The 57,671-nt window shown below is 53.0% G+C and carries 52 protein-coding genes (2 of these 52 running past the window's edge); 30 read left to right on the forward strand and 22 right to left on the reverse strand.

Annotated elements, in window-relative coordinates:
- On the forward strand, window positions 1-1,284 hold the 3' portion of the coding sequence (locus ACJJI3_RS14440; protein WP_444940101.1) for an OapA family protein. Its footprint begins 96 nt before the window's first position; the window shows 1,284 of its 1,380 coding nt (coding positions 97-1,380); the start codon falls outside the window, past its left edge; the stop codon is at window positions 1,282-1,284.
- Window positions 1,285-1,299: 15 nt separating this feature from the next.
- The gene (locus tag ACJJI3_RS14445) at window positions 1,300-2,409 is read left to right on the forward strand and encodes an anhydro-N-acetylmuramic acid kinase (RefSeq protein WP_444892707.1); all 1,110 of its coding nucleotides are present in this window, start codon (window positions 1,300-1,302) and stop codon (window positions 2,407-2,409) included.
- Window positions 2,410-2,432: 23 nt separating this feature from the next.
- On the opposite strand, the gene erpA is transcribed toward ACJJI3_RS14445, so the two are convergent.
- From erpA to argC, 4 genes are all read right to left on the reverse strand, one after another.
- A complete protein-coding gene (gene erpA / locus ACJJI3_RS14450) occupies window positions 2,433-2,786 on the reverse strand; it encodes an iron-sulfur cluster insertion protein ErpA (RefSeq protein ID WP_108731633.1) in 354 nt (117 codons plus the stop codon).
- A 162-nt stretch (window positions 2,787-2,948) separates the two neighbouring features.
- Entirely contained in the window at window positions 2,949-3,392 is a 444-nt protein-coding gene (locus ACJJI3_RS14455; RefSeq protein ID WP_282934417.1) for a bactofilin family protein, read from the reverse strand.
- 33 nt (window positions 3,393-3,425) lie between these two features.
- Window positions 3,426-4,169: a DUF6776 family protein gene (locus ACJJI3_RS14460; RefSeq protein ID WP_413664271.1), complete on the reverse strand. Its 744-nt coding sequence runs from the start codon at window positions 4,167-4,169 to the stop codon at window positions 3,426-3,428.
- Between the two features lie 53 nt (window positions 4,170-4,222).
- Complete coding sequence (gene argC / locus ACJJI3_RS14465) at window positions 4,223-5,269, reverse strand: N-acetyl-gamma-glutamyl-phosphate reductase (RefSeq protein ID WP_444942560.1); 1,047 nt, start codon at window positions 5,267-5,269, stop codon at window positions 4,223-4,225.
- 95 nt (window positions 5,270-5,364) lie between these two features.
- Here argC and ACJJI3_RS14470 point away from each other — a divergent pair, with 95 nt between their 5' ends.
- From ACJJI3_RS14470 to hemB, 7 genes are all read left to right on the forward strand, one after another.
- On the forward strand, window positions 5,365-7,191 hold the full coding sequence (locus tag ACJJI3_RS14470) for a chloride channel protein (protein WP_444912059.1): 1,827 nt from the start codon (window positions 5,365-5,367) through the stop codon (window positions 7,189-7,191).
- A gap of 33 nt (window positions 7,192-7,224) precedes the next feature.
- A complete protein-coding gene (hemJ, locus tag ACJJI3_RS14475; RefSeq protein WP_282934420.1) occupies window positions 7,225-7,647 on the forward strand; it encodes a protoporphyrinogen oxidase HemJ in 423 nt (140 codons plus the stop codon).
- An 82-nt stretch (window positions 7,648-7,729) separates the two neighbouring features.
- A complete protein-coding gene (gene thiD / locus ACJJI3_RS14480) occupies window positions 7,730-8,515 on the forward strand; it encodes a bifunctional hydroxymethylpyrimidine kinase/phosphomethylpyrimidine kinase (RefSeq protein ID WP_413664269.1) in 786 nt (261 codons plus the stop codon).
- Between the two features lie 179 nt (window positions 8,516-8,694).
- On the forward strand, window positions 8,695-9,978 hold the full coding sequence (gene hemL, locus ACJJI3_RS14485) for a glutamate-1-semialdehyde 2,1-aminomutase (RefSeq protein WP_282934422.1): 1,284 nt from the start codon (window positions 8,695-8,697) through the stop codon (window positions 9,976-9,978).
- Window positions 9,979-10,138: 160 nt separating this feature from the next.
- Window positions 10,139-11,311, forward strand: a complete 1,173-nt coding sequence (locus ACJJI3_RS14490) for a benzoate/H(+) symporter BenE family transporter (RefSeq protein WP_444940102.1) — start codon at window positions 10,139-10,141, stop codon at window positions 11,309-11,311.
- Between the two features lie 9 nt (window positions 11,312-11,320).
- On the forward strand, window positions 11,321-11,947 hold the full coding sequence (locus ACJJI3_RS14495) for a GntR family transcriptional regulator (RefSeq protein WP_444940103.1): 627 nt from the start codon (window positions 11,321-11,323) through the stop codon (window positions 11,945-11,947).
- Between the two features lie 112 nt (window positions 11,948-12,059).
- Window positions 12,060-13,070, forward strand: coding sequence for a porphobilinogen synthase (hemB, locus tag ACJJI3_RS14500; protein WP_444940104.1), 1,011 nt, complete (start codon window positions 12,060-12,062; stop codon window positions 13,068-13,070).
- A gap of 42 nt (window positions 13,071-13,112) precedes the next feature.
- Here the strand turns inward: hemB and mrcB are convergent, their stop codons facing one another.
- The gene (mrcB, locus tag ACJJI3_RS14505) at window positions 13,113-15,695 is read right to left on the reverse strand and encodes a penicillin-binding protein 1B (protein WP_444912056.1); all 2,583 of its coding nucleotides are present in this window, start codon (window positions 15,693-15,695) and stop codon (window positions 13,113-13,115) included.
- A gap of 385 nt (window positions 15,696-16,080) precedes the next feature.
- Here mrcB and ACJJI3_RS14510 point away from each other — a divergent pair, with 385 nt between their 5' ends.
- Window positions 16,081-17,079 carry an adenosine kinase gene (locus ACJJI3_RS14510; RefSeq protein ID WP_444940105.1) on the forward strand — a complete coding sequence of 333 codons (999 nt, stop codon included), beginning with the start codon at window positions 16,081-16,083 and terminating at the stop codon, window positions 17,077-17,079.
- A gap of 51 nt (window positions 17,080-17,130) precedes the next feature.
- Here ACJJI3_RS14510 and ACJJI3_RS14515 read toward each other — a convergent pair whose 3' ends face one another.
- The 4 genes from ACJJI3_RS14515 to ACJJI3_RS14530 form a co-directional block, all read right to left on the reverse strand.
- Window positions 17,131-18,924 (reverse strand): putative bifunctional diguanylate cyclase/phosphodiesterase, encoded by a 1,794-nt coding sequence (locus ACJJI3_RS14515; protein WP_444940106.1) that lies wholly within the window; start codon window positions 18,922-18,924, stop codon window positions 17,131-17,133.
- A gap of 179 nt (window positions 18,925-19,103) precedes the next feature.
- The gene (locus ACJJI3_RS14520; protein ID WP_444892700.1) at window positions 19,104-19,673 is read right to left on the reverse strand and encodes a YajG family lipoprotein; all 570 of its coding nucleotides are present in this window, start codon (window positions 19,671-19,673) and stop codon (window positions 19,104-19,106) included.
- A gap of 35 nt (window positions 19,674-19,708) precedes the next feature.
- The gene (locus ACJJI3_RS14525) at window positions 19,709-20,170 is read right to left on the reverse strand and encodes a copper chaperone PCu(A)C (RefSeq protein ID WP_413664261.1); all 462 of its coding nucleotides are present in this window, start codon (window positions 20,168-20,170) and stop codon (window positions 19,709-19,711) included.
- Window positions 20,167-20,895 carry an N-acetylglucosaminyltransferase gene (locus ACJJI3_RS14530; RefSeq protein WP_444940107.1) on the reverse strand — a complete coding sequence of 243 codons (729 nt, stop codon included), beginning with the start codon at window positions 20,893-20,895 and terminating at the stop codon, window positions 20,167-20,169. The genes ACJJI3_RS14525 and ACJJI3_RS14530 overlap by 4 nt, the downstream gene beginning before the upstream one ends.
- A gap of 120 nt (window positions 20,896-21,015) precedes the next feature.
- On the opposite strand from ACJJI3_RS14530, the gene ACJJI3_RS14535 reads away from it, so the two are divergent.
- From ACJJI3_RS14535 to accC, 4 genes are all read left to right on the forward strand, one after another.
- Window positions 21,016-22,818, forward strand: coding sequence for a protein-disulfide reductase DsbD family protein (locus ACJJI3_RS14535; protein WP_444940108.1), 1,803 nt, complete (start codon window positions 21,016-21,018; stop codon window positions 22,816-22,818).
- A gap of 259 nt (window positions 22,819-23,077) precedes the next feature.
- The gene (aroQ, locus tag ACJJI3_RS14540; protein WP_282934435.1) at window positions 23,078-23,533 is read left to right on the forward strand and encodes a type II 3-dehydroquinate dehydratase; all 456 of its coding nucleotides are present in this window, start codon (window positions 23,078-23,080) and stop codon (window positions 23,531-23,533) included.
- A gap of 22 nt (window positions 23,534-23,555) precedes the next feature.
- Window positions 23,556-24,023 (forward strand): acetyl-CoA carboxylase biotin carboxyl carrier protein, encoded by a 468-nt coding sequence (gene accB, locus ACJJI3_RS14545; protein WP_282934436.1) that lies wholly within the window; start codon window positions 23,556-23,558, stop codon window positions 24,021-24,023.
- 15 nt (window positions 24,024-24,038) lie between these two features.
- Complete coding sequence (gene accC / locus ACJJI3_RS14550) at window positions 24,039-25,379, forward strand: acetyl-CoA carboxylase biotin carboxylase subunit (protein WP_413664257.1); 1,341 nt, start codon at window positions 24,039-24,041, stop codon at window positions 25,377-25,379.
- On the opposite strand, the gene ACJJI3_RS14555 is transcribed toward accC, so the two are convergent.
- Window positions 25,368-25,505, reverse strand: a complete 138-nt coding sequence (locus ACJJI3_RS14555; RefSeq protein WP_444934793.1) for a hypothetical protein — start codon at window positions 25,503-25,505, stop codon at window positions 25,368-25,370. The two genes, accC and ACJJI3_RS14555, sit on opposite strands and share 12 nt — an antisense overlap.
- Window positions 25,506-25,529: 24 nt before the next feature.
- Here ACJJI3_RS14555 and prmA point away from each other — a divergent pair, with 24 nt between their 5' ends.
- The 7 genes from prmA (at window position 25,530) to coq7 (ending at window position 33,137) form a co-directional block, all read left to right on the forward strand.
- Window positions 25,530-26,411 (forward strand): 50S ribosomal protein L11 methyltransferase, encoded by an 882-nt coding sequence (gene prmA / locus ACJJI3_RS14560; RefSeq protein ID WP_444940109.1) that lies wholly within the window; start codon window positions 25,530-25,532, stop codon window positions 26,409-26,411.
- Window positions 26,412-26,486: 75 nt separating this feature from the next.
- Window positions 26,487-27,722: a DUF3426 domain-containing protein gene (locus tag ACJJI3_RS14565; protein ID WP_444940110.1), complete on the forward strand. Its 1,236-nt coding sequence runs from the start codon at window positions 26,487-26,489 to the stop codon at window positions 27,720-27,722.
- Between the two features lie 205 nt (window positions 27,723-27,927).
- Window positions 27,928-28,920, forward strand: coding sequence for a tRNA dihydrouridine synthase DusB (dusB, locus tag ACJJI3_RS14570; protein WP_444892695.1), 993 nt, complete (start codon window positions 27,928-27,930; stop codon window positions 28,918-28,920).
- On the forward strand, window positions 28,917-29,225 hold the full coding sequence (gene fis, locus ACJJI3_RS14575; protein ID WP_020411495.1) for a DNA-binding transcriptional regulator Fis: 309 nt from the start codon (window positions 28,917-28,919) through the stop codon (window positions 29,223-29,225). Before dusB ends, fis begins: the two co-directional genes overlap by 4 nt.
- 143 nt (window positions 29,226-29,368) lie before the next feature.
- Entirely contained in the window at window positions 29,369-30,940 is a 1,572-nt protein-coding gene (purH, locus tag ACJJI3_RS14580; protein ID WP_444940111.1) for a bifunctional phosphoribosylaminoimidazolecarboxamide formyltransferase/IMP cyclohydrolase, read from the forward strand.
- Between the two features lie 191 nt (window positions 30,941-31,131).
- Window positions 31,132-32,436 (forward strand): phosphoribosylamine--glycine ligase, encoded by a 1,305-nt coding sequence (gene purD / locus ACJJI3_RS14585; protein WP_444940112.1) that lies wholly within the window; start codon window positions 31,132-31,134, stop codon window positions 32,434-32,436.
- Between the two features lie 56 nt (window positions 32,437-32,492).
- Window positions 32,493-33,137: a 2-polyprenyl-3-methyl-6-methoxy-1,4-benzoquinone monooxygenase gene (coq7, locus tag ACJJI3_RS14590; RefSeq protein ID WP_108731610.1), complete on the forward strand. Its 645-nt coding sequence runs from the start codon at window positions 32,493-32,495 to the stop codon at window positions 33,135-33,137.
- Window positions 33,138-33,221: 84 nt separating this feature from the next.
- Here the strand turns inward: coq7 and ACJJI3_RS14595 are convergent, their stop codons facing one another.
- Window positions 33,222-33,629 (reverse strand): OsmC family protein, encoded by a 408-nt coding sequence (locus ACJJI3_RS14595; RefSeq protein ID WP_282934442.1) that lies wholly within the window; start codon window positions 33,627-33,629, stop codon window positions 33,222-33,224.
- Between the two features lie 301 nt (window positions 33,630-33,930).
- On the opposite strand from ACJJI3_RS14595, the gene crp reads away from it, so the two are divergent.
- Window positions 33,931-34,581 (forward strand): cAMP-activated global transcriptional regulator CRP, encoded by a 651-nt coding sequence (gene crp, locus ACJJI3_RS14600; RefSeq protein WP_051089460.1) that lies wholly within the window; start codon window positions 33,931-33,933, stop codon window positions 34,579-34,581.
- Window positions 34,582-34,659: 78 nt separating this feature from the next.
- Here crp and trpC read toward each other — a convergent pair whose 3' ends face one another.
- The 8 genes from trpC to ACJJI3_RS14640 all read right to left on the reverse strand — a co-directional run bounded on the left by trpC (window position 34,660) and on the right by ACJJI3_RS14640 (window position 42,243).
- On the reverse strand, window positions 34,660-35,457 hold the full coding sequence (gene trpC, locus ACJJI3_RS14605; RefSeq protein WP_444916172.1) for an indole-3-glycerol phosphate synthase TrpC: 798 nt from the start codon (window positions 35,455-35,457) through the stop codon (window positions 34,660-34,662).
- Window positions 35,451-36,500: an anthranilate phosphoribosyltransferase gene (gene trpD, locus ACJJI3_RS14610; RefSeq protein WP_444940113.1), complete on the reverse strand. Its 1,050-nt coding sequence runs from the start codon at window positions 36,498-36,500 to the stop codon at window positions 35,451-35,453. The genes trpC and trpD overlap by 7 nt, the downstream gene beginning before the upstream one ends.
- 73 nt (window positions 36,501-36,573) lie before the next feature.
- A complete protein-coding gene (locus tag ACJJI3_RS14615; protein ID WP_444912048.1) occupies window positions 36,574-37,152 on the reverse strand; it encodes an anthranilate synthase component II in 579 nt (192 codons plus the stop codon).
- Window positions 37,149-38,012, reverse strand: a complete 864-nt coding sequence (locus ACJJI3_RS14620; protein ID WP_444895314.1) for an ion transporter — start codon at window positions 38,010-38,012, stop codon at window positions 37,149-37,151. Before ACJJI3_RS14620 ends, ACJJI3_RS14615 begins: the two co-directional genes overlap by 4 nt.
- Complete coding sequence (gene trpE / locus ACJJI3_RS14625; RefSeq protein WP_444940114.1) at window positions 37,999-39,510, reverse strand: anthranilate synthase component I; 1,512 nt, start codon at window positions 39,508-39,510, stop codon at window positions 37,999-38,001. The genes ACJJI3_RS14620 and trpE overlap by 14 nt, the downstream gene beginning before the upstream one ends.
- A gap of 231 nt (window positions 39,511-39,741) precedes the next feature.
- Window positions 39,742-40,404, reverse strand: coding sequence for a ribulose-phosphate 3-epimerase (gene rpe / locus ACJJI3_RS14630; protein WP_444892691.1), 663 nt, complete (start codon window positions 40,402-40,404; stop codon window positions 39,742-39,744).
- 19 nt (window positions 40,405-40,423) lie between these two features.
- Window positions 40,424-41,131 (reverse strand): nucleotidyltransferase family protein, encoded by a 708-nt coding sequence (locus ACJJI3_RS14635; RefSeq protein ID WP_444895316.1) that lies wholly within the window; start codon window positions 41,129-41,131, stop codon window positions 40,424-40,426.
- A gap of 38 nt (window positions 41,132-41,169) precedes the next feature.
- Window positions 41,170-42,243 (reverse strand): aminoglycoside phosphotransferase family protein, encoded by a 1,074-nt coding sequence (locus ACJJI3_RS14640; RefSeq protein ID WP_444940115.1) that lies wholly within the window; start codon window positions 42,241-42,243, stop codon window positions 41,170-41,172.
- Window positions 42,244-42,539: 296 nt separating this feature from the next.
- Here ACJJI3_RS14640 and ACJJI3_RS14645 point away from each other — a divergent pair, with 296 nt between their 5' ends.
- The 5 genes from ACJJI3_RS14645 (at window position 42,540) to ACJJI3_RS14665 (ending at window position 49,328) form a co-directional block, all read left to right on the forward strand.
- Entirely contained in the window at window positions 42,540-45,149 is a 2,610-nt protein-coding gene (locus ACJJI3_RS14645) for an LPS-assembly protein LptD (RefSeq protein ID WP_444940116.1), read from the forward strand.
- Window positions 45,149-46,489, forward strand: a complete 1,341-nt coding sequence (locus tag ACJJI3_RS14650; RefSeq protein ID WP_444942561.1) for a peptidylprolyl isomerase — start codon at window positions 45,149-45,151, stop codon at window positions 46,487-46,489. Before ACJJI3_RS14645 ends, ACJJI3_RS14650 begins: the two co-directional genes overlap by 1 nt.
- A gap of 76 nt (window positions 46,490-46,565) precedes the next feature.
- Complete coding sequence (gene pdxA, locus ACJJI3_RS14655) at window positions 46,566-47,549, forward strand: 4-hydroxythreonine-4-phosphate dehydrogenase PdxA (protein ID WP_444940117.1); 984 nt, start codon at window positions 46,566-46,568, stop codon at window positions 47,547-47,549.
- Between the two features lie 138 nt (window positions 47,550-47,687).
- Window positions 47,688-48,488: a 16S rRNA (adenine(1518)-N(6)/adenine(1519)-N(6))-dimethyltransferase RsmA gene (gene rsmA / locus ACJJI3_RS14660; RefSeq protein WP_444940118.1), complete on the forward strand. Its 801-nt coding sequence runs from the start codon at window positions 47,688-47,690 to the stop codon at window positions 48,486-48,488.
- A 27-nt stretch (window positions 48,489-48,515) separates the two neighbouring features.
- Entirely contained in the window at window positions 48,516-49,328 is an 813-nt protein-coding gene (locus ACJJI3_RS14665) for a symmetrical bis(5'-nucleosyl)-tetraphosphatase (RefSeq protein ID WP_444940119.1), read from the forward strand.
- Between the two features lie 114 nt (window positions 49,329-49,442).
- Here ACJJI3_RS14665 and ACJJI3_RS14670 read toward each other — a convergent pair whose 3' ends face one another.
- Window positions 49,443-50,768, reverse strand: a complete 1,326-nt coding sequence (locus ACJJI3_RS14670; RefSeq protein ID WP_444940120.1) for a M1 aminopeptidase family protein — start codon at window positions 50,766-50,768, stop codon at window positions 49,443-49,445.
- 350 nt (window positions 50,769-51,118) lie between these two features.
- The gene (galE, locus tag ACJJI3_RS14675; protein ID WP_444940121.1) at window positions 51,119-52,147 is read right to left on the reverse strand and encodes a UDP-glucose 4-epimerase GalE; all 1,029 of its coding nucleotides are present in this window, start codon (window positions 52,145-52,147) and stop codon (window positions 51,119-51,121) included.
- A gap of 339 nt (window positions 52,148-52,486) precedes the next feature.
- On the opposite strand from galE, the gene ACJJI3_RS14680 reads away from it, so the two are divergent.
- From ACJJI3_RS14680 to ACJJI3_RS14690, 3 genes are all read left to right on the forward strand, one after another.
- The gene (locus tag ACJJI3_RS14680) at window positions 52,487-54,409 is read left to right on the forward strand and encodes a PrkA family serine protein kinase (RefSeq protein ID WP_413664238.1); all 1,923 of its coding nucleotides are present in this window, start codon (window positions 52,487-52,489) and stop codon (window positions 54,407-54,409) included.
- Between the two features lie 238 nt (window positions 54,410-54,647).
- Window positions 54,648-55,925 carry a YeaH/YhbH family protein gene (locus tag ACJJI3_RS14685; protein WP_413664237.1) on the forward strand — a complete coding sequence of 426 codons (1,278 nt, stop codon included), beginning with the start codon at window positions 54,648-54,650 and terminating at the stop codon, window positions 55,923-55,925.
- Window positions 55,925-57,514 carry a SpoVR family protein gene (locus ACJJI3_RS14690; protein WP_444940122.1) on the forward strand — a complete coding sequence of 530 codons (1,590 nt, stop codon included), beginning with the start codon at window positions 55,925-55,927 and terminating at the stop codon, window positions 57,512-57,514. Before ACJJI3_RS14685 ends, ACJJI3_RS14690 begins: the two co-directional genes overlap by 1 nt.
- A gap of 76 nt (window positions 57,515-57,590) precedes the next feature.
- Here ACJJI3_RS14690 and ACJJI3_RS14695 read toward each other — a convergent pair whose 3' ends face one another.
- On the reverse strand, window positions 57,591-57,671 hold the 3' portion of the coding sequence (locus ACJJI3_RS14695) for a helix-turn-helix domain-containing protein (RefSeq protein ID WP_444940123.1). The gene runs 492 nt beyond the window's last position; 81 of the gene's 573 nt are visible here — the last part of the coding sequence; the start codon falls outside the window, past its right edge; the stop codon is at window positions 57,591-57,593.

Raw genomic sequence — 57,671 nt, forward strand, 5'->3', positions numbered from 1 at the left:
TTTGTCCTTATGCTGGCCGTTCTGATTCCTTCACCGGAGATTTCCTCTAAGCGCACATCCCTACCCGTCAAACTTTCAGAGGTCCCAAGCGGCGACAGCACTGAAGCCAAACCTGCACTCACTTATACGCCGGCGGAGACCCCACTGCTTAACGTCAGTGTTGAGGCGGTCAAGTCGTTAAGCCTTGAAGTACGTAACGGGGATACTCTGTCAGACCTATTTCAACGTGCAAAGATCAGCGCCAAAGAGATGTACCAGCTTCTGGGTAGCGGCAAAGAGGCAAAACAGCTAGCACGTCTAACTCCGGGTGAAGAGCTGACCTTTCAAACAAATAATGATGGCCAGCTGCAGTCCCTGAAATTGCAGCGGGACCGACTCAATCAAATTGAGTTTACCCGCACAAATGCAGATAAGTTTGAACACGCACTGATAACTCGTGAGCCCGACAGCCACCCGGCTTACCGACAGGCCCAGATCGATAGTTCCCTATTCCTGGCCGGCAGCGATGCTGGGCTGAGTGACAGCCTGATAATGGAGATGGCGGATGTGTTCAGCTCCGATATCGACTTTGCCCTAGATATTCGCAAGGGCGACAACTTTAGTGTGATGTTCGAAGAGTTGTTCCTGGATGGGGAGAAAATTGGCAACGGTCCTATCCTGGCGGTCAGTTTTACCAACCAAGGAAGAACTTTTAGCGCTGTACGCTATGTGGATAACAGTGGTGATGCCAATTACTACACGCCTGAAGGCAAAAGTATGCGCAAGGCATTTATCCGCACACCGCTGGACATAGTCCGCATCAGCTCTCACTTCAACCCGAGCCGCCTGCACCCAGTATTCAAGTCACGCCGACCTCATAATGGCACCGACTATGCCGCTCCAAGAGGCACCCCCGTTTACTCTACTGGCGATGGTCGGGTTATCGCGTCCGGCTATAGCAAACCCAACGGCAACTACGTATTTATCCAGCACGGCGAACGGTATGTAACCCGCTATCTCCACCTGACCAAGCGCAAAGTCAAAAAGGGCCAGCGCGTTAAGCAGCGCCAGGTTATTGGCACTGTAGGGTCTACCGGTTATGCCACCGGCCCGCACTTGCACTACGAATTCCTGGTGGATGGCAGACATCGTAACCCCGCCACCATTGTGCGCAAATTGCCCAAGGCAAAGTCGGTACCGACTTCTGAGATGATCCGTTTTAAAAACCAGACCCAGCCACTTCTGGCGAAACTAGAAAACTTCCAGGGGCCGGCTCTGGCTCAACTGGATGAAGAAAGCCCCTAACAAGCGCCAACGAATATGCCCGATCTGTTTATCGGCCTGATGTCCGGCACCAGCGTTGACTCCATTGACGCGGTGCTGGTCGATTTTGGCGATGAAGAAAAAATAAACACCCGTATCCTGGCTGCGCTAGCCCACCCGATTCACAGCGGCCTGCGCGAGGCTATCCTCAGCCTCTGTGCCCCCGGCCCTTCAGAGTTGGATCGCGCCGGACAGTTAGACCGGCAACTGGGACAGGTTTTTGCCGAGGCCACCAATACCCTGCTAGCCCGAGCCGGTGTTGAGGGTCAGTCTGTTACCGCCATTGGCAGTCACGGCCAAACCGTACGCCACCGCCCCCCAGGCACAGTGACTTCTCCCTTTACTTTGCAACTCGGTGACCCCAACACCATCTCAGCACTGACGGGCATCTGCACCGTTGCGGATTTCCGTCGCCGGGATATCGCTCTTGGTGGTCAAGGAGCGCCTTTAATGCCGGCGTTTCACCAGGCCGCCTTCAAAACTGATGGAAGCCGTGCTGTGGTCAATATCGGGGGGATGGCCAATATCACTGAGCTGACGGCAGATGGCCAGGTTTACGGCTATGACACAGGTCCAGGTAATGCATTGCTCGACTACTGGGTGAACCTACACAAAAACCAGCCCTACGATAGAAATGGAGACTGGGCCGCGAGCGGTCGCGCCAATGCTGAACTTCTCAACCGCCTGCTTTCAGATCCCTATTTCTCCGCCGAACCACCCAAGAGCACTGGCCGTGAAACTTTTAACCCCAGCTGGCTCGAACAGGCCTGCGCCGGTTTGGAAGTGGCGCCAGTAGATGTGCAGGCGACCCTGTCTGAAGTGACCGCAGCCAGTATCGCCGATGCCGTGCATAATTTTGCCGAAGGCGGCGAGCTGCTCACTTGCGGGGGCGGGGCAAAAAATAAGGACTTGGTTACGCGATTACAGCGCCGCTTGCCCACCTGGTCTATTACTGACACGGGCAGTTACGGTATTGACGCAGACTGGCTTGAAGCCGTTGGATTTGCTTGGTTGGCCCGCCAGACATTGAGAGGGCTGCCCGGTAATTGCCCGGGAGTGACTGGCGCACAGAAAGAGGCGGTGCTAGGGGCTATTTACCCGCCCTGATCAATAGGGCGGGTTAGGATTTCTCAAATAGAGAAAGAGGAGCCGCAGCCACAGGTAGCGGACGCATTGGGATTTTGTACTACGAAGCGCGACCCCGAAAGGCCTTCTTCGTAATCAACATTGGCGCCAACCAGGTAGGGGTAGCTCATCGCATCCACCAAGACCTGAATGCCATCCTTTTCTATGATGGCATCATCTTCGGCAACCAATTCATCAAAGGTAAAACCGTATTGGAAACCGGAACAGCCGCCTCCGGTCACGAACACCCTGAGTTTCAGCTCCGGGTTGCCCTCCTCTTCCAACAGGCTTTTTACCTTGGCCACAGCCTTGTCTGTGACCACGAGTGGCGCGGGAGAAAAGGATACAGCTTCTGACATAAGTCTCTCTCAACTCATCGGGACATTCACCGCTCGTATAAAAGTTATAACGAGTGCAGCCCCGGGGGCGTCATCTTGCTTAAACCCAGCAATTCAGTCAAGTATTAACCGGCAGGTGGGCCGGTACAACAAAGTACCAGCGCCAGCCAATACTACCCGGACTTAAGAGGCTTCAATGACAGTTTCATCTTCGGAATAGCCGAGCATATGGGGCTCACCCGCGCTACTCAAGTCGGCACTGGATACCAGGGCACCGTTTACCTGGGCACCTTTCAGCATCTCGATCAGCTTATAGTGTACATTGCCTTCTACCATTGCCTTGGAAGCGAGCTCCAGGTGGCGCGCAGCAAACACATCCCCTTTGACATTGCCATTGATCACTACCTGAGGCACACGAATTTCACCCTCAATGATGCCGCCATCCACAATTTGCAGGCGCGCATCACTATCACTGTGAGCGGTAACATTGCCACGCACCTTACCTTCGATGACCAGGTTGCCACGGAAGTGGATATCACCGCTGATCTCAGTCTGACGAGCGATCAAAGTCGTGTGGTTACTACCGGTATTGGCCATAGTTATCTGTTTCTCTTTTTTTCTTAACATAATCCCCAAAACCTCGTGCCTTTGGCACCTATGCTAACTTTCCTGTACTAACCAACCGTAGCGCTGCTCAATATTAAAGCCCTTGCGCCCAGAAGATTTAAGTGACAACTCCACACCTTCGGGCACAAATCCCTCCGGCAAGCGCAGCTCTCCCTCGATATTCTGAAAATATTTAAAACGCAGCTGAATCGACTCACTATCCACCTGCTCCGACAGTTCCTTCAGAGGGTAACTCTTCGGTTCCCCATCCTGACGGCCCACTACGGTAAATGTGGCCGTGCCTTTTACAACATCCCGACGCGCTGCGGACTGTTTGATCTGTAACTTGTACTGGTAACTTTTTGGATCGCCGGTCTGCGAGAGGATAAAGCGTCCAATGGACACCCCCTCACCCCCATCTTCAGGGGCCATGACGCCGCGATAGAAAGAAATTTCCTGCTTTAGCTCTGCGATCTGGCTCTCTTTCTGCACCAGTTCCGCACGCACCGACTCACTCGCCTGCTCACCGATAGTCAGCGACTGCTCTGCAGTGGCAACCCTCATTCGCAGGGATTCATTCTCACTCTGAAGCGCGGTAACACGATCGAGTACTTGAGTATGCTCCAGTGTCTTGCGATCGAGGCTCTGGCGCAGCTGATACTGCCCGGCGAAATAGGACCCGGCCGAGGTCACTAATACCAAAAAAACGACCCCCACTACGGCAATGACACCAGAGAAGGGTTTATGAGGCACCACTTTCATGCGGTACTGCTTGCTGCCTTTAACTTTGAGCACCATGAAATCTGCTAAGTCTTATCCGGGATTTATCGATTGTCGGGAAACACCCGATTCTAAGGCAGCAGTGCCGGGCTATCCAGGCCCAACGTCTCAGTTAAGCCAAACATAATATTCATATTCTGGATTGCCTGGGCGGACGCGCCTTTGGCCAGGTTATCAATGGCCGATAATACCAGTACCGTATCCCGCTCCTGGGGTTGCAATACCGAGATGCGGCACATATTGGTCCCTCTAACCGTACGAGTCTGAGGGTGGCTGCCCGCCGGCATCACATCTACAAAAGGCTCATTTTTATAGCGGTTTTCAAAGATCTGTTGAAGCTCATCGGCATCAACCTTCCCCACTGACCGAGCAAATAAAGTAGCGTGGATACCGCGAATCATGGGAAGTAAATGCGGTACAAAAGTCACCTGCGCGGGAGAGGATTCAGTGGCCTGCACTCGACGAAGCCCCTGTTCAATCTCGGGTAAATGACGGTGCCCGGCGGCAGAATATGCGCGGAAGTTGTCGCTATTCTCAGCCATAATCAAGTCGGTCTTACCCTGTCGCCCCGCTCCACTGATACCACTGGCCGCACTGGCGATCAGCTCACCAGGTTCTACCAGGCCCTTTTCCAAAAGCGGTATCCATCCCAATTGAATCGCGGTGGGATAACAGCCCGGGCAGGCTATCAACTGCGCATTGGCAATCTGTTCCCGATTAACTTCTGGCAAACCATAAACAGCGCTTTGAGCTAATTCCGGAGCGGCGTGGGCTTGGCCGTACCACTGCTCCCAGGTAGGTATATCTTTCAAACGGAAATCGGCGGACAAATCGATCACTCGAACTCCGCGTTCAATAAGTGCCGGTACTTGGGCCTGGGCAACGCCATGAGGTGTAGCGAAGAATACAACGTCACAATCCGCCAGCTGTTCGAGATCGGGGCTACAGAAAGACAGCTGCGAGTGCCCTCTCAGGCTAGGGAAAAGCTCGGCAACCGGGGTACCATTCAACGAACGGGAGGTGATTACGGTAACTTCCGCTTGTGGATGTGTTGAGAGAAGCCGAAGTAATTCCACCCCTGTATAGCCGGTGCCCCCGACAATCGCTACTTTTATCACCTTGCTAAAATCTCCGGTATATCCGCCAACTGAGACGATAATCGTAAAACCAGACAGGCACTCTACCACAAGCCCCAGCATTTTAAGGATGTGCGGTGTCACAGCCCCCAAGGAACTCGCTAAAAAAGTCGTTTTCGCGTTATTTAGTTAGGCCTGGCAGCCTCGAAAATATACGCTTACAGCTTTCCTCCAAAGACGCGCTAGCGCCTTTGCTGGGGATGGCCCTGATCACCGGCATCCTGGCCGGAGGGGTAACTGTACTTTTTCGGCTGGCGATGGAGTGGCCGACCACGCTGTTTTTATCAATCCCACAAAATTACGAATCCCTTCCCCCATTCTGGCGCTTCGCATTGCCTGTCATCGGCTCTCTGGTAGTGGGATGTATCTATTTATTTCTAAATCCCAGACGCCGCCAGGTCGGAGTGGTCCATGTCCTGGACCGGCTCTACAACCACCAGGGGCAAATGCCAATGCAAAATGCCCTGCTACAGTTTTTTGCCGGCGCAATAATTTTAATTAGCGGCCACTCGGTGGGGCGGGAAGGCCCAGCTGTACACTTGGGAGCAGCCAGTGGCAGCTGGTTAGCTAGGGCGCTGAAGCTCCCCAATAATTCCGGTCGCAACCTACTGGGGTGTGGTGTAGCCGCAGCAATTGCGGCCTCCTTTAATACCCCGCTGGCGGGCGTGGTATTCGCGATGGAAGTCGTGATGCTCGAATATACTGTGGCAGGTTTTTTACCGATAATTCTCGCGGCTGTTGCCGGTAGCGCCATCACCCAGCTGACTTTCGGTAGCCAGCCGGACTTTAATGTACCCGCGATTCAACTCAATTCCCTTGCCGAGCTGCCGCTACTTTTTGTGTGCGCACTGGTTATTGGGGTTCTCGCCGGATTATTTATCCGCTCCCAGCGTATTTTAATTCCCCAGCAGCGTTACTCCCCACTTCTTCGATTTCTCTTGGTTGGCCTTGTTACTGGCACCTTGGGTATCTGGGTACCGGAAATCCTGGGCGGTGGATATGACACTTTGCAGATGGCAATGCTGGGGGAGTTAGGGGTCGCGACACTCATTGCTATTGTCGCCGCGAAATTAGTCGCAACCGCTTTGGGGGCAGGGCTCGGAATTCCCGGTGGGGTAATAGGCCCCAGCCTGATTATCGGTGCCTGTATCGGTGGTATTGCCGGTGGCCTGGCTAACTTGTGGCTGGGTGAGCACACCGCGAGTCCAGGCTTTTATGCCATGGTGGGTATGGCGGCAATGATGGCTGCCATGCTCAATGCGCCTCTAGCTGCGCTACTCGCTATCTTGGAACTTACCTATAACCCACATATTTTATTCCCTGGAATGATGATGATCGTGGTGGCCACATTAGTAAGCCGCCAACTCTTTTCCACTATCGGTCTCTATCACGAAACGCTGCGAGCCCTGAATAAAGCGGGAATGCCGAGTTGGCGACAGCAAATGCTGAGCAGTGTCGGAGTTGCCAGCGAAATGAATCAGAGCTTTGTTGTGACTCCTAGGGAAATTACCCGCGCTGCAGCAACAGAATTAATTAATCAACACCCCGAGTGGATTCTTATCGATTTACCCAAGGAGCCGGCACCGCAACTACTGCGTGCAGCAGACTTGGCAACTTTTCTTCGCGGTGGTGCGAAAGAGGCGGCCGAGAGCGAAAAACAAGTTTCCTCCGCATCAGATAAATTACTAGACCCGGGAGAAATGATCGATTTATTGAGACTACCCGGCGAACGCAAACAGCTGGCGTCCCTAAGCTGGCGAGCGACAATGCTGGAGGCCTCGCAAAAGCTGGAGAGAAGTGGCGCGGATGGCCTATATGTCTGCCGTCATAAAAGCGGTTCGCTGGACAATCGCACGGCGGGCATTATTCTGCCGCTACAAATTAACAACTTTTACCGGAAGTAATTTTTCTTCCCGTTTCTTTTAAGGGGACTTTCAATGCTGTGGATCAAGGCTTTTCACATTATTGCGATGGTGTGCTGGTTTGCCGCACTTTTTTATCTGCCACGACTGTTTGTCTACCATGTCGATGCCACTGATGCCGTTAGTCGCGACCGCTTCTGTATTATGGAACGCCGCCTTTATCGCGGTATTGCCATTCCTTCCATGCTGGCCACCGTTGCCTTGGGCATTTGGCTCTACAGTTTGAACCCGGCCTACTACACCTCCGCCGGCTGGATGCACGCAAAACTGACTTTTGTTGTTCTCCTCCTGGGCTATCACCATATCTGTGGCGCCTATGTTCGCAAGTTTGCCCGGGGAACCGTTACCCGCAGCCGCCGCTACTTCCTAATATTTAATGAGTTCCCAGCAGTTGCACTTGTCGCCATCGTCATTTTGGTTGTCGTAAAGCCATTTTAATTTGGCGCGTATTCATTCCTTGTCAAAGGCGCTCAGCAACTAGAATTAGGCGCACAGCTAATGGCCGTCATGTAGAGCACTTATGGATACACCTCAGCCCGTTATTCTGACCGTTACTCACCACGACCCCAGCGGCAGCGCCGGAATTGCCGCAGATACTGAGACAGCGGTCAGTCTCGGCTGCCATGCGGCCTCGGCAGTTACCGCCATCAGCGTGTGTAACACCGGTGAATTGCTGGGTGTCGCCCCAGTCGACGACAGCCTGCTAATTGAACAAACCCGAGCCGTTTTGGAAGACATGCCGATCGCCGCGATCAAGGTCGGCTACCTGGGCTCTGTGGAGAATGTGCGCGCGCTTCACAGCGTACTCCACGACTACCCGGATATTCCCGTCGTTATCGACCCCGATGCCACACTGGCTGACAAAGATAGCGTACTCGCCCCACCTCTGTGGGAGGCTATGGTGTCGCTGTTGTTGCCCAAGGCGACCATGGTGTGCCCCAACCGCAGGGAAGCTCGCGCCATGGCTGTGGAGGCCGATGTCCTCGATGCCATGGCCCAAGAAATCCTCGAATCCGGCTGTCGCTACCTGTTGCTGACTGGCGTGCCCCACGAGCAACAATTACAGAACCGGCTCTACGATGAGCGCGGCCTCATGCGGGAGTTCAAGTGGGAGCGCTTGCAGCCAGCGGCCTATGGCGTCTGTGGCACCCTAGCTACTGCCATTGCCTGCCATATCGCCCACGGGCTGACCATTATCGAAGCGGTTACCCGCAGTCAGCAGTACGCCTGGAGTGCGATCAAAGACAGCCGGCGCCTGGGAATGGGAAGGCCGATCCCCAACCGGCTGTTCTGGTGCGAACGCTAAACCTGGAGCTGCTGACTCAAATTTCTCCCCCGCCCCGATCAGTCTCACCGTTCCCATGACGGTGAGATCTTCTGTCTACACAGTCTGTGACCGGTCGTCGCCAATCTACACATTGTCCTCAGGCGCCACCCCCGCGATAATGCTCCCCAGGCCCTTTATGCAGAACCTGAATTAAGTTTATGAGTAAATCCGAGCAGCTCTTCGCAGAAGCACAGCAGTATATTCCCGGCGGCGTTAACTCTCCGGTACGGGCTTTTCGCGCAGTCGGCGGTACCCCGGTGTTTATCCGCCGTGCCGAAGGCGCCTACCTCTACGATGCAGACGAGAAACGCTACATCGACTACGTACAGTCCTGGGGCCCCATGGTGCTGGGCCACGCACACCCGGAAGTCATTGAAGCCGTGGTGGAACAGGCCCAATCGGGACTGAGCTTCGGTGCGCCAACCGAACTGGAAACCGAACTGGCCGAAGAACTCTGCCGCCTGTGGCCGAATATGGACCTGGTGCGCTTCGTCAATTCCGGTACCGAAGCCACCATGAGCGCGATTCGCCTGGCCCGTGGATTTACCGGGCGCGACAAGATTGTGAAGTTCGAGGGCTGCTACCACGGCCACTCCGACTCCCTGTTGGTTAAGGCCGGCTCCGGGGCCCTGACCATGGGTGTACCCTCCTCTCCCGGCGTTCCCGCCGCCCTGGCAGATCACACCATCACCTTGAGCTACAACGATGCTGATAGTGTGCGCAGCTGCTTCGATGAGCTGGGCGATCAAATCGCCTGTATTATCGTCGAGCCTGTTGCCGGCAATATGAACTGCATTCCGCCGGTACCCGGCTTCCTGGAAACCCTGCGCGAAGTTTGCGACCAGCACGGTGCCCTGTTGATTCTCGATGAGGTGATGACCGGCTTCCGGGTGAGCTTGACCGGGGCCCAGGGCTTCTACGGTATCGAAGCGGATATCACCACCCTCGGCAAAGTCATCGGCGGCGGTATGCCCGTTGGCGCCTTTGGCGGTAAACGCGAGATCATGGAACAAATTGCACCCCTGGGTCCGGTTTACCAGGCGGGCACCCTGTCCGGTAACCCTGTAGCTATGGTCGCGGGCTTGGAAACCCTGCGCTTGGTGGAAGAACCCGCCTTCTACGAGCCTTTAATTGCCAAAACCGACCGTTTGGTAGAGGGCATCCTGGCGGCTGGTAAAGCCGCAGGTATCCCAATTACCGCCAATAAGGCCGGCACCATGTTCGGCTTCTTCTTCACCGAAGAACCTAAAGTAACTAACTATCAACAGGTAATGGCCTGCGATAACGAGCGCTTTAACCGTTTCTTCCACGGCATGCTGGAAGAAGGTGTCTACCTGGCACCGGCCTCCTATGAGGCAGGGTTTATGTCCGCAGCTCATACCGATGAGGATATTGAGGCCACAATCACTGCCGCTGAACGCGTCTTCGCCCGCCTCGGCTAATTGCCCGCCTCTCTCCAGCACCCGCAGCCTGCGGGTGCTGCTTCTATACCCGTTTTACTTTACCCCCCTCCAATAAAGCCCCAGTCGCTTCACCGCAAAGTTATTGCGCTCAAAAAAGCTAACAGCTAAAAATGTATACAAAATATAAAAGGTATACATTTTGAAAAGCTCACCGTTTTCAGATACCAGCTTGTCCGCCATCAGCGCAGGCTTTGTCGCCGTGCTGGTGGGAGTAGCCAGTTCCGCCGCCATTGTGTTTGAAGCCGCGCGTGCAGCTGGCGCAAGTGAAGCAATGATCGCCTCCTGGATTGGCGCCCTGGGCCTGGGGATGGGCGTTACCTGTGTTGCCTTCTCTTGGTATTACCGCGCCCCGGTAATCACTGCCTGGTCGACTCCAGGTGCTGCACTTTTGGCCACCAGTTTAAGTGGCATCCCCATTGCAGAGGCGATTGGTGCTTTTGCGTTTAGCGCCCTGTTAACACTCCTCGTGGGCTTGTCCGGAGCCTTTGAGCGAGTAGCGCGAATGGTGCCGGCACCGATTGCCAGCGCTATGCTCGCAGGCATACTTCTGCAATTTGGTCTCTCAGTATTTACTTCTCTGCAGGCACAACCGCTATTGGTCGGCATCATGTTACTGACCTATCTAGTCGGGCGCCGTTGGGCGCCTCGCTATGCCATTATTTTGGTACTAGCGGCTGGAGTGGCGACTTGCTGGAAGTTGCAACTCATTGCATCGGCCCAGATCGGCTGGCAAGCGGCACACCCTGTTTGGGTTACGCCAGAATTCCGTCTCTCCACTTTAATTGGCATTGGCCTTCCTCTTTTTATCGTCACTATGACCTCTCAGAACCTGCCCGGAGCGGCAACCCTGGCCGCCAGTGGCTACAGTAGAGTGCCTATATCTCCTGTTATTAGTGGCACCGGCCTCACCTCTTTATTGCTGACACCGTTTGGTGGCTTTGCATTTAATCTGGCGGCTATTACCGCTGCTATTTGCACCGGCCCGGAAGCCCATCCCAACCCCGACAAACGCTACACCGCCGGCATTGCCGCCGGTATTTTTTATCTGCTGGTGGGCCTCTGCGGCGCTAGCGTTGTGGCATTATTCAGCGCCTTTCCCCAGGCACTGATTGCCGGCCTCGCCGGCTTGGCACTGATTGGTGTCATTGGTAGCAGCCTGGCTGGCGCAACAGCCGAAGCCGACGGTCGCGAAGCCGGAATTATCACTTTTCTGATCAGTGCTTCCGGTATCAGCCTCTTTGGCATTAGCTCTGCCTTTTGGGGGCTGCTGGGAGGGCTGGTGTGTTACTGGTTTTTCAAGCGCAGGAATTAATAAACATCGATGGGCCTCTACGAAAAAATTAAGTCGGACTTGCAGCATGGGCGCTTCGCCGCCGGCCAGGTGCTAAAGCAAGCCGAACTGGCAGAGCTTTACGCCGTGAGCCGTATTCCGGTTAGGGACGCTCTACAAAGATTGAAAAATGAGGGCTGGTTAACCGGACACGGAAAACGCGGCGTCGCAGTGCCGCAGTTTGATCCTATTGAAGTGGAAGACCTCTACCTGATGCGCATGCGCCTAGAACCACTGCTGCAATCCCTGGCACTGGAAAGCCTTAATGGAGAGATCCTGGGGCGGGCCAGAGATATTCTGGTATCCATGCAAGCCAAACCTGAACTCTCCGCCGAACAGATCGGAAAAATGAATTGGGAGTTCCATGCCTGTATTTACCGGGCGGCTGCAAGACCCACGCTATTTAGTACCGTCGAGCAACTGCACCGGCAATGTGAGCGCTATATCGGCTACCAATCCCACGGTTTGAATTACCAGGGCACCAGTCAGGACGAGCACTTTGCAATTCTCAAAGCACTCCAAGAGGGAAATGGAGACCAAGCCGCCGCACTGCTGGCAAAACATATAGAAGCCGCCGGCAAACTATTGGTAAGGCACTTACATCAGCCCCATTTTTAAACCGCTTTCCCTCAGCAATCGAAAATCACCCACTGCGGCAATTTGATATGATGGCTGCCAATTGCGGCTGCGGGGTTTCTGCGGCCCTATGGATAGCCGGAGTAATTTCCCGATGAGCCAAAGTTTCGGCCGTGGTGCCTACCCCAACACTCGCCTGCGTCGCCTGCGTGCAAAGGATTTTTCCCGTCGACTGGTGCGGGAAACCCAGTTGAGCAGTGACGACTTGATCCTGCCACTGTTTGTTATTGAGGGGCGTAACGAAACCCAAAAAGTAGCCTCAATGCCGGGTGTTGAACGCCTGAGCGTAGACCTGTTGGCCAAGAAAGCGAAGACAGTTCGAGAGTTGGGAATCCCCGCCATAGCCCTGTTTCCGGTAGTCGACCCGTCGGCAAAGTCCGACTGCGCCAGTGCCGCCCACGACGCCGATGGTTTGGCACAAAGGGCTGTTCGCGAGCTGAAAAATGCGGTACCGGAATTGGGAGTTATCACCGACGTAGCTCTGGACCCCTTTACCAGCCACGGCCAGGACGGGCTGATGGACCACAGCGGTTATATCGTCAACGACGAAACCGTTGAGGTATTGGTACAGCAGGCCCTGTCACACGCTGCGGCCGGTGCCGATATGGTAGCCCCCTCGGATATGATGGATGGCCGTATCGGAGCCATTCGCGATGCTCTCGAAGGCGCGGGCCACAGCAATACCCTGATTATGTCCTACGCCGCTAAATATGCCTCCGCTTACTACGGTCCTTTCCGCGATGCAGTGGGCTCTGCCGGGAACTTGAAAGGTGGCAATAAAGCGAGCTACCAAATGGACCCCGCCAATACCGATGAGGCATTGCACGAGTGCGCCCTGGATCTGGAAGAGGGCGCGGATATGGTGATGGTGAAACCCGGTATGCCCTACCTGGATATAGTGCGTCGGGTAAAAGAAGAATTGCGGGTTCCCACTTTCGCCTATCAGGTAAGTGGGGAGTATGCGATGCACTGCGCCGCCTTTGAAAATGGCTGGCTGAAGCGAGAGGCGGTTATTCTGGAGTCCTTACTGGCCTTTAAGCGCGCCGGTGCCGACGGCATCCTCACCTATTTCGCCGAAGAAGCCGCACAGTTGCTGCAAGACTGATAGCCGGTGAAAAAGCGCGCGGTTCAATCGCGCGCTACCTTCCTAGGGCCACTGATCTTCCAGGTCAGGCCCCACCGGCTGGGCTTCCTCTACCGGTACGCTGTGAGCCCTCCCGCCAAAAGTATTATCTCTTGGCAGCTCCAGGGGCTCCTCTTCATAATCGGAGCCATACTCGGGATCTACACCAAACTCTTCCGCATCGTCACCTCGAAGTTGCTCCTGCAATTGTTGGCGGCGCTGATCGCGCATCTGCTGCTCACTGGTATCCACCCCCCAACCGGGACTCATCTCCTCTCTGGGAGCCGCTTCGTCGCGACCATTGCCAAATAGATTGCGGAACCAGCGCCAGCGATTCTGCCCCCGACATTCCGGCGCCGGTTGCAGCTGGCTTTCGTAGGAGAAAGGAATCTCATAACCACCGCGACAGTAATCCGGGTCCATAAACTGCCCCCGGGAGTTCACTGACTTAAGCTCCACTCCTCGGGGCATCTCTGCCGGTCCGTGTTGATGGGGCAGCTTGCGCATAATCTCCGTCCAGATCGGCAGTGCGCCGGTGGAGCCAGTTAGGCGCGTGCGCTCATTATCGTCGCGCCCGAGCCAGACTACGGCGGTTACTTCCGGGGAGAAGCCCGCAAACCAACTATCGCGGTTATTGTTAGTGGTTCCGGTTTTCCCGGCAAAGGCGATGCTACTTGGCAAGCGCTTGGCGGAGCGGCGTCCGGTACCCTCACGCATGGCCTGCTCCAGCCCCCAGCGCAACAGGTAAGCTGGAACGGGGTCGACACCGCGATTAGCCTTGCGGCGGAAGTGCTGTACACGGCCGCCCTGGGCATCGGAAACCGCCAGCAGTGTGCGCGGCTGTACCGTCTCACCATTGTTCGCAATGGTCTGATACATACCGGCAACTTCGAACGGGGTCATCTCCACAGCACCAAGCAACATCGCCGGCACTCGGGGGAGCCTGGATTCAACACCCAGGCGGCGAATCGTCTGGCGTACATTCTGCAGGCCGAGATCCAATCCCAAATGGGCCGTCGCCAGGTTATAGGACTTGGCCAGAGCGATATAAAGCGGTATCTGTCCGTGAGCGCGCTTATCGAAGTTCTGCGGCATCCATACATCGCCATCCGCCTCTTCAATTCTCACCGGGGCATCATCGATCAGGGTGGCCAGGTTGTACTCTTCCGGTCGCTCTAGAGCAGTGAGAAACACAGCCGGCTTAATCAGGGAGCCCACCTGGCGGCGGGCTTCCAGCGCCCGGTTGAAGCCTGGGTAGTCCGGGTTCCGATCTCCCACCATGGCGAGCACATTGCCGTTGCGATTATCCAACAATACTGTCGCGGCCTGGAGTGAATTGGCTTTGATCCCTCGGTCTTTCTCCAGCTGGCTAACGCCCTGACTGATGGACTCCTCCGCCAACTTCTGCACCGAAGGGGCCAAGGTGGTGTAAACCCGTAAACCCGAAGTGCGCAATTCCTCGTAGGAGTAGTAGGGACGCAATTCAATCAACAGCCGCTCAGTAAAGGCCGGGTAAGGATTCTGCGCACCGACACCACCCTTGACCACCCCCAGAGGCTTGGCGGAATACTTCTGGAATTCCTCCTGGGTAATCAGCCCCTGCTCCAGCATCAATTCCAGCACGGTATTGCGCCTTTGCAGTGCTCTCTCTGGATTGCGCCAGGGGTTGTAGTAAGACGCACCTTTCGCCAGCCCCACCAACAGCGCTACCTGATGGGGTTCCAAGGTGTCCAGGGGCTGCTGGAAATAGAATTCAGAGGCCAACCCAAAGCCATAAATACCTCTGGCACCCTGCTGACCCAACCACACTTCGTTGATGTATTCCTGCAGGATATAGCGCTTGTCGTAGTGCACCTCCATCAGGATGGCCATCAGGGCCTCGTTGAATTTACGTCTCAGGCTGGGCTTATGGTCAAAAAAGATATTTTTGACCAACTGCTGGGTAATTGTGGAGCCACCCTGTACCAATCGTCCGGCTTTTGCGTTGGCCACCATGGCCCGGGCAATACCGCGAGGGGAAACACCAAAGTGATTGAGGAAGTCCTGATCCTCAACAGCAATCAGGGTATTGGCTACCAAGGGAGGAATATCATCGAAACGCACTGGATTGCGGTCATCGCCTCCCCCTAGTAGAGAGCCGATATTAGCCGCGTCCAGGCGGAATTCTGCCAGGCTTCGGCCATTGTCATCACGCAGGCCGCTAATTTGATCATTGCGCAGACGGAAGGAGACCACTGCAGCAGGCTGGCGGCCATTGGCATGGATAAAGTCCCGGCGCCAGACCTTGTAATTCATTCCGTCCTGAACCCAGGAACCAGGCTCACTCAGAGTGCCCTGCTTGCGGTAATTCAAGGCAGCAAATTCGGACTCCAACTCATCCGGATGCATTGCCATACCCTCGCGCAGCACCAGCGGACGAGCGTAGACTCGGGCGGGGAGTTGGTATTGACGGCTATCCAGTCGCTCGCGCAGCTGCACATCCAGGTAAGCCATATACGCTGCCAGCGCCAGGGAGCCCACCAGGGCTAAAAGCACTAGCAGCTTGAGCCAGCGATATCGTCGTTTGGGCTTTGACGCTCTGACGCGCCGGCGTTTCGTTGATGCCATATGAGGATTCAGTCCCGCTGCCAACTCAGTACATCAAGCGACTCATGAGACCTAACCAGCCCCAATCGAAGAGTCGAAGGCAGGGTACCAGCAGGTGGCAGCTCCGCTGGTATCTTGCTGCCAGTGCCTTTCAGCACTGGCGGGCCCACTCAATTAGCGGGCTAAAATCCAGGCTTGGCAGTATCTATCACCTGGCGGTTTACGTGAAGGTGCTATTTACACCTGTGCGAGGATTGACCGCAGCAACCGCCTATAAGTTCACCAAGATGTAACAAGCGCCTATGTGAGGGTTTGCTGTCGCCAGCCCTCCCCAATGCCTTGCACTTGGCAAAATCACGTCCATAATGCGGCGGAAATGTAGACAATAAGCCCGAATAGGAATGATATGCAGCAATACGATCTCTACGGCATAGGTGCCGCCCTACTCGATACAGAAATCGAAGTGTCGGACCAGGATTTGAGCAGCCTTGGCGTGGAAAAGGGAATCATGACCCTGGTAGATGATGCCCGTCAGCAACAGCTGGTAGACGACCTTCAAAACCATATGGTCACTGCCAAATTGGCCTGCGGCGGCTCCGGTGCCAATACGGTCATTGCTGCCAGCTATTTCGGTCTCCGCACCTTCTATTCGTGCAAAGTTGCCGCTGACGAGAATGGTGATTTCTACAGAAACAACCTGAACAGCGCCGGGGTCGACTACCCCGAAACACTGAAGCAAGCTGATGAGGGCACTACCGGCAAATGCCTGGTGCTTATCACCCCGGATGCCGAACGCAGTATGAACACCTATCTGGGAATGAGTGAACAGCTCTCAGTCGCTGAACTGGATAGCGATGCACTATCCGCCTCCAAGTGGGCCTATATCGAAGGCTACCTGGTCTCCTCTGAAACGGGCCGTGCCGCAGCGATCAAGCTTCGCGAAGAAGCCGAAGCCCACGGAGTTAAAACCGCTCTCAGCCTGTCTGACCCGGCTATGGTTCAGTTCTTCGGCGAAGGGCTGCGGGAAATGATTAGCGGCGGTGTGGATATGTTGTTCTGCAACCGGGATGAGGCTCTAGGCTTTACCGGTACCGACTCTGTGGAGGGCGCCGTTGAAGCGCTGCGCGATTACTGCCGCAGTTTCGCGATTACCCTGGGCGCCGATGGCGCACTGCTATGGGACGGCAACGACGTTCACCGCATAGAGAGCCCCGAAGTCCGCGCCATCGATACCAACGGCGCAGGCGATATGTTTGCCGGTGCTTTCCTCTACGGTATCAACCGCGAAATGAGTTTTACCGAAGCCGGCGAACTCGCTTGCCGCGCTGCCGCCCAGGTAGTGAGCCAATACGGCCCGCGACTAGAGGCCGAGCAGCACTCCGAATTACTCGCACCGGTTGTTTAATAGCAATTGCCTAATAGCAGTTATCTATAGACACATGATTTCCAGGGGGCCCTAAGGCTTGGGCCCTCTGGAATGGTGGAGCATCCCCGGGTAGCTATCCAGCTCCGGCAGCCCCGTCGCTGCGGAAATACCGAACCCCTGGGCATAGTCCACTCCCATCTGGCTCAACTTTTCCATTAACTCCGGGCTCTCTACATACTCGGCGATAGTGCTGATACCCATTCTCTTCGCCAAGTGATCAATAGTGCTCACCATTGCGCTATCAATTTCATCCTCGAGCATATTCCGCACAAAGCTTCCGTCGATTTTAAGAAAATCTACCGGTAGCTGACGCAGATAAGCCAGGGAGGAAACACCGCGACCAAAGTCATCCAGGGCAAAGCTGCAACCGGCGGCTCTCAGCTTGTGGATAAATATCAGAGCTCGTTCGAGATTATTGATGGCGCTGGTTTCTGTAATTTCAAATTGAACCCGCGAAGGCGTTACACCGGCATCGGACAGAGACTGCAGCACAAAATCAGCAAAGGTCTCATCCCCCAGGCTGATACCGGAAATATTGACCGCATAATTAATTCCGCCCATCCCCAGGCGCTGCTCCTGGGCCATATAGTCAAAGACCCGGCGAATTACCCAACGGTCCACTTCCTCGATCAAGCCGTAGCGCTCTGCGGCTGGCAAAAACAGCCCCGGTGAAATCACTCCACCATCACGGCCGCGCATCCGCACCAGGATTTCATAGTGGTGGACATTGCGGTCCCCCTTTAGTGAAACCACTGGCTGTCGGTACAACATCAGGCGATCTTCCCGCAAAGCCGCGTGAATTTCCGCAACCCAAGTGGTCTCGCGACGCTTCTCCAATACCTTGCGGGAGTCGCCAAACAGCTTAACGCGATTTCTGCCCTGCTCGCGGGCACTGCAACAGGCATCATTGGCCGACGCCAGTAACTGACTGGCACTGGGGGTAAAGTGATCGACACCAACAACACCAATCGACACCGCGACCCGGTTGTCATTCCCCTCCCAGAAAAAACTGAAGTTCTGCACAGAGTCGCGCAGCCGAGCCACCACACGACCACCCTCTTCCAGGGTGCAGTCGCGCAGTAGTATCGCAAACTCATCACTGCCGACTCGGGCAAACAGATCATCGCTGGAGAGGCAGCGCTTAATTAACTCTACCAACTGAACCAACAACTGGTCCCCGGCAACAAAGCCCAGGGTGTCGTTAATAACTTTGAATTGATAAACATCCAGGTAGAGCAATACATGGTGATGGCGTTTATCGACACAAAGGCTGAGTTGGCTTTGCAGCTCACTCTCAAAGAATTGTCGGTTGGGCAGTCGGGTTAAGGCATCGTGGCTGCTCTGCCACATAAGGCGGGTGGAAACCCGGCGTGCGGCAGAGGTATCCCGCAGCACCAAAACATAATTTTTCAGCACCCCCATATCCCAAAGAGCCATTACCTGCACGGTCACTTCAAGCGGGACATGCTCTTCCCCTGGGCGCTCAATACAGGCATTAAACTCTCTGGTTCTGGGTACTTCACCCAGGTCACTGGATGCCGGCAGTATCGGCTCTATCGCATCGCCCCGGCTATTGCACAGGCGCAAACCTTCGCTGAGTGGCTGGCCGGGCAGCAGTCCAACCAGGTCCCCAGTCATTTCGTTGACCAGGGGGTTGGTGTAAACCACCGTACCCGCAGCATCGGTGACAATGACACCATCGGCAACTTCACCGAGAGCCGCCTCCGCCGCCTGTAAACTGATCTGCTCACAGGGGCGCAGCCCCTCTTCCAACTGGGCGAGGGGGCCGAGGTAACTTGCCGCCTCTGGATTAAACAGCGTCACGGGAAAACTCACTCAAAACACAACAGAGCAAAGCGCAAACCTTTCCCAGTAGCGGGGAGGTGCCTTGCGACAGGCCATAACCGAAAAAGGTTACTGACATCATCGCCCACGATCGCCGATTTTATTCAATTATCCAGCCTCCCAGCCGAGTTTTTTCTGCAAATGCATAAATTGCACATTCACAGATTGCTGCGCAAGAAATTTTTTAATTTCTCGTCTTCAAATACTCTCTGCAAGGTTGCGCTAAGCAGTCCATTCACACGACTTTGGACTTCTTCTCGACTGGGCTTAACCAGGTTCCGATCTTTGCCAGAAGCGCTGTAAGTGCCGAAATAAGTGCGAGGACCAATTTTCACTTCCAGGTGAATTTCAGCAGCGGTGTCAATCTCAGTGGTATAAACCGTATTTGGACTGTTGTAGGTGAGTTTTACCAATTTTGCGATCACCTGAACTTCCGGCGCGGTATCGGTAATTCGAAATGACCAATTTGAAAAACCCTCACGCAATCCCGCTGCAATAGCCTCACCAGCGTCATTGCCAATACTTACCTGAGCAGTATCCGCATAAACACCTCCCAATGATCCCAAGCCGCCAGAGGGCAGTTCATTAACTCCCATCACACTCATACTAAAGCCTTCGCCTATCGCTTCAGGAGCAACCTGGACCTGAGGCTGCAGCCAAATTTGCAGCGGGCTGTGAGCACAAGCGCTGAGTAGCAGTGCACCGGCAAAAACCAATAACTTCTTCATGTTTAATTCCCCCTCACTTCAAAAAAACTGCCAATTCAGCCATGGTGATGGTGGTGGTGCTCACCCTCATCACTCATCCGAACTATTGGCACAAGAATATCTACACTGCTGCCATCGGCAAAAAGCAGTCGCAACGGCAACTCCTCCCCCGCCTGCAGGCGCAGACCTTTAATCATTAAGTGAACTCCACCGGGAGCCATATCTACACTTGCCCCTGCAGCAATCGTCAGCTGATCCAGCGGGCGCATCCGGTTTATTCCGTTCTCCGATATTGTGGTATGCAGGTCTGCCGAAGCCTGTTCAACACCCGGCAGCTCCACACCTGTGAGTACCTGACTCGAATCACCAGTGTTGTGCAGCGACACAAAGGCAGCGCTCATCGAAGGTCCGGGAGGTGTTTCCCGGGCATACCCCTCTGCCGTAATTCCTATGGAATAGGCGCCCTTAGACACAAGGAGTGCGGTGATTAAAAAGGCAAATGCCAATACTTTTTTCATGGTGCCCCTCCGCTGGGCTTAATCAGAATCAGTTTCGCCGGATTCCCGACTTTGATATCTCCACGCACCCGATACCCGGGCACAGCCTCGCGCAGTTGCTGATAAACCCAACGGCCCTCAGCATCACTGCGCGCTACGATAATGACGCGCAGCTGCTCGCTGCGAATCCTGCCCGCTACTCGCTGCAACTGTTCCACCAGCCCGGCAGACCTTACTGCGAGTTCACCGGCTGGTAGACCTATCACCTCCCCTTGCGGTAAATCGAGCTGCGCTCTCCCCCGCTCGCGGACCAACTGTGTACGCACTTCAGCCACCAGCGGATTGGCCGGGGCCAACATCTCGGCCCGTTTCAACAGGGTATTCACCTCCCCAAAATCCCTGCGACGCAGGGCGTCCCGCGCCCGCTCAACATAGGTGACCACAATGGTTTGAATACCGGTTTCTGCCTTGCTGTTATCCGGTTGCAGTTGCAATACACGCAGGTAATAGTCGTAGGCACTGGCACCGGCAGGCTGGGTTAGATGCCCTTTGCGTAGCGCCTGTTCCGCACGATTCAAAAAAAAGGAAATATTGTTGCGCCGAACCTGGTCTTGGGATGGCGTCTTTTTAGGGGCGGGAGGAGGGACAACCGTTTTAGGTGCGGGCTTATTGGATGAGCAGGCCCCCAGGCAAAATGCCAGTAGCAGTAAAACCCCAAGGCTGTGAAGGCGTTCAAATGACGGCAAAACAATCCCCTATTGTTGTTTTTTTGTACCACTGGCGTCGCTATACTGCTGCGGCGACTGAACCCCCGTCTGGTGCAGCAGTCTGAACTATGCGCCCGACTATAATGAATTTTTTCATCTATGGCTGTGATGACCAAAAGTTTCCGAAAAAATTTCCTCGTTCTGCTAACAATCCTGCTGGCCATAACCAGCATTGGAGCTGCAGCGCAGAATTCCGATAACCCTTTTGCCTCGCTGAGCAGCGCCCAGGAAAACACTTTCCTTCCGGTCGATGAAGCTTATCAGCAGGACCTGCTCTTTGATGCCAACGGCCTCAGCGCACTCTTCCAGATTGCCCCAGAGTACTACCTCTATCGCGAAAAACTGGCGCTGTACAGGGTCGATAATGGTGAAAAAACTCCCATCCCCCTGAACTTGCCAACCGGTGAAGTTATTTGGGACGACTATTTCGAGAAAGAGACTGAGGTCTACCGAGGCCAGCTCGAATTTGCCCTGGATATCCCTGAAACCAGCGGTTCCACCCAACTGGAGCTCCACTATCAAGGCTGCGCAGATGCCGGCCTTTGCTATCCGCCTCAGACCCGATACTACAGTGTGGATTTTGCCCGTCAGGATATAGAACCGCAGGGCAGCGCCTTAATTACAGGCGCGCCCACTCCGCCAGCGAGTGCTGGCGGTGCCGCAGGCAGTAGCAATGTCACTTTGTCACTGGCGCTGCTTCTCGCATTTGCCGGTGGCCTGATCCTGAACCTGATGCCCTGTGTCTTCCCAGTACTGTCGATTAAATTACTGGCAGTGAGCCAGGCGGCACAAAATGCAAGCCAAAGGCACCACCACGGCTGGGCTTATACACTGGGCGTAGTTCTGAGCTTTGTGGCTATCGCCGCTGTGATGCTCGCCCTTCGCGCCGGCGGAGAGGCTGTCGGCTGGGGCTTCCAGCTTCAATCCCCCTGGTTGGTGGCAGCACTCGCCTACCTGTTTTTTATCATGGGGTTGAGCCTGTCTGGAATGACCGAACTCGGCAGTAACCTGATGGGTATTGGCGGCAACCTGAATAAACGTCAGGGGTTGTCGGGCTCTGTGGCATCCGGCGCGCTGGCAACCCTGGTGGCCAGCCCCTGCACTGCGCCGCTGATGGGCTCCGCACTGGGGTTTGCTGTTACGCAGCCCGCGCTAATTGCGCTAAGTGTTTTTGCCGCCCTTGGCGCCGGTATGGCGGCCCCCTTCCTGTTGTTGACCTATATCCCCGCTCTAGCCGAAAAGCTGCCCAAACCCGGCCCCTGGATGGATCGCCTAAAGCAGCTGTTGGCATTTCCGATGTATCTCACTGCGGTATGGCTACTATGGGTTCTGGGCCGACAAGCCGGGGGGGATGGGGTTGCCCTGGTACTGGCTGGTGCCGTAGCCATTGCATTTGCCCTGTGGCTTTGGCCGCGTCCGCAATGGCACTGGCTGCGCGGTTCCCTGGCCCTGGCCTCCCTGGCCTTGGCGGCTTTTCTACTTCCGCAACTGAAAACCATCAATCAGTCTGAACAATTGTCCAGCAGCGATTACTGGGAGCCCTATTCGGCAGAGAGACTGGAGACTGCGCGCAGTGAGGGGCGTGCAGTTCTGGCCAATATGACGGCGGCCTGGTGCATCACCTGCCTGATGAATGAGAAAGCTGTGCTGTCTAGCACCGAGGTCAGTGATGCTTTGGAGCGCCTCAACGTGGTCGCGCTGAAAGGCGATTGGACCAACCAGGATCCGCGAATCAGCGAATTATTGGCCAAATACGGGCGTACCAGTGTGCCGCTGTATCTCCTCTATCCCGCCGATGGGGGCGACGCAAAAATACTGCCGCAAATATTGTCTCAAGATGATTTACTACAGGAATTGGAGAACGCTGTGGACTCCCCTTTGAGCACTGGGGTGACTCAGTAAAGTTTTTGGCGCCTTTGTAGCCAATAACCCAAGGTAAACAGGCCACAGCCCGGATATTTTGAACTAATTTTTTGCCCAATATCGCCGAACTGCTGCTAACTTCGATAAACTCCGAGTCTGGCATGGACAGGGAGTCACTTTTGCGGCAGACTCGGTTAATGAGTTCGGGCAGCTAGGCCGAAATTTCGAGTTTGCCCGCAAGATAGCCAATTTTAACCCACTTTATATGGGTTTTCGGCAACTTTCTTCAGGGCGAATTATGGCTAAACTTCTTCTCCTTCACGGCCCCAACCTAAATCTTTTAGGCAGTCGCGAACCGCACATCTACGGGTCTACCACCCTGGCGGATATCAATGAAGCCGCCGAGCGCCAGTGCGACGCCGCCGGCCACGAACTGGAAGTCCTACAGAGCAATAGTGAATCAGCCCTGCTCGAACGAATCCACTTGGCGGCGACCAGTGGGGTCGACTTTATCGTGATCAATCCCGCTGCGTTCACCCATACCAGTGTCGCCTTGCGCGATGCCCTGGCAGCCGTTGCCATCCCGTTTATTGAGCTTCACCTGTCCAATCCCCACGCCAGGGAAGCTTTCCGACACCATTCCTATCTTTCAGATCTGGCCTGCGGCGTAATCTGTGGCTTTGGCGCCAACAGCTACACCCTGGCTCTACAGGCAGCCATCCATCAACTGGATGCCACACCTGCACAACAATGAATCAAACTGCGAGTAAATAACTATGGATATCCGCAAAATTAAAAAATTGATTGAGCTGCTCGAAGAATCGGATATCGGCGAGCTGGAAATCAAAGAAGGCGAAGAGTCCGTGCGCATCAGTCGCGGCGTCAGCAGCGCAGCCCAACCCGTTGCACCGATTTACAGCGCGCCTCCCGCACCGGTTGCCGCCCCCGCTGCTCCGGCGCCCAGCGCTCCTGCTGCCCCAGCTGAAAAAGAGTCCAAGCCGGCTATCAGCGGACACGCGGTAAAATCCCCGATGGTAGGCACCTATTACGCTGCACCCAGCCCTGGCGCCGAGGCCTTCGTGAAAGTGGGTCAGCAGGTCAAAGTTGGCGATGTTGTATGCATCGTCGAAGCGATGAAAATGATGAACCAGATCGAAGCCGACAAGGCCGGTACTATTGAGTCGATCCTGCTGGAGGACGGCCAACCGGTTGAGTTTGACCAGCCCCTCGTGACCATCGTCTGAGTGGGGTAAGTCACAATGTTCGACAAAATCCTAATCGCCAACCGCGGCGAAATCGCATTGCGGATTTTGCGCGCCTGTAAAGAGATGGGCATCGCCACTGTGGCGGTGCACTCTTTGGTAGACCGCAATCTCAAGCATGTACGCCTGGCCGACGAATCTGTATGCATCGGCCCCAACCCATCCCCGCAGAGCTACCTAAATGTGCCGGCCCTGATCTCCGCCATGGAAATCACCGACGCAGTAGCCGTGCACCCCGGCTATGGCTTTCTCGCAGAGAACGCGGACTTCGCCGAACAGGTGCAAAAGAGCGGCTTTACCTTTATTGGCCCTGATCCCGATGTGATCCGCCTGATGGGTGACAAGGTGTCTGCAATTGCCGCCATGAAAAAGGCTGGCGTTCCCACCGTTCCAGGCTCTGACGGCCCGCTGCCCGATAATAGCGAGCGCTGCATGGAGATCGGCCGCAGCATCGGTTATCCGGTCATCATTAAAGCTGCCGCCGGTGGCGGTGGTCGCGGCATGCGCGTGGTGGAAAAGGAAGAGGAGCTGGTGAACGCGATTGCCGTGACCAAGTCCGAAGCCCAGGCGGCCTTCGGTGACGGCACCGTCTACATGGAAAAATTCCTGCAGAATCCCCGCCATGTTGAGATCCAGGTAATGGCCGATGGCCAGGGCAACGCCATCCATCTGGGCGATCGCGACTGCTCCCTGCAGCGCCGCCATCAAAAGGTTTTAGAAGAAGCCCCAGCTCCGGGTATTCCCGATGAGGTGCGCGAGCAGGTACATGAGTCCTGTGTACAAGCCTGTATCGATATCGGCTATCGCGGCGCGGGTACTTTTGAATTCCTGTATGAAAATGAGCGTTTCTACTTTATCGAAATGAACACCCGTATTCAGGTGGAGCACCCCGTTACCGAAATGGTAACCGGCGTCGACCTGATCAAAGAGCAGATTCGGGTTTGTGCCGGTGAGAAGCTATCCCTGAAGCAGGAAGATATCGTAATCAAAGGTCACGCCTTTGAATGCCGTATCAATGCCGAAGATCCGCAGACCTTCTTCCCCAGCCCCGGCAAGGTAAACAACTTCCATATGCCTGGCGGCTTGGGTGTGCGGGTCGACTCCCATCTCTACTCCGGATACTCGGTACCCCCCAACTACGATTCCATGATCGCCAAGCTGATCACCCATGCGGAAGATCGTGAAACCGCGTTGGCGCGTATGCGTGTGGCCCTGTCGGAACTGGTAGTGGACGGTATCAAAACCAACATTCCCCTACAGGAAGAGTTGGTACGAGATGAAAACTTTGCCAAGGGTGGGGTCAATATCCACTACCTGGAGAAGAAGTTAGGTCTTTAAGCGCTCGCCAGCCGGGGCAAAGTTAGCGAGAATTGCGGCAAACATAACGACACTGAACCTTGCCAAGGATGGCGTGGCAACCGTCGTTATCTGAGTGCGGCCCAGCCGCAACAATGCCGTAAACATCGCTACAATATTTCCGGAATAATTATGCCCTGGCTACAACTCCGCGTGGACACCGACCGTGATCACGCGGAAAAAATTGAAGACGCACTGCTTTTTGCCGGTGCCGTATCTGTCACCCTGCAAGACAACGCTGACCAACCGATCCTTGAGCCCGGGCTCGGAGAGGTGCCCCTATGGGAGCAAACACGGGTCACCGGGTTGTTCGATGCGGAAGTGGACACCTCGGTTACCGAGGCAAAAGCAGCTTCCTTCCTATGCGAAATGTTGCCCAATGCCCGCTGGGAGCAGCTTGAGGACAAGGATTGGGAGCGGGAGTGGATGACCCACTACAAACCCATCCAGTGCGGCCCCAATTTGTGGATCTGCCCCAGCTGGTGTGAGCCACCACAGCCGGACGCCGTGAACCTGCTGCTCGATCCGGGCCTAGCCTTCGGCACCGGCACGCACCCAACTACTTTCCTATGTCTGCAATGGTTGGCACAGCAGGAGCTCGCAGGTAAGAGTGCCATCGACTTCGGTTGCGGCTCGGGTATTCTGGGGATTAGCGCACTTCTACTGGGAGTAGAGCGAGTTCTCGGCACCGATATCGATCCCCAGGCATTGCTCGCCAGCCGCGACAATGCCCAGCGCAACGGCATAGACCCCGAGCGCTTCCCGGTCTACCTGCCAGAACAAATGCCGAGCGAAGCCGCCGATGTTATGTTGGCCAATATCCTCGCCGGTCCCCTGGTAGAACTCGCCTCTCAACTGATACAGCTCACTCAATTGGGCGGAAAAATTTGTCTGTCCGGCATCCTCAGTTCCCAGGCAGAGCAGGTGAAAAATGCTTACAGCGAATGGATTGAGTTCGATCCTGACGGCGAACACGAGGGATGGGTCAGACTGACAGGCAAGCGGGTGCGCTAAATGCGCCCCCGAGCACTACGCGGGACCCCTTTGGGCTGATAAACTTGGCTGCTAAATAAACTGCGCTCTAGTCGAATGTCTCAACTGGTAACCCGCTGCCCTCATTGCAGCACATCTTTTCATATTAATGACCAGCAACTGCGCGCTGCCCGCGGCGCCGTTCGCTGTGGGTCTTGCCTGCAGGTGTTTCGCGCAGACGAAAATATCGTTTTCTCAGAAAGTGATAGCGAGAGCCGCAATGATTTGGAAGCTTTGCTGGAAGACGATGACTTCCTGATTCACGACGATATCGAGCTCGACGAGGACGAACCCGCCACCCCACCATCTCCACCAGCTGTGGATCAAACTGCCGGTCGGGAGAGTGCAACCAGTGAGAGTGCACCTGACAGCGCGCCCAAATCTGAACCAAAAGAATATAGTGCAGCAGCGCAGGAATTAATTGGTGACGCCTTTGGCGACCATGAGTGGCAGGAGCTGGAAGCATCTCACACTGAAGAGGAAGCGGAACCCGAAGAGGACCTGGATAAAATCCTCAAGCCGGACTGGGAAGAACTTCCTGATTTTGATTCTGACCCTTCGCCTGAGTACAACGGCCAACCTGAAGTACCGGAGTTTGAAACTTCTAGCTCCCTCGCTGAGGAACCATCCTGGGACAACAATGAGCCTGCGGTATCAACCGAGTCTGTAGATACACCTCCCCCCACTGAGGAAAGCCGCCAGGAGCCTTACTTCGGTGGCGAATCTACCACTGCTGAAGAGCCCCAGCGGGAGCAATTGATCTCAGCTATCCAGCCCGCGCCTGTGGAGATGTCGTGGGGAGTCCCCAAAAAGAAACGCACAGCCTCTCCCTGGCTGTGGCGTGCATTGATTCCCCTATCGATCCTCGGCATAGTAATTCAGGTTGCATACTTCCAGTTCGATAGCCTCAGCCGCAAACAGCCCTGGCGGGACTTCTATGCTGCCGCCTGCCCACTATTCGGCTGCACATTACCCCAACTAAAAGATACCCGGGCGATCCAGGCCACAAACTTAATGGTGCGCACCCACCCGCAGCTGCAGGGCGCCCTGGTAGTGGATGCAGTGCTGCTAAATACCGCCCCTTACGCGCAACCCTTCCCCAACCTGTTGCTGAACTTCAGCGACCTAAAGGACAAGGCTGTGGCCAGTCGCCGGTTTACCCCGGACGAGTACTTACAGGGGGAGTTGGCCGGACGCAAACTAATGCCCCAGGACAGCCCCATTCATATCGCAATTGAGGTGGTTGACCCCGGTGCAGAAGCGGTAAACTACGAGCTGAACATCACTCACTAAGCGCACACAAGTACCCCGGCCAAGTTTTTAGCAAAGGGGATTTGGCGCCATAAACAACCAAACCTGCGCATTCAGCAGGCTAAATGGACAGTGTTCGATCAAATTGCCCGCTTTTTCGCTTTGCCATTAACGGGCCAGCCGCTATCATAGGCGGCTGTTTTGCCGGGGCACAGATTGCCCTTCCTACAGCCCAAATGGAGCTACCGTGTCTACTGCCATTGGCCCCTATATTATCGACAACCCGGTAATTCTGGCGCCCATGGCCGGTGTCACCGACCGCCCCTTCCGCCAGCTGTGCCGAGAACTCGGCGCCGGATTGGTGGTTTCGGAGATGGTGACCTCGGACACTCGCCTGTGGAACAGCCGCAAGTCCCGCTTGCGCCTGGATCACGGTGGCGAAGCGGCGCCCATATCGGTGCAGATCGCCGGCGGTGATCCTGAGATGATGGCGGAAGCCGCTCGGGAGAATGCTCGTCGCGGCGCGCAAATCATCGATATTAATATGGGTTGCCCGGCAAAAAAGGTGTGTAAGAAAGCAGCGGGCTCCGCCCTGCTGCGGGATGAAAAGCTGGTAGCGGATATTCTTCAAGCCGTGGTCCAGTCTGTTTCCGTCCCGGTGACGCTAAAGATCCGCACCGGCTGGTGCCCGGATTCCCGCAATGGCGTCACTGTAGCCAAAATGGCCGAGGATTCCGGGATCGCTGCACTGGCGGTTCACGGTCGCACTCGCGCCTGTGGCTACCACGGACAGGCTGAATTCGATACCATTGCCGAAATTGTATCCAGGGTAAAAATCCCGGTTTTTGCCAATGGCGACATCTGCAGTGCTGAGAGAGCCCGAGAGGTGCTCGATTACACTGGCGCATCGGCGGTCATGATTGGCCGTGCAGCACAGGGACGACCATGGATTTTTCGGGAAATAGCCCACTATCTCGCCACTGGCGAGCGGCTACCCGAACCGACATTGGATGAAGTCAGGAATATTTTGCTCGCCCATTTGGGCGAACTACACCGATTCTACGGTGAAGTGATGGGGGTCCGTATCGCTCGCAAACATGTGGGCTGGTACTTGAAGACGCTCGCGGATAGCGAGTCCTTCCGCAAGACCTTTTTCCAAATAGAGAGTGCAGAAGTACAACATGCCAGCGTTCACGAGTGGTTTGAACGCCGAATAACGAGAGGGGCACAAGCGGCATGAACAACGAAGTATTAATTCCGGATACTGGCAATGAAGAAGTATCCTCCAGGGGACAGACTCAACTGGCACAGCCACAGCAGCAGTCCCTGCGCGATGCCGTCGAGCACGCAATGGAGAACTACTTCCGCCACCTGGATGGCCAGATGGTAACCGATGTCTACGACATGGTGCTGTCGGAGATCGAAGCGCCCATGCTCGAAGTGGTGATGAAATACACCCGTCACAACCAGACCCGCGCCGCGCAATTACTGGGTCTCAACCGTGGCACCCTGCGCAAGAAGCTGAAGCGCTACGGCCTGCTGTAAGCTTCCCACCGAGCGAAATTTTGAAGGGGGATGAGGTAACTCATCCCCCTTCGCTATTTTCCCGGCAGCGTTTTTGTTGCCACAGTGGACAACCGCTAAAACCCTTTAAACATCCTTTTCGAAAACCAGTTGGATCAAGTGCAATGACAGACAAGGTTTCCATCCGCCGCGCTCTAATTAGTGTCTCTGACAAGAGTGGCATTGTAGAGTTCGCTCAACAGCTCTCCGCAATGGGGGTTGAGATTCTTTCCACCGGCGGAACCCACCGCCAGCTCAAGGAAGCGGGTATTCCCGTGGTAGAAGTTTCCGACTACACCGGCTTCCCCGAAATGATGGACGGCCGTGTCAAAACTCTGCACCCGAAAGTACACGGTGGCATTCTGGGGCGCCGTGGTACCGATGATGCCATCATGGGCGAGCACGGTATCACCCCGATCGATATGGTGGTGGTTAACCTCTACCCCTTCGCTCAAACCGTTGCCAAGCCCGACTGTTCCCTCGAAGACGCTATCGAGAACATCGATATCGGCGGCCCTACCATGGTTCGCGCTGCCGCCAAGAACCACAAAGATGTCACTATCGTGGTCAATGCCAGCGATTACGGCAAGATCATCGAGGAGATGAAAGCTAACGATGGTGCCCTGAGCCACGTCAGCCGCTTTGATCTGGCGGTAAAAGCCTTCGAACACACTGCGGGCTACGACGGCGCTATTGCCAATTACCTGGGCGCCATTAAAGGCGAAGAAAAGCAGCTGTTCCCGCGCACCTACAACAGCCAATTTATCAAGAAACTGGATCTGCGCTACGGTGAGAACCCGCACCAGAAATCCGCTTTCTATACCGAAGCCAACCCAGCTGAGGCCAGTATTTCCACTGCCACCCAGCTGCAGGGCAAAGAGCTGTCCTACAACAATATCGCCGATACCGATGCCGCACTGGAGTGCGTTAAGTCCTTCGAGCAACCCGCCTGCGTGATCGTTAAACACGCCAACCCCTGTGGTGTGGCGATCGCTGAAGATATTCGCACGGCCTACGACCTGGCTTTCGCTACCGACAGCGAATCCGCCTTTGGCGGTATCATCGCCTTCAACCGGGAACTCGATGGCGCCACTGCCCGCGCTATCGTCGAGCGACAGTTTGTTGAAGTCATCATCGCACCGTCAGTCTCCGAAGAGGCCAAGCAGGCCGTCGCCGAGAAGAAGAACCTGCGCCTGCTGGTATGCGGCCAGTGGAGCAGCGAGCGCACCCCGGCACTGGACTACAAGCGCGTTAATGGCGGCCTGCTGGTTCAGGACCGCGACGACGGCCTGATCACTGCTTCCGACCTGAAAGTGGTCTCCAAGCGCCAGCCCACTGAAGAGGAAATCCGCGATCTGCTGTTTACCTGGAAAGTGGCCAAGTTTGTAAAATCCAATGCCATCGTATACGGCAAAGACGGTCGCACCGTGGGTGTAGGCGCAGGCCAGATGAGCCGCGTAAACTCCGCACGCATCGCCGCAATCAAGGCCGAGCATGCCGGCTTCGCCGTTGCAGGGTCTGTTATGGCTTCCGATGCCTTCTTCCCCTTCCGCGACGGCATCGATAATGCTGCCGCTGTAGGAATCCAGGCGGTCATCCAGCCCGGCGGCTCCATGCGCGATGAAGAAGTGATCGCCGCAGCGGACGAGCACAATATGGCCATGGTATTTACCGGTATGCGCCACTTCCGCCACTAAGATTGTACGCCCGCAAATGCTTACTGCTGCGGGCTATGATCAACGGGCTGGGAAGTATCGATACTTCCCAGCCCGCACAAATCATTTGAATCCAGGGGCGAGACTCAGGCCCCAGAATCAATTCCACGTTAAACTAGCACACCTATAACCTGTGCAATGGACCGGATCGGTCGACTTAGGGGGATTTAAGAATGAACGTATTGGTTATCGGATCAGGTGGCCGCGAGCACGCCCTGGCGTGGAAAGCAGCGCAAAACCCAAATGTCGGCACCGTCTATGTTGCCCCGGGCAACGCCGGCACTGCCCGCGAACCCAAGCTGGAAAATATCGCAATCGGTGTGGATAACTTCGCCGCCCTGGCAGATTTCGCCGAGGAAAACGGCGTAGAACTAACGATTGTCGGCCCGGAAGCACCGCTGGTAGAGGGTGTTGTCGATTTCTTTAATGCCCGTGGCCTCGCCATTTTTGGCCCCAGCAAAGGCGCCTCCCAACTGGAGGGCTCCAAAGCCTTTACCAAAGACTTCCTCGAGCGCCACAAAATCCCCACCGCTGCCTACCGCAATTTCACCGAGGTGGAGCCGGCGGTTGCCTACATTCGCGAGCGCGGCGCACCCATCGTAGTTAAAGCCGACGGCTTGGCTGCGGGCAAGGGTGTAATCGTTGCCGAGACCGAAGAGCAGGCTGAGCTCGCCGTACGCGATATGCTGTCTGGAAACGCCTTTGGTAAAGCCGGCTGCCGCGTGGTTATCGAGGAGTTCCTCCAGGGTGAGGAAGCGAGCTTTATCGTAATGGTGGATGGTGAAAATATCCTGCCGATGGCCACCAGCCAGGATCACAAGCGCGTTGGCGATGGCGATACCGGCCCCAATACTGGCGGTATGGGTGCCTATTCCCCGGCACCGGTAGTGACCGACACCATTTACCAGCGCATCATGCAAGAGGTAATCGAACCCACCGTTAAAGGTCTCGCTTCTGAGGGTACGCCCTATACCGGTTTCCTTTACGCCGGTCTGATGATCGACAGCGACGGTACTCCGAAGGTTATCGAGTACAACTGCCGCTTTGGCGATCCGGAAACCCAGCCAATTATGATTCGTCTGAAGTCGGACCTGGTCGACCTGTGCATGGCTGCTCTGGACAAGAAGCTGGACACTGTCACTGCTGAGTGGGATCCCCGCCCAGCCCTGGGTGTGGTACTTGCCGCGCACGGCTATCCCGGCAGCTACCGCAAAGGCGACGCCATCAGCGGCCTGGACAAAGCAGACAGTGACAATGCCAAGGTCTTCCACGCCGGTACCGCACTGGATGGTGAGCGCGTAGTCACCAATGGTGGCCGGGTGTTGTGCGCCACAGCATTGGGGGATACCGTCGCTGAAGCTCAGGAAAATGCCTATGAATCAGCTCGGGCTATCTACTGGGACGGCGTGTTCTTCCGGAAAGATATCGGCTACCGCGCTGTCGAAAGAGAAAAGGTTTCTGCAGAGCAGCAGGACTAACAGCTGGCATCGGCGGCCGCTCATCAGCGGTCGCCTCTGACAGGGAGCAGAATACTATGAGTAAACGCAGCCTCAGTGGACTCGACCGCCTGTTAATTCAAGCGGATCGGGCTCTGCGCACCCTGAGTCCCGGCGAACCCTGCCACGGCCGGGCATCCCCGGCGAAGGGGGAAGCCGAGACAGACCTCACCGACAGTGAACGCAAACACGCCGCTGGCCTTATGAGGGTCAACCATAGCGGTGAAGTCTGCGCCCAGGCGCTCTACCAGGGCCAGGCCCTGACCGCCAAGCTGCCCGAGGTGCGGGGGGAAATGGAGCGCGCTGCCGATGAGGAGATCGACCATCTGGCCTGGTGTGAACAGCGCTTGAAGGAATTGGACAGCCGCCCCAGCCTACTCAACCCGCTTTGGTATGGCATGTCCTTTGGGCTCGGCGCCGCCGCCGGGAAAATCAGCGACCGAATCAGCCTCGGTTTTGTGGCCGCTACGGAAGACCAGGTGTGTAAACATCTTGAGAGCCACCTCGAAAAGCTTCCCGCCGACGACAAGAGAAGCCGTGCGGTAGTGGAACAGATGTTAATTGACGAAGACGAGCACGCCCACGCCGCACTGGCCGCCGGTGGTGCCCGCTTCCCCGCTCCGGTAAAAGGAGTGATGTCTCTGGTATCCAAAGTGATGACCTCGGCCAGTTATAAAATCTGACCGTTACTCTTCACTCATTAAAACGACTTGGATTTTAGGGAGGTTACGCCCAGTATCCTCCCTCCCTTCCCAGCTAATTTCTCTTCAAGCTTCTTCAACGCTGTAGCTGTGCACAATCTCGACACCCGCATTGCGCAACATGATGGAGCCTGAGCAGTATTTCTCTGCGGAGAGTTCCACTGCACGGGCAACATGGGATTCCTTCAATCCGCGACCGCGCACTACAAACTTCATTTCAATTCGCTCAAACGGCGATGGGGTTGTATCCGGGCGTACACCTTCCAGTTCACAATGACAGGAAATAATGTCTTGTCTCGCCTTCTGTAAAATACTCACCACATCGTAAGCCGCGCAGCCACCGACGCCCAGCAAAATCATTTCCATCGGGCGCACACCATTATTTGTGCGGCCGCCTTCCATCACTACCGAATTACCACTGCCGGCTTCACCGACAAAGGTTAAATCATTTACCCAGGTTACTTTCCCCTGCATCACTCCACTCCCATTAAAACTTCAGCGGCGAAGCTTAGCATATTGGCGAAGTCTATCCCGGCACCTGTATGTTTCCGGTATAGTGTCTGGTACGCCTCCGCGCGAAAGCCGAATGACGCATGATCAAATGCTTTTTCTATGAACGCATCGTGGTTTATGAAGTCCAAGCGACCCAGTGCCATAGTGTCACAGGTCACACTGCGGAACTTTGCCGCGGTCAGCCCCTGTTGGGGATTTTGTTTTCGCGCGATAATTCAATAGTGCTCAGCTGCTAAAGCCGGGATAGAGCACAAGACAAAAAATGAGGAATAAATCCGTGACGGTTGCTATCGAAGACCCCATGACTATCGGCAATATTGAAGACTTTCTGGCCCACTGCCACCGGCGTCGCTACCCGGCCAAGAGCACAATTATCTATGCTGGCGACCGCTGTGAATCCCTTTATTTCATTATGCGCGGTTCCGTTACAGTTCTGATTGAGGACGATGAAGGCCGCGAGATGATCGTTGCCTACCTCAACGACGGAGACTTTTTCGGTGAGATGGGCCTGTTCGATCAGGACACCCGCAGTGCCTGGGTCCGCACCAAAACCGAGTGTGAGGTGGCAGAAATCTCCTACACCAAGTTCCAGGAACTCACTCGCCAGCACCCAGAGTTTCTTTTTGCCCTGGCCACCCAAATGGCAGGCCGCCTGCGCAACACCACACGCAAAGTTGGTGATCTCGCCTTCCTGGATGTCACCGGGCGTGTCGCTCGCACCCTGCTCGACCTCTGCAATGAGCCGGATGCAATGACTCACCCCGAGGGCATGCAAATAAAAATCACCCGCCAGGAAATTGGCCGTATCGTCGGCTGCTCCCGGGAAATGGTGGGCCGCGTATTAAAAACCCTGGAAGAACAGGGCCTGGTTTCCGTTAAAGGTAAAACCATGGTGGTGTACGGTACCCGCTAGTAACCGAATAAATACACCGCATAAAAAAAGGGCGATTTTTACATCGCCCTTTTTTATTTCTACTACTGGAGTAAGCGGTCAGTTAAACATTTCCATCAATTTTCTGCCCGGCTCCTCCTCCCGCATAAAGGCCTCTCCCACCAGGAAAGCATTGACGTTATGACCACGCATCGCCGCAACATCATCTGTGGTATGAATACCACTTTCCGTGACCACAAGACGGTCGTCGGGGATCAAGTCCAGTAACTTAAAGGTATTTTCCAGCTGCACATCGAAAGTGTGCAGATTGCGATTATTGATGCCGATTAAGCGGTTAGGTAATGCCAGGGCCCTCTCCAACTCCTTGTGGTTATGCACTTCCACCAAGACATCCAAACCCAACTCCAAAGCGAGCCCGTTGAGATCCGCCATCTGTGGATCTTCCAGGCAGGCTGCAATCAGCAAAATACAGTCGGCCCCAATCGCGCGAGCTTCATAGATTTGGTAGGGATCAACGGTAAAGTCCTTGCGCAGCACCGGTAGGCGTACGGCATCTCGGGCCTGCTGCAAGTAATTATCTGCACCCTGAAAAAAGTCGACATCGGTTAGTACTGACAGACAAGCCGCTCCACCTTTTTCATAGCTGGTAGCAATTTCTGCAGGAAGGAAATCCTCGCGAATCACGCCTTTACTGGGAGAGGCTTTTTTAATTTCGGCAATTACTGCAGCCTCACCAGTGGAAATCTTGCGATCCACTGCATCGACAAAGCCTCTCACCGGTTCCTGATCCCTGGCGCGAAGGCGAACTTCGTCGGTGGAGCACTCAGCCTTCCGCTCAGCAACCTCCTGCCACTTGCGCTCGACAATTGTTTTTAAAATGGTCGGTGTACTCACGATTGAATTTCCTCTGGGCGAAACGCACTGGTAAACGCGGCAAGATCGTTAATTTTCTCTCCGGCGAGACCGCTGTCGATAGCATCTTGTGCCATAGCGACACCTTGCTCTGCAGAGTGCGCAACGCCGCTGACATAAATTGCCAGGCCTGCGTTAAGCGCAATAATATCCGCGGCTTTTTGCCCCGCCTCAGTATTGCGCTTACCCAGCGCATTGCGAATCAGGGCCAGGGAGTCCTCGGAACCAGAAACACTAAGATCAGAGAGGTCACGGCGCAGCAAGCCAAAGTCTTCAGGCTTGAGGGTATATTCCTGCAAGGCACCATCCTTTAATTCCACAGCAAAGGTATCCGCAGCAATACTGGCTTCATCGAGCCCATCATCACTATGTAAAACCAGCACATGCTCTGAACCGAGCTTTTGCAGAACCTCAGCCAACAGGCGACAGTAGCGCTTGTCATACACACCGATTACTTTGCGCTTTACCCCCGCCGGATTTGTCATCGGCCCGAGTAGATTGAAGATGGTACGCAGTCCCAATGCCTTTCGCGATGGGCCAACGTGGCGCATTGCATTGTGAAAGCTGGGCGCAAACATAAAGCCAATACCGATAGTCTCTACGCAACGCGCCATCTGCGAGGGACTCAATTCCAAAAATACGCCGGCGTGCTCAAGCAGGTCCGCAGAACCACTACTGGACGACACCGAGCGATTGCCATGCTTGGCTACCTTAGCTCCGGCAGCAGCTGCAACAAAGCTGCTCGCACTGGACACGTTAAATAGATTGGCGCCATCGCCACCGGTGCCGACAATATCAACTGTGTTTTCCAGGTCGAGCTCAACCTTTACCGCCAGCTCACGCATGGTTTCCACTGCGCCGACAATTTCATCGACTGTCTCACCGCGTATACGCAGTGCTATAAGGAGTGCGCCTATCTGTGACTCCAGCGCTTCGCCACGCATAATCTGGCCCACGGTTTCGCGCATTTCTTCACGAGTAAGGTGTTCGCCATCCACCAGTTTGGCAATGGCCTGTTGAATATTCATTTTTCCCCCTTTGCCCCACTCTGGTTATTGATTCTGGCGGGACCTGCCCGCCGCGCACTTGTTCTTCCGGCCCTCAAGACTCGATAAAGTTTCTCAACATATCGTGACCGTGCATGGTGAGAATTGACTCAGGATGAAATTGCACCCCTTCTACTGCTAATTCCCGGTGCTTCACGCCCATGATCTCGTCAATTTCACCATCCTCTGTCTCAGTCCAGGCAGTGATCTCCAGGCATTCCGGTAAACTGCTTTTCTCCACTACCAGTGAGTGATAGCGAGTCGCCTCAAATGGGTTGGACAAACCGTGGAACACCCCCAAATTGTTGTGCACTATAGGGGATGTTTTGCCGTGCATAACCTGCCGGGCACGGACTACCCTGCCACCGAAGACCTGTCCAATACTCTGGTGCCCCAGACAAATACCCAAAATAGGGATACTGCCGGCAAAACGGCGAATGGTATCGAGAGAAATACCCGCCTCATTGGGGGTACAGGGACCCGGCGAAATCACGATTTTCTCTGGCGCCATTGCCTCGACTTCATCCAAGGTAATTTCGTCGTTGCGTTTTACCACCACTTTTGCACCCAGCTCTTCCAGGTACTGCACTACATTCCAGGTAAAGGAGTCGTAGTTATCGATCATTAAAATCATTGTGCGGCCCCCTTAGCCTCTGGTTGATAAGTGGATTCTTCCATTCTTTTTTGTAGGCGTGCGAGAGAGGCCTGGGTTGCGCGGAGTTCGCGCAGGATTTCGGTCTGGCTTGGAGGCAGACACATTTCATCCATTCGTCGCAATTTGGCCTCTTCCAGATTATTCAAGACTACACCGATAAAGAGGTTAATCATTACGAACGCCCCCATGACCACAAAGCTGACGAAGTAAAGCCAGGCCCAAGGCATCGAATCCATCGCTGTATACATAATATCCGTCCAGTCCTCAAAGGTGACTATGCGGAATAAACTCAAAAATGCGATGGGTAAAGTGCGCCAGTGAGTTGGATCAATATCGTGAAATAGGAAATAACCCGCTACACCATAGATATAGAAAATGATGCTCATCAACAAAGCAATGTGCATCATGCTTGGCAAACTGCGCAAAAGCGTGTCCACCAGTGTGCGGAGTTCCGGGAATGCAGACACCAGCCGCAAAACCCTTAATACCCGCACCAAGCGCGCCAGGGTAGCTAGCGGCCCTGTAGCAGGAATCAAACTCAGTGCAATAATAGTAAAATCAAAGCAATTCCAACCACTGGCAAAGTAACGCCAGGGACGGGCCCCATGGGCAAAAATTTTAACCAGCGCCTCAATAACAAATGAGGCGAGAATCAGTTGATTAATAGCGCCCAGCAGCGTACCAAAGCGCTCCGTCACCCAAGTGGAAGTCTCCAACCCAACAGCGACGGCATTGAGCAGAATCATTCCGATAATGATTTGGTTAAATAACGGCGCTGCGACAACTCGCTCGCAGCGTTCAGCCAGGGTCAACTTTTGAGAAATACTAACTTCGCTCATCTTGCTCGATCTTTACAGGGTCACTACTTTTGGCCAGCGCCATACCGGCAGCGCGGAAAAGCGCTCGGGCCTTATTCATTGTTTCATTCCACTCTGACTGTGGATCTGAGTCGGCCACTAGACCAGCCCCCGCCTGCACATATAGTCGGCCATCCTTGATAACTGCAGTACGAATGGCGATAGCGGTATCCATATTGCCATTCCAAGCCAGGTAGCCGACCGCCCCACCGTAAATGCCACGCTTTTCTGGCTCCAGCTCATCGATAATTTCCATAGCGCGAATCTTGGGGGCGCCCGACAGGGTACCGGCCGGCAGTGCCGCGCGCAGAGCATCCATTGCGGTGAGGCCCGGCTTTAACCGGCCGACAACATTGGAGGTGATATGCATCACGTGGGAATAGCGCTCGACAAACATTTGATCGGTGACTTTAACACTGCCAGTATCAGCCACCCTGCCGATATCATTGCGCCCCAGGTCAATCAGCATCAGATGTTCGGCGAGTTCTTTGGGATCTGCCAACAGCTCTTCCTCCAGGGCAAGATCCTCCTCCTCAGTGGCTCCCCGATGGCGGGTTCCCGCCAGAGGTCGCACAGTCATTTCCCCCTCTTCTAAATGCACCAAAATTTCTGGGCTGGAGCCCACCACATGGTGATCACCCAGATCGAGGAAATACATATACGGCGAAGGGTTCAAACTGCGTAAAGCACGGTAAAAATTGAGTGGCGGCGCATCGAAAGGCGCAGACAGGCGCTGGGAGGGCACCACCTGCATCACATCGCCGGCAAGCACATACTCTTTAACCCGGTCTACTGCGCGCTTAAAGTTGTCCTCGCCAAAGTGGGATTGGAATTCGCTCTCATCAATGCCGCGCCCATGCAAATCGAGGGGCACAGTATCCGGCAGCGGTTGTGCTAACTGGCCAACCAATTGGTCCAGGCGCTGCTGGGCTTTTTCATAGGCTGCTTCTTCAGCGGTATTTGCGTGGACAATCAGAATTACCGCACCGGCAAGATTGTCAAAAACCACCAATTCATCGCTGACCATCAACAGGATGTCCGGATTACCCAGGGTATCCGGCGGAGTACTGGCGGCCAGACGCGGTTCGATATAGCGCACGCAGTCATAGCCAAAATAGCCCACCAACCCGCCGTTAAAACGAGGCAGATCCGCTAATTCAGGCACCTGATAGCGCTGCTGAAACTGCTCAACAAACTCCAGAGGGTCGGCGACGCTGTAGCTCTCTACAACCTCACCATCAGTTTCCACGGTGATGTCAGTGCCCTTAACCCTGAGCAGAGTCCGCGCAGGTAAACCAATAATGGAATAGCGTCCCCACTTCTCCCCGCCCTGGACCGATTCCAGCAAATAGCTGTAACGGCCTCCGGCCAGTTTCAAATAGGTGGACAGTGGCGTTTCAATATCCGCCAGTACGCGCCTTACCAGGGGGATACGGTTATAACCCTCAGACGCAAGTTGAGCGTATTCAGTAGGGGTCATGGAGACTCCGATCAATTTTTCATTCTTTATGATTGGCGCCAGAGTATAAGCAGCGCCCACGGGAAAGGTGCCTCAATCGCCAAACTCGATTGGGCCTCAGCAGATCAGTGGCGCCATCGCCAACTGTTTGTCAGGGAGAAAGAGTGGTTCACGGAAATTCCCTCAGTGCAGGCGCACAAGTTAACAAATCCCGTCTATGGCGGGCAAGAGATTGCCCGCCAGTTTTGTAAATTAAGCCAAACTCTTACGCATGGCTGCAATCACTTCAGCGTAGTCCGGGGTATTGAATATGGCAGACCCAGCGACAAAGGTATCTGCTCCAGCTGCAGCAATTTCGGCAATATTGTCGCGATTCACACCGCCGTCGATCTCAAGGCGAATATCAAACCCAGACTCATCAATCAACTTGCGGGCTTCTTTTAACTTGGTCAGGGTATTGGGGATAAACTTCTGTCCACCAAAGCCTGGGTTCACCGACATCAGCAGGATCATATCCAGCTTATCCATTACATACTTGGCCGCATCAAGGCCACTGGCTGGATTGAACACCAGCCCGGCTTTACAGCCGAGACTGCGGATCAATTGTAGGGAGCGGTCCGGGTGACGAGAGGCTTCTGGGTGGAACGTAATATAGGTAGCTCCGGCATCGGCGAACATGCGAATCATTTCATCCACCGGCTCCACCATCAGGTGCACATCAATCGGAGCCTCAACACCGTGTTTGCGAAGGGCCTGGCATACCATAGGGCCAATCGTGAGATTTGGCACATAGTGATTGTCCATCACATCAAAATGCACCCAGTCCGCTCCGGCTGCCAACACATTGTCCACTTCCTCACCCAAACGTGCGAAATCTGCGGAGAGAATAGAGGGGGCGATCTTGTAATCTGACATCAAAATATCCTTTGGTAACTCAACTTTCGCCAGTCAGTCGGCGATCTAAATTTTCCAGGCGCTCGGGGGTTCCCACATCGCACCAGTCCCCCTCATAGAGTTCAGCTTGTAGCTTATCCTCATTAAAGGTGAACACTTCCCCAAGCCCAAAGCATTCGCGACGCTTAGGGTATTCAGTGAGGGTTTCAGCTCGCAGCCAGCTAATACCCGCAAAGGTATAGCGGGGCTTGGCTGTACCCGACAGCAAGCCACCTTCTATGCCAAAATCTCCATCGGGGTTATGGGGAGGATTAGGGACCATCAAAAGACGCCCAGGGCAAGACTCCGGCAGCGGCCTCTCGATCCATTGCGACAGGTCATAGTCACACCAGACATCACCATTAACCACCAAAAACGATGAATCGCCGATCAGTGGCAGTGCCTTGAGAATCCCGCCGGCAGTTTCCAGTGGCTCCTCCTCATGCTCCACAGAATAATGAATATCCAACCCCCAGCGGGAACCAGAACCAAGCTGTTGACGAATTTTGGGTCCTAAGTAGCCCAGGTTAATCACGACCTTTTGCACACCAATAGCTGCCAAGCGCTCAATTGCATATTCAATCAGGGGCTTACCGGCAATCGGTAACAGAGGCTTTGGTGTTTGGTCAGTCAGTGGGCGCATACGGCGCCCAAAACCTGCTGCCAATACCATGGCAGTCAAAGGGGAATTCTCTTTGGGTTTGCTCATTAAATTAATCTGTACAGTTTTCGTACGGCCTACTTCGGCTAGTCACCGGCACAGCGGTAATCGCTGTACCAGGGCAAAGGCTCTATCTGCGGCAGTAGGGTGCCGCTGAACCAATCAGTAAACGGCTCCAGCTCTGGGTAGCGCTCAGCGGTTTCCAAAACATAGCGAATCACCAGCGGCAGGTGCTGCAAGTATCCCTGCTTTCCATCACGCAGACTGAGGCGCGGGAACAGACCCAGCACTTTAATATGACGCTGTAGCCCCATCCAGTCGAACCAACGAAGATAAAGTTGTGGGTCCACAGGCTGCATAACACCCGCCGCTTCAGCAGTCGCGACGTAAGCCAGCACCCAGCGCTCTACCCGCTCGCGGGGCCAACGGATATAGCAATCTTTGAGCAGAGACACCAGATCGTAGGTGGCGGGCCCCCACACTGCGTCTTGAAAATCGACAATCCCCGGCCTTTCCCCGTCGCGGATCATCAGGTTGCGACTGTGGTAATCCCGGTGAACAATCGTGTGAGGCTGCTCCTCCGCACTGTTAAGCAACAATTCAAAGGTTTGCTCCAGCAGCTTTTCTTCCCGCTCTGAAAGCTGGTAGCCAAGTAGCTCTCGCACCAGCCACTCAGGCATAACCTGCATTTCCTTAAGAAGTAGTTCCCGACTATAAGTTGGGAATAATTGTTCCTCAAAAGGGATTTGCTGCAGGCATAAAAGTTCACTCATTACCTCTGCATAGAGTCCCTCAACACTGTCGCTGTTGAGCACGCTATATAACTGGGTATCCCCCAAATCTTCCAGCAGCAAGTACCCCTCTGCGGTGTCTGCAGCAACCACCATCGGCGTATGAATACCGTTGCGGCGCAAGTAATCAGCCAGAGCCACAAAGCGGGCGGGGTTAGTCAATTGGGGAGGAGTATCTACCGCTATCAGTGACGGCTCGGTTAGAGTGCGAAAATAACGGCGAAATCCAGCATCTCCCGCCAGGCTCGATAAATCAGCCGGAGCCTCCATACCCAGGGCCACGCCAACCCACTCACTCAAGGCATTGCGTCTGGGATCGGAGTCGATCTCGCACCCTTGCTCAACTTCACTGCTCGATCTTAGGCTCATCTTATATTCCAACTGTTTCAAGCTGCATTTTAACCCCGAGCCTCTCTGCGTCCAGAGACGCCATCACTATTTATTGGAGCCCCTACTTTGCCTCAGCTAAAAACAGAACACGAGTTCCAGGTAATTTACGTTTCGAAGCTGAGCCTCTAGCTGTAACATTACGACTTCAGTACGGCTATTAACCACATCTACATTCAAGTAGAATCGGACGATGATTTTGCGCGCCCCGGCTCGAAAGCTGTCGCACGTATCCATCGATAAAGAAACACTAAAAGATAGCTGGAACATATCGTTTGATGCTTGAAGTCTCCCGGTGGCGTCGCCTCGCTCTGGCGATTGCTAATAACTCCCAAGCCCGCTCCATCGCTCTCGGCCTGATCGCTGCTCAACCTCTGTGGGCGCAAGCCAATCAGGGCGAGCCGTATCCTGATCCCGACTACAACCCCTATTTGTACTTGGACTGGTTGCCCCGCTCTGAGCTAACCCCAGAGGAGCTAGCGAATTTACCGGCGGTGTGCTCTGGCGCCTTTGTGGCGCCTCCTCGCAACTACCCCGATTCTGACCTGCCCCCAGGGGAGGCCCCGCTCAGAGCTACTGCTGAGAAATCCCAGTGGCTGGAAGATGGTTCAGCCGAGCTGAGCGGAAATGTACATATTACCCAGGGTTACCGACAGCTCTTCGCCGACCAGGTCAAACTGAATCGCCCGGAAAATATCGCTACTTTAGATGGTGCGATTGAGCTTCGGGAGCCCGGTTTGCTGATCCGTGGTTCCTCCGCCGAAGTCCATACCGAAAGCGAAGCGGCTTCTGTTGAGGATGCCACTTATGTGGTGCACGATGCTTTTATCCACGGCGGGGCCGAGCTGGTTGCACGTCAAACCAGTGGTGAATTGACCCTGACCGAAGGGACATATACCCGCTGTGAACCCGGTCGTGAGTTCTGGCAACTCACGGGCCGCGAGATCAATATTGATGAAGTAGAGAGCCAGGGTACTGCACGAGATGTGCGCCTGAAGATTCTGGACGTACCTGTCTTATACCTGCCGTATTTCCGCTTTCCTGTGGGCGATGCGCGCATGTCCGGCTTCCTGTTTCCCACACTCAGCAACAGCGATAAGAATGGCTGGGACCTCGCCATTCCCTACTACTGGAATATTGCCCCGCAGATGGACGCTACCATTTCCCCGCGTTACATCCAATATCGCGGAGCCGGGTTAGAGGTTGAGTTCAGGCACCTGGCAGAAATGTTTAGTACTGAAATCCGTCTGGCCGATCTCCCCGATGACGATGGCGGCAATAATGACCTTGCCCAGGACCTTATTGATGAGGGCTTCCCCGAGGACTTGGTTCTTCCCTACAAAGGTGAGGACCGCTGGCTGATCAGTCTAGAGCAGCAAGGCGGTTACAGCGGCAGTGTCTGGCGTACCGATATCGACTACACCAAGGTCAGCGATCCGGACTATTTCCGTGATTTAAGCACGGCCAACCTCGATATCAATGCAGAAACCCGAGTTAGCCAGAAAGTTCAGGGGCTACTTCGCAGCGAGCACTGGCAAGCAACGCTGCGTACCCAGGACTATCAGGTACTGGAAAATGACGCCTTCGATACATTTGCCCAATACCCTCGTTTGGATATAGACGGGGATTACCGCTGGGATGACTGGCTGTTGACTATGCAGAACGAAATCACCAGCTGGGATCACAGTGACACGCAAACCATAAGGTTTATTGAGGACACCGATGACCCCGACAGTGTCACTACTCAGACACGGGACTTTATCACTGCAGATCGGCTGCGCCTCGACTATGAATTCTACTGGGATAAAGAGTGGCTCTGGGGGTATTTCAAGCCGGGAATAGCAGGACGCTACCTCGCTTACAGTGTGAATGACCTGTTTTTACCTGAGGATGCTGACGATACCCCCGATGCGGCTGCAGCCCAGTTCATCCTTGATACAGGGCTCTACTTTGAGCGCGATAGCCACCTATTTAACCGGGACTTTATCCAGACGCTGGAGCCACGGCTGTTTACCCTGATTAGCAGCAATGCCGATCAGAGTGATTTCTTTGATATCAGCGGTCGTGCCAACGATGTCGATCCTGAAATTAGGATCGACCCTGACAGTAATAACCTGCTGTACGACACGTCACTTTACACTTTCAGTTACGACCAGTTATTCCGCGATAGCCGATTTACCGGAAATGACCGGATCGACGATGCAGACAGACTTGCCCTGGGCCTGACAACCCGCTTTCTAGATCCAGTCAGTGGCCGGGACCTCTTCTCAGCCAGTGTCGGTCAGGTCTACTACTCCAGTGACAGGCAAATTGGCCGCACCGCTTACATTGAGGATACCCAAAGGTCAGAACTGGCTGCGCGAATCGAGAGTCGCCCTTTCGAATCCCTGCGTTTGGGGACTGAGCTGGTCTATGAAGATAGTGAGCACAATATTAATCGCGGTAATTTCAGCCTGCGCTATCTTGACGACGACTACCGCATCTTTAACTTAAGCTATTACTACGAGCGCCCAGACTCGACAGATGACGAGGATGAGGACGAAGATGAAGATGAAACCGTGAGTCAACTAAACGCCTCAACTGTCCTCCCACTTGGTACTCATACCTCACTCATGGCTGGTGCCAGCTATGATCTTACTTTGAATCGGGAACTGGAATACCTGGCAGGAATCGAATATGACGACTGCTGCTACCGTACCCGACTGGTGTGGCGACGCACACTGGACAATGATCTCGCAGGGGTTGTACCTGCTGAAGACCTTGAGTACGACGAAGGTATCTATCTTGAAGTCGAACTCAAAGGATTAGCAGGCTTTGGTTCAACCGTGACAGAAATGCTGACCCAGGGGATTGCCAACTTTGATCAGAGAGAAGAGCTGAAACAGTGATGAGAATAATTAAGAAATTCATACCGAAACTGGGCCTGGCACCCGTAATGGCAGCTGGCGCTCTGATCGCCGCCACTGCTACCGCACAAGTCAGAAACCTTGACCGGGTAGTCGCTGTTGTTGACGACGATGTTGTGATGGCCAGTGAATTGACCCAGCGCATGAATACCATCGCCAGCCAAATCCAAGCACAACAGGTGCAGGCTCCTCCTGTGGATGTTTTGCGCCGCCAGGTTCTCGAACAACTCATTATCGAACGCTTGCAACTGCAGATGGCCTCTCGCGCAGGGGTCACCGTCTCCGAATCGGAACTGGACCAAGCTATCGCCCGTGTCCAACAAAATGCCGGAGTCAGCCCTGAAGAATTCCGCCAGCGCCTGCTCGCTGACGGTATGAGCATGAAGAGCTTTCGTCAGCAAATTCGCCAGGAGCTGATGATTCGCCGGGTCGAGCAAGGCAGCGTTAACCGCCGGATCCAGATTACCGACCAGGATATCGATAACTTCCTGCGCTCCAAAGAGGGGGAGTTTTGGAAGTCCCCTCAATTTGAGCTGGGCCATATCCTGATACCCGTAAGTTCCAGCGCTCCCAGCAGCGAAGTTACCCAGGCACGGGAGAAGGCTGAAGACCTAGCTAAACAGGCCAAAGAAGGCGCTGACTTCCGCCGTCTGGCAATCGCTAACTCTGCCGGCCAGAATGCCCTCTCCGGTGGTGACCTGGGTTGGCGCAAGACCGTCGAGCTTCCCACTCTTTTTGCCGATGCCCTCACCGACTTAAAAGCCGGCGATGTTACCGAGCCTTTCCGCAGTGATGCCGGCTTTCACCTATTAAAGATTCACGCGCAGAAAGGCGCCAGCGAGCAGTTGGTGGAACAGACAAAAGTTCGCCATATCCTGCTTAAGCCGTCCGCTATTCTTACCGATGACCAAGCTTACAATAAGCTGATTGAGCTCCGTGAAGAGGCCATGGCCAGCGATAACTTTAGCGAGCTCGCGCGCGAGAACTCAGAGGATATAGGTTCTATGCTATCCGGTGGCGATCTTGGCTGGTCTATGCCCGGACAGTTTGTGCCAGAGTTTACCCAGGCTATGGATGCAACTGAGATTGGCAGCATTAGCCTGCCTTTCCGCAGCCAGTTCGGCTGGCATATCCTGCAGGTTGAAGATCGGCGCAAACAGGATATGACCGACAAATATATCCGCAATCAGGCAGCCAATTTGCTGCGCAACCGCCGCTATGAAGAAGAACTGCAAAACTGGCGACGTGAGATTCGCGACCAGGCATACGTTGAGATTAAATTGCCGGACTCTGAGACCACTGAGGACTCAGGAAACCAATAGTAAGCCGCTTTTTCAGCGGGAAAGACCGGGCCCAGTGCCCGGTTTTTTTTTGTAGCTACAGGAAAGTTATATAGCAATGGCTCCTAAAATTGCCTTCACCCCCGGAGAACCTGCAGGTATTGGCCCTGAGCTCGCTGTGAAGATCGCACAAGAGAGTTCTCCAGCACAGATTGTCGCAATTGCTGATCCCCAGCTACTGACAGAGACCGCTGCGGCATTGGGGTTGCCTCTTCAGCTCCTTCCTCTGTCCACAGCAGGCACAGAGGGGACACCTACCGGTGCTCTCTACATACTACCGGTCCCCATAGCCGAGCCAGCTAAACCTGGCCTACTGAATGCAGTCAATGCACCCTATGTATTGGAAACCCTTTCAGTTGCGGCAGAGGGTTGCCTGGCCGGCCAGTTTGATGCCGTGGTTACAGGGCCCGTGCACAAGGGCATTATCAATGATGCCGGCACTCCATTTAGTGGCCATACAGAGTTCTTTGCTGAAAAAGCCGGAGTTGAGCGTGTCGTTATGATGCTAGCAGCAGAGGACCTTCGGGTTGCTCTAGTGACAACTCACCTGCCCCTCAAAGATGTGAGCGCTGCTATCACCCCCCCGCTTCTAGAGCATATTATTACCATCCTCGACGCCAGTTTGCGGGAACACTTCTGCATCTCCAATCCTCGTATTAGCGTTTGCGGCCTCAACCCCCATGCTGGAGAGGGGGGACACTTAGGCCATGAGGAAATAGAAATAATTGAACCCACGCTCGAACACTTACGCCACCAAGGTATATCACTGAAAGGTCCACTTCCCGCAGACACTCTTTTTACCCCACCGCATTTGTCGGAATGTGACGCCGTTTTAGCTATGTATCACGATCAGGGGCTTCCAGTGTTAAAATTCAAGGGTTTCGGCCACGCCGTCAATATCACTTTGGGGCTACCCTTTATCCGCACTTCAGTAGACCACGGCACAGCTCTCAATATCGCGGGCACAGGCATTGCAGACTGCGGCAGCCTCAAAGCCGCACTGTCTCAGGCTGTGGCGATAGCTAAATTGCGCAGTGCCTAAAACTTGCTTGGAGAAAGAGTGAACCATGCCCTCACCACGTGAGCGCAGTGAAAGGCCCTAAAGGGTATCCAACTGAAATGCTCACTAGCACCCCAAGGCTTAACCGCAAAATTAATCATCCAGGTTACAGATATATCAATGGATAACTTCTTTCAACACAAAGCCCGCAAACGCTTTGGACAAAACTTTCTCGTCGATGAAAATATTATCGAGCGCATTGTTCGTGCGGTAGGCCCTAAAGAATCAGATACGCTAGTGGAAATTGGCCCGGGTCAAGGGGCAATTACAGAATTACTACTAAAACGGTGCCCATCTCTAACCGCTGTCGAACTGGATCGCGACCTGATTCCGATGCTGGAATTTAAATTCAGGGAATACCCGGAATTTAGCATCATTGAAAAGGACGCATTAAAATTTGACTTTGGCACCTTTGCTGGAGATAAGCAGCTACGCATTGTCGGTAACCTTCCATATAACATATCCACACCGTTACTGTTCCATCTGCTCAGTTTTCGCGGGCAAGTCCAGGATATGCATTTTATGCTTCAGAAAGAGGTGGTAGATCGGCTCAGCGCTACGCCTTCGACTAAATCTTATGGGCGACTTAGCGTGATGGTTCAATATTACTGTCGCGTACAGGGCCTATTCCCTGTACCCCCGCAGTCTTTCCGGCCCGCCCCCAAAGTGGATTCTGCCATCGTGAGGTTAGTTCCCCACAGCACTCTGCCATTTACCGCAAAAGATGAAGGGTTATTGGAAAGAATCGTCAATATAGCCTTCCAACAGCGCCGTAAGACCCTGCGCAATGCTTTAAAACCCCTATTCCCGGATCTCGACCCCGAGCTGCTACCCATTGATGCCGGCCGCCGACCAGAAACCTTAAGCGTCGAGGACTTTGTTAAGCTAGCCGACTACTGTACAAACTTGCAACAACAATAATTATTTTTCATATTTTTGGGGGAAATCTTGGCAACTTACGCCATCGGAGATATTCAAGGATGCTTTGCAGCTTTTCAAAGCCTTCTCAAGAAAATCAAGTTTAGTGCTGACCGTGACAAACTCTGGCTTGCCGGAGACTTAGTTCACCGGGGTGAGGATAGCCTAAGCACCCTTCGCTATCTCTATGAGCACCGCCAGCAGGTTACAGCTGTGTTGGGCAACCATGATCTCCACTTACTGGCGATCGCCCATGGCGCTAAATCTCTGTCTGAAAAAGAGCACGACCTTGCCAAGGTTTTAAAAGCAAAAGATTCTGATAAGTTACTGGAGTGGCTACAAAGCCTACCCCTTCTAGTACATAAGAAGGGGTACACCATGGTGCATGCCGGTATCCCCCCCATTTGGAGCGTTACTAAAGCGCAAAAGCTCGCCACTGAAGTGCATAAGGCCCTCGCCGACGAAGCTATGGCAAAGGCATTTTTTTATGGCATGTACGGTAATGAGCCACACTGTTGGGATGATCATTTGATCGGCATCGAACGCCTGCGGTCCATTACCAATTACTTCACAAGAATGCGATTTTGTAAGGCTGATGGCACTCTGGATCTAATCAATAAAAAGGGGGTCCAGGCCTCTCACGGTGAATACCAGCCATGGTTTAGCTTTCCCAATCGAAAAACCAGAAATGACAAGATTATTTTTGGGCATTGGGCTGCCCTGGAAGGCCGCGCGGATACTGAGAATATCTATGCCCTAGACACAGGTTGCGTGTGGGGAGGATACCTGACTGCAATGCGATTAAGTGATGAAGAATTTTTTTGTACAGACTGCAGCTTATAAAAATCACTTCGCCCTGAAGCCTAAAAGAAGAATTTAAACCGACCGAATCTAAAAAAATAAACTGACAGTTATCACTTGGGAGTGTAACTGTCAGTTTACCTAGCTTGAATAACCTTATAAGCCATGAGTTAATTGATCCAAAGCAACTCCTACACTCGACGGTTTCCCATCAAGTAAAAGCTCAATAGAGTTAACAAGTTCCGCTGCTCCTTCCCTCTGGCTGAGAAGCACCAAGAAAGTATCAGCGCCTTTTTCTCCGCCGCCCTCGACCTCTTGACGAAAACTGCTCCATATCGAAAAAATATTTGACGAATCAGCATTTTCACTTTGCAGAAACAGGTCAATTGCTCGATGTATGAGCAGACCACAGCTATAATACAGATCAAACCTGCCCCGGTTAGCAGCCTCAACCAAAGGAATCTCTTTTACACCTTTTGTGCAACTTTCCTTAAAAGCCTTAATTTTATTAGAGACATATTTTGATGACTCGGGATACAAATCTAATAAAGCCAGCGCTGCCAACCAATCCGCATTCCCTTCATGTAACCACGATTCATTTGCATCACCATACAACCCTGTTTCACTACCCTGCTGGTATAAATGTGCGACCTCATGAGCAAAAAACCAAATGGTTTCATTAATAAAGTTAGGGTTGGAAAATTTCCCATCAAGTTCATTCATATTCCAATGCATAAAAATCTGATGTGGCAAGGTCCCCCCCTGCCAAGAGTTATCATCGACATTCGCATATGATGCATACAAAGCAGGCTTTGCTCCACTTAGTGCCCCAAGCCTTTGCTCAAAATAACTCATTAACCTGGGAATATCTGATTCTAAAGACAATCTCAATTTTTCCGGCAAACCTTTATCAATAACAGCTACAACACTAACTGTATTTATAGGTTCTTGAGTTCCAACATAGACCATCATTCCATTATCACGATCAATCCAGCTGGCTGTCCGATCATTTATCTTCCCGTTAATAATCATATGCTCACCTGGGGGAACCTGCATAGTTACTCGCCAGGCTTTTGCTTTATAATCACAGTTGTCAATACAAGCAAAAAAGCGGCCCGTATATATCAGGCTTCCACCATCTGAATAGGGGGAGAAAGGTGCATAGTCTTTGGGAAGAGATATATAGCTAGACGTCAAAAAAATTTCAATGTGTTCGAATGAACTTCTATCTTTTCTAACCAGAAACTCTTCACCTTCCATAGAAACTAATTCAAATTCTGGTGACACAGGCTTCCAGCGTTTTATACGAGAGGCATCCGGGTTACGCACAAAGCTAATCCGGCTTGCCGGCCTATCCATTTGATAGGTAAGCTTCCAGAGCTTATCGCCCTGCTTCTCAATCGTGATATCCACCCCAGATATATCTTCAGCTAAAGCTGAAAAACTAGTTAAAACTAACAGTAAAAACTGAATATATTTCAATCTTAACTCCTTTTAGATTGAGAAAAATAAATAAAAATTGAAGTAATAAATGCTTCCATATATTGATAACTATCAATACAGAGTTATACATACAACCAGACAGACAAATAGTTCTTATTCTTCGCTAATCATAAACATTCAAGTCAATCAACAGGATTGTATCTATCGGTAGCTTAATGGCCCCTTAACGCAGGTACTGATGATATAATTTTATTTAGAACATGAAAGAAACTCATTACCTGCAATATCCGCATGGAGCTGCGCAAGCAATGAGCATTATCAGGTTGATAGAAAAACCTAATCCTCTGTGAGGCAAAAAATAGGATCAAATTTCCTTAACTTAATTTTGCCTAATCTGCACTGTACCCTTTAGGATTTTTATACTGCCAACGCCAGGTATCTTTCACCATACGCACTAAATCATACTCAGCTTTCCACCCCAGCTCTGTTTCAGCCAGCTCTGGATCTGCGTAACACTCTGCAATATCTCCGGGTCTCCGCGGAGCAATGTTATAGGGAATTTCCTTCCCGCTGACACTCTCGAAAGCACGAACGACTTGTAAAACAGAACTGCCCTGTCCCGTCCCCAGATTATGGGTATAACAACCCTCAGAAATTTCTTCTTTACATATTAAGTTTAGCGCCGCCAAGTGTCCGCGAGCCAAATCAACTACATGTATATAATCTCGAACTCCAGTACCATCGACGGTATCATAATCACCGCCAAAAACCTGTAGCTGCTCCAATCTACCTACTGCCACTTGGGAAACATAGGGTAGTAAGTTATTGGGGATACCACTGGGATCTTCACCAATAGTCCCACTTTCATGGGCCCCAATCGGATTGAAGTAACGCAACAAGCTCACTTTCCACTGGCTGTTCGGCGCAGCACAAAGATCTCGCAACATGTTTTCCACAATCAACTTACTTGAGCCATAGGGGTTGGTTGCGCCAGTAGGAAAATCTTCTTTAATTGGTACTGTTTCAGGATCACCATAGACCGTTGCCGACGAACTGAAGATCAGGCGGTGAACTCCAAACTCCTCCATCACCTCACATAAAGTTAAGGTCCCAGCTACATTATTCTGGTAATAGCGCAGAGGCTGCGCAACAGATTCACCAACTGCTTTCAACCCCGCGAAGTGAATTACGGCGTCAATCTTATGATCAGAGAATACTTTGCGTAAACCTTCCTTATCACTAATATCCAGATGGTGAAAAGGGATATCTTTGCCAGCAATTAACTCGACCCTCCGTAGGGCTTCCTCACTGCTATTCGATAGGTTATCCACAACTACAGGCTCTAAGCCGGCAGCAAGCAACTCGATACAGGTATGACTGCCAATATATCCGGCACCTCCAGTCACCAAAATCGCCATTTATGTTCCTCAATATTTCTCTAATACCCAATATGGGCTGTAGTAAAGCGTAAAACAGCCGCTCAATTCAACCTATATAAGTGACATTCCACTGTCTCATTCAAAGGGAAAGCTATGCTGGAAAAGCTGGAGAGCATTCAACACTTACTCCAGCAAAGAACAAGGTTCACAACGGCAATAACGATAGTGCTTCACGCCAAGCGTATCCCAAACACGATCTGGACTTTACAGCTCATACATCGCTCGTCCCATTTGGGCAAGAGAAGCCAAGGGCGTACGACATCCTAACCAAAGCAGGGAACTGAGCTAATTCCAGTAGGCTACAGGGAGGTAGACACCATGACAATTTTCAATCACTACTTGGAAAGATACGAATCTATCCAGGACGAGGAACTCAGTATTCAGGAATACCTGGAGCTGTGTAAGACAGACCGCAGTGCCTATGCGTCACCAGCTGAGAGGATGCTGATGGCCATTGGCGAGGCCGAACTGGTAGACACCTCACGGGACCCGCGCCTGTCACGTATTTTCTGTAATAAGGTTATTAAGCGATACAAGGCCTTCAGTGAATTCTATGGTATGGAGGAAGCCATAGAGCAAATTGTCTCTTTCTTCCGACATGCCGCACAGGGTCTGGAAGAGAAGAAGCAAATCCTGTACTTGCTAGGTCCTGTTGGTGGCGGAAAGTCATCCCTTGCAGAGCGGCTAAAAGCCTTGATGGAGCAGGTGCCCATCTATGCAATTAAGGGATCTCCAGTATTTGAATCTCCCTTGAGCCTTTTCTCTCCTACTGAGGACGGCCGCATCCTTGAAGAGGACTACGGCATTGCACGTCGATACGTTAACACTATTATGTCTCCCTGGTCTGTTAAGCGATTGCATGAATTTAAAGGGGACATCAGTAAATTCCGTGTCGTAAAAATTCGTCCTTCTATTCTCGATCAAGTTGCTATCTCAAAAACAGAACCCGGTGATGAAAATAACCAGGATATTTCATCACTAGTTGGCAAGATCGACATTCGTAAGCTTGAGGATTTCCCCCAGAATGACCCTGACGCCTATAGCTTTTCTGGTAGTTTATGCAGGGCCAACCAGGGACTGATGGAGTTTGTCGAGATGTTCAAAGCGCCTATCAAGGTGCTTCACCCCCTACTAACTGCAACACAAGAAGGAAATTACAACAGTACAGAGGGATTGGGGTCAATTCCGTTCAACGGTACAATCCTCGCTCATTCCAATGAATCAGAATGGCAATCCTTCCGCAATAATCGCAACAATGAGGCTTTCCTAGATCGTATTTATATCGTCAAGGTGCCCTACTGTGTAAGAGTGCAGGAAGAAATACGAATCTATCAGAAACTGCTAGAAAATAGCTCCTTGTCAAAAGCGCCCTGTGCACCAGACACCCTGCGGATGTTGGCGCAATTCTCTGTATTGTCGAGAGTTAAAAACCCTGAGAACTCCAGCCTTTATTCAAAGATGCGTATCTATGACGGTGAAAACCTAAAGGATACCGACCCCAAAGCAAAAACCATTCAGGAATACAGAGATAATGCAGGGGTAGATGAAGGCATGAACGGACTATCCACCCGTTTCTCCTTTAAGATCCTCTCAAAAGTTTTCAATTTCGATGCTACTGAGGTGGCGGCAAATCCAGTCCACCTACTCTATGTTCTGGAACAGCAAATAGAGCAGGAGCAATTTCCACCAGAAGTGCAAGAGACTTACCTCGGGTTTATCAAGGAATATTTAGCTCCAAGATACGTAGAATTTATCGGTAAGGAAATCCAAACAGCTTACCTGGAATCCTACGCTGAATACGGCCAAAACTTGTTTGATCGCTATGTCACTTACGCTGATTTTTGGATACAGGACCAGGAGTATCGCGACCCAGAAACCGGTGAAATACTGGATCGCGGCGCCCTTAATGAAGAGCTTGAAAAGACAGAAAAACCTGCAGGAATTTCCAATCCGAAAGATTTCCGCAATGAAATAGTCAATTTTGTACTCCGCGCCAGGGCTAACAATCAGGGAAAAAATCCCGACTGGAGATCTTACGAAAAATTACGTGCCGTTATCGAGAAAAAAATGTTCTCCAATACGGAAGATCTTCTGCCAGTTATATCCTTTAATACCAAGGCGTCAGCAGATGATAAACGCAAGCATGCAGACTTCGTTGCGCGTATGGTTGAACGCGGCTATACCGAGAAGCAGGTTAGATTGTTATCCGAATGGTATCTACGCGTGAGAAAATCTCAATAGTAAGGTTTTCCTTCATTAAGGTCACTGGAAAAACACAAGGAAGCCAAACCCGGATACTGATTAGATCATTAACTTTTAGTGAGCACTTGAACGATTTCACAGCATCTCATCGGAACTCTCAATGGCTCGCTATAGTGAAGATACCAATAATTGTGTTTGGTGGATTCAGCAGGAAATATTCTGAATAGATTTATGGCGATGGATGCCTGTGAGCTTTATTCAGAACAAAGGCAGAAATATGAGCTATATCATCGACCGCCGCTTGAATGGAAAGAAAAAGAGTACCGTTAATCGGCAGCGATTCTTAAGGCGCTATAAGGCTCACATTAAGAAAGCTGTCGGCGACGCCATGAATAGCCGCTCTATTATGGACATGGATAAGGGAGAGCAAATCAGTATCCCTACTCGGGATATCAGCGAACCCTTATTTTCTCACGGTAGCGGTGGGCACGTAGAGCGAGTTTTACCCGGAAACAAGCAATTTACTGCTGGTGATCGTATCCCTCGTCAAGGTCAGCGAGGCGGTGATGGAAATGGTGGTGGTGCCAGTGATAGTGGGGAAGGGGTTGATGAATTTGTCTTCCAGATATCACAGGAAGAGTTTCTGGACTTTATGTTTGAGGGGCTCCAGCTGCCCAATATGATCAAGCAACGCCTGGCCGGCAATGAGTCTTTTCAAATAGTACGTGCCGGAATTAGTAATGAAGGAACTCCAGGTCGTCTCAATGTGATCCGCTCACTCAGGGCTGCCCATGCAAGACGCATCGCCTTGACCAGTAATAAGCGAAGAAACCTGCGCAATTTAGAGGAAGACCTATCCCAGGAAGAAAACAAAGATACTGCTCTGCGAGACCAGCGCAAAATTGAGGCTCTTAAAAACCAAATCGCCGAACTTCGCAGCCGTATCAATCGAGTCCCTTTCCTCGATGATTTCGACCTGAAATATAACCTGCTGATTCGACAACCAAAACCACGATCTAGGGCGGTGATGTTTTGCCTGATGGATGTATCCGGCTCGATGAACCAAGCCACAAAGGATATGGCCAAACGCTTCTTCTTACTTTTATATTTGTTCCTACAGCGCAGTTATGAATATACAGAAGTCGTATTTATTCGACACCACACTAGCGCCAAAGAAGTTGATGAAGAGGAGTTTTTCTATTCACGGGAAACAGGCGGCACCATTGTCTCAAGCGCGCTCAAATTAATGCGACGCATTATAAGAGATCGCTACCCCGCCAGCGAATGGAATATCTATGGAGCCCAGGCCTCAGATGGTGATAACTGGAACGACGACTCCAGTACCTGCCACCGAATCCTTATCGACGATATTATGCCCCATGTGCAGTATTACTCTTATGTGGAAATTACTCCCAGAGATCACCAGGCCCTGTGGGAAGAATATGAAAGTGTTCGTACTTTATTCCCCGATCACTTTGCTATGGAGCAGATTGTCGATGTACAGGATATTTATCCGGTGTTCCGACAACTGTTCCGCCAAAAGGTGACAGCCTGATGCTCGATAAATTTGCCAGTGGCGCTGAAGCATCTGAATCTGATTCGCCTCAGCCCATATCAACAAGCTCAGAATGGACTTTTGAATTAATTCAGGAATATGATCGCGCTATCGGCGCACTGGCAGAAGAGTTTGGGTTAGATACCTACCCAAATCAGATTGAAGTTATCTGTTCTGAGCAGATGATGGACGCCTACTCCTCGGTAGGAATGCCAGTGGGTTATCACCACTGGTCTTTTGGCAAGCAATTTATCAGCGTGGAAAATAATTACCAGCGCGGATTGATGGGGCTGGCTTATGAAATAGTCATTAATTCTAATCCCTGCATCGCTTACCTCATGGAAGAAAATACCATGACAATGCAGGCTTTGGTGATTGCTCACGCCTCCTATGGGCACAATTCTTTCTTTAAAGGGAATTACCTGTTTCGCTCCTGGACAGATGCCAGCAGTATTATTGACTATCTGATCTTTGCCAAAAATTATATTTCCCGCTGTGAAGAGCGCTACGGGCTTGATGAAGTCGAGGCCATTCTCGACTCCTGTCATGCCCTAATGAACTACGGTGTAGATCGCTATAAACGCCCTTACCCAATCTCGGCTATTGAAGAAGAACGCCAACAGCAAGAGCGAGAAGAATACCGCCAGAGGCAGCTCAATGATTTATGGAGGACCATCCCAAAACTCGGTGACGGTATAGAGGAGGCAAAGGAGAAACGTTTCCCCGAAGAGCCTCAGGAGAATATCCTGTACTTTGTTGAGAAAAATGCCCCTCTCCTGGAAAACTGGCAACGGGAGCTAGTGCGTATTGTACGTAAGCTGGCCCAATATTTTTATCCACAGCGGCAAACCCAAGTAATGAATGAGGGCTGGGCTACCTTCTGGCATTACACTCTCTTAACCGAGCTGTACAAGCGCGGGCGGGTGACTGAAGGCTTTATGATGGAGTTTCTTCAAAGCCACACCAATGTTATCTACCAACCCTCTTTTGACAGCCCTCACTACAGCGGTATCAATCCCTATACCCTAGGCTTCAGTATTTTTACTGACTTACGGCGTATCTGTGAAAGCCCCACTGAAGAGGATCGCCGCTGGTTCCCAGACATTGCTGGAAGTAATTGGCGTGAAACCCTTCAATTCGCCATGCGCGACTTCAAAGATGAAAGTTTTATTTTACAATTCCTGTCTCCCAAGGTTATGCGAGACATGAAACTATTTTGTATCAGCGACAACGATAAAGAGAACGATATCATTGTCAGCGCAATTCACGATGAGAGCGGTTATCGCCAGTTAAGAGAGAACCTTGCGGGACAGTACAACCTGGGCAATCGGGAACCGAACATCCAGGTATATTCAGTAGATACCCGTGGTGACCGTTCACTGACCCTGCACCACACACAGCACCGCCGTCGCCCTCTTGGTAAAGATACAGCAGAGGTATTAAGGCATCTTCACCGGCTATGGGGCTTCGATGTTCACCTGAATAGTTTGAACGGGGATCAAATAACGGCCAGTTGTCACTGCCCGGAGCAAGGTCGGGACCGACCGGAGGGTGAAGAAGAGTCTATGTTAATACCAAAACCCATTTAGGTTTCAGCGCGGGAACTGTTGAAATACCAGCCCCGCACAGAATGGGGAAATAATACCCACTAGCGAATCGCGCTACTTAGGCATCAGCTTCCAACAAAAGCTTGGCCTTTGCAGAAAGTTCACCGTGCTCAGAACGGTGAGTTAAAAGAGCATCAGC

It is taken from the genome of Microbulbifer maximicatervae (SeqCode), assembly GCF_052466985.1.

Bases quoted from the DNA above. Each gene is read 5' to 3' on its own strand.
- ACJJI3_RS14445 (WP_444892707.1), top strand. From the start codon at position 1,300: ATGCCCGATCTGTTTATCGGCCTGATGTCCGGCACCAGCGTTGACTCC.
- erpA (WP_108731633.1), bottom strand. From the start codon at position 2,786: ATGTCAGAAGCTGTATCCTTTTCTCCCGCGCCACTCGTGGTCACAGAC.
- ACJJI3_RS14455 (WP_282934417.1), bottom strand. From the start codon at position 3,392: ATGTTAAGAAAAAAAGAGAAACAGATAACTATGGCCAATACCGGTAGT.
- ACJJI3_RS14460 (WP_413664271.1), bottom strand. From the start codon at position 4,169: ATGGTGCTCAAAGTTAAAGGCAGCAAGCAGTACCGCATGAAAGTGGTG.
- hemJ (WP_282934420.1), top strand. From the start codon at position 7,225: ATGCTGTGGATCAAGGCTTTTCACATTATTGCGATGGTGTGCTGGTTT.
- thiD (WP_413664269.1), top strand. From the start codon at position 7,730: ATGGATACACCTCAGCCCGTTATTCTGACCGTTACTCACCACGACCCC.
- hemL (WP_282934422.1), top strand. From the start codon at position 8,695: ATGAGTAAATCCGAGCAGCTCTTCGCAGAAGCACAGCAGTATATTCCC.
- ACJJI3_RS14495 (WP_444940103.1), top strand. From the start codon at position 11,321: ATGGGCCTCTACGAAAAAATTAAGTCGGACTTGCAGCATGGGCGCTTC.
- hemB (WP_444940104.1), top strand. From the start codon at position 12,060: ATGAGCCAAAGTTTCGGCCGTGGTGCCTACCCCAACACTCGCCTGCGT.
- mrcB (WP_444912056.1), bottom strand. From the start codon at position 15,695: ATGGCATCAACGAAACGCCGGCGCGTCAGAGCGTCAAAGCCCAAACGA.
- ACJJI3_RS14510 (WP_444940105.1), top strand. From the start codon at position 16,081: ATGCAGCAATACGATCTCTACGGCATAGGTGCCGCCCTACTCGATACA.
- ACJJI3_RS14520 (WP_444892700.1), bottom strand. From the start codon at position 19,673: ATGAAGAAGTTATTGGTTTTTGCCGGTGCACTGCTACTCAGCGCTTGT.
- ACJJI3_RS14525 (WP_413664261.1), bottom strand. From the start codon at position 20,170: ATGAAAAAAGTATTGGCATTTGCCTTTTTAATCACCGCACTCCTTGTG.
- ACJJI3_RS14535 (WP_444940108.1), top strand. From the start codon at position 21,016: ATGGCTGTGATGACCAAAAGTTTCCGAAAAAATTTCCTCGTTCTGCTA.
- aroQ (WP_282934435.1), top strand. From the start codon at position 23,078: ATGGCTAAACTTCTTCTCCTTCACGGCCCCAACCTAAATCTTTTAGGC.
- accB (WP_282934436.1), top strand. From the start codon at position 23,556: ATGGATATCCGCAAAATTAAAAAATTGATTGAGCTGCTCGAAGAATCG.
- accC (WP_413664257.1), top strand. From the start codon at position 24,039: ATGTTCGACAAAATCCTAATCGCCAACCGCGGCGAAATCGCATTGCGG.
- ACJJI3_RS14555 (WP_444934793.1), bottom strand. From the start codon at position 25,505: ATGTTTACGGCATTGTTGCGGCTGGGCCGCACTCAGATAACGACGGTT.
- prmA (WP_444940109.1), top strand. From the start codon at position 25,530: ATGCCCTGGCTACAACTCCGCGTGGACACCGACCGTGATCACGCGGAA.
- ACJJI3_RS14565 (WP_444940110.1), top strand. From the start codon at position 26,487: ATGTCTCAACTGGTAACCCGCTGCCCTCATTGCAGCACATCTTTTCAT.
- fis (WP_020411495.1), top strand. From the start codon at position 28,917: ATGAACAACGAAGTATTAATTCCGGATACTGGCAATGAAGAAGTATCC.
- purH (WP_444940111.1), top strand. From the start codon at position 29,369: ATGACAGACAAGGTTTCCATCCGCCGCGCTCTAATTAGTGTCTCTGAC.
- purD (WP_444940112.1), top strand. From the start codon at position 31,132: ATGAACGTATTGGTTATCGGATCAGGTGGCCGCGAGCACGCCCTGGCG.
- coq7 (WP_108731610.1), top strand. From the start codon at position 32,493: ATGAGTAAACGCAGCCTCAGTGGACTCGACCGCCTGTTAATTCAAGCG.
- ACJJI3_RS14595 (WP_282934442.1), bottom strand. From the start codon at position 33,629: ATGCAGGGGAAAGTAACCTGGGTAAATGATTTAACCTTTGTCGGTGAA.
- crp (WP_051089460.1), top strand. From the start codon at position 33,931: ATGAGGAATAAATCCGTGACGGTTGCTATCGAAGACCCCATGACTATC.
- trpD (WP_444940113.1), bottom strand. From the start codon at position 36,500: ATGAATATTCAACAGGCCATTGCCAAACTGGTGGATGGCGAACACCTT.
- ACJJI3_RS14615 (WP_444912048.1), bottom strand. From the start codon at position 37,152: ATGATTTTAATGATCGATAACTACGACTCCTTTACCTGGAATGTAGTG.
- ACJJI3_RS14620 (WP_444895314.1), bottom strand. From the start codon at position 38,012: ATGAGCGAAGTTAGTATTTCTCAAAAGTTGACCCTGGCTGAACGCTGC.
- trpE (WP_444940114.1), bottom strand. From the start codon at position 39,510: ATGACCCCTACTGAATACGCTCAACTTGCGTCTGAGGGTTATAACCGT.
- rpe (WP_444892691.1), bottom strand. From the start codon at position 40,404: ATGTCAGATTACAAGATCGCCCCCTCTATTCTCTCCGCAGATTTCGCA.
- ACJJI3_RS14635 (WP_444895316.1), bottom strand. From the start codon at position 41,131: ATGAGCAAACCCAAAGAGAATTCCCCTTTGACTGCCATGGTATTGGCA.
- ACJJI3_RS14640 (WP_444940115.1), bottom strand. From the start codon at position 42,243: ATGAGCCTAAGATCGAGCAGTGAAGTTGAGCAAGGGTGCGAGATCGAC.
- ACJJI3_RS14645 (WP_444940116.1), top strand. From the start codon at position 42,540: ATGCTTGAAGTCTCCCGGTGGCGTCGCCTCGCTCTGGCGATTGCTAAT.
- ACJJI3_RS14650 (WP_444942561.1), top strand. From the start codon at position 45,149: ATGAGAATAATTAAGAAATTCATACCGAAACTGGGCCTGGCACCCGTA.
- pdxA (WP_444940117.1), top strand. From the start codon at position 46,566: ATGGCTCCTAAAATTGCCTTCACCCCCGGAGAACCTGCAGGTATTGGC.
- rsmA (WP_444940118.1), top strand. From the start codon at position 47,688: ATGGATAACTTCTTTCAACACAAAGCCCGCAAACGCTTTGGACAAAAC.
- galE (WP_444940121.1), bottom strand. From the start codon at position 52,147: ATGGCGATTTTGGTGACTGGAGGTGCCGGATATATTGGCAGTCATACC.
- ACJJI3_RS14680 (WP_413664238.1), top strand. From the start codon at position 52,487: ATGACAATTTTCAATCACTACTTGGAAAGATACGAATCTATCCAGGAC.
- ACJJI3_RS14685 (WP_413664237.1), top strand. From the start codon at position 54,648: ATGAGCTATATCATCGACCGCCGCTTGAATGGAAAGAAAAAGAGTACC.
- ACJJI3_RS14690 (WP_444940122.1), top strand. From the start codon at position 55,925: ATGCTCGATAAATTTGCCAGTGGCGCTGAAGCATCTGAATCTGATTCG.